This is a genomic window from Pseudomonadota bacterium (assembly GCA_039028155.1).
GTDB lineage: Bacteria > Pseudomonadota > Alphaproteobacteria > SP197 > SP197 > JANQGO01.
The window spans coordinates 57672-113092 of sequence record JBCCIS010000010.1 but is presented as its reverse complement, the minus strand read 5'-3'; the positions used below and the strand labels follow the sequence as shown (position 1 = coordinate 113092).

The 55421-nt window shown below is 63.0% G+C and carries 61 protein-coding genes and 1 other RNA gene (2 of these 62 cut by a window edge); 28 read left to right on the top strand and 34 right to left on the bottom strand.

Features of this window, described 5'->3' with window-relative positions:
* Nucleotides 1–1506, top strand: partial view of a gamma-glutamyltransferase gene (gene ggt / locus AAF563_07800; protein MEM7121161.1) — the 3' portion only. 204 nt of this gene lie to the left of the window's left edge; only the last 1506 of its 1710 coding nucleotides appear in the window; the start codon falls outside the window, past its left edge; its stop codon occupies nucleotides 1504–1506.
* Here the strand turns inward: ggt and AAF563_07795 are convergent, their stop codons facing one another.
* Nucleotides 1507–2274: a methyltransferase domain-containing protein gene (locus AAF563_07795; GenBank protein ID MEM7121160.1), complete on the bottom strand. Its 768-nt coding sequence runs from the start codon at nucleotides 2272–2274 to the stop codon at nucleotides 1507–1509. It lies immediately after the preceding gene.
* Nucleotides 2275–2319: 45 nt separating this feature from the next.
* Between AAF563_07795 and AAF563_07790 the strand changes: the two genes are divergently transcribed.
* Nucleotides 2320–3522, top strand: coding sequence for a class I SAM-dependent rRNA methyltransferase (locus tag AAF563_07790; protein ID MEM7121159.1), 1203 nt, complete (start codon nucleotides 2320–2322; stop codon nucleotides 3520–3522).
* Here AAF563_07790 and AAF563_07785 read toward each other — a convergent pair.
* The 4 genes from AAF563_07785 to AAF563_07770 form a co-directional block, all read right to left on the bottom strand.
* On the bottom strand, nucleotides 3431–4900 hold the full coding sequence (locus AAF563_07785) for a HAMP domain-containing sensor histidine kinase (GenBank protein ID MEM7121158.1): 1470 nt from the start codon (nucleotides 4898–4900) through the stop codon (nucleotides 3431–3433). The two genes, AAF563_07790 and AAF563_07785, sit on opposite strands and share 92 nt — an antisense overlap.
* Before the next feature lie 50 nt (nucleotides 4901–4950).
* Entirely contained in the window at nucleotides 4951–6375 is a 1425-nt protein-coding gene (locus AAF563_07780) for a mercuric reductase (GenBank protein MEM7121157.1), read from the bottom strand.
* A 39-nt stretch (nucleotides 6376–6414) separates the two neighbouring features.
* Nucleotides 6415–6882 carry a hypothetical protein gene (locus AAF563_07775; protein MEM7121156.1) on the bottom strand — a complete coding sequence of 156 codons (468 nt, stop codon included), beginning with the start codon at nucleotides 6880–6882 and terminating at the stop codon, nucleotides 6415–6417.
* Between the two features lie 64 nt (nucleotides 6883–6946).
* Entirely contained in the window at nucleotides 6947–7693 is a 747-nt protein-coding gene (locus tag AAF563_07770; GenBank protein ID MEM7121155.1) for a TVP38/TMEM64 family protein, read from the bottom strand.
* A gap of 255 nt (nucleotides 7694–7948) precedes the next feature.
* Here AAF563_07770 and rpmH point away from each other — a divergent pair, with 255 nt between their 5' ends.
* Genes rpmH through AAF563_07720 form a run of 10 tightly spaced genes read left to right on the top strand, consistent with a single transcriptional unit; the run spans nucleotide 7949 to nucleotide 15372 of the window.
* Nucleotides 7949–8083, top strand: coding sequence for a 50S ribosomal protein L34 (gene rpmH, locus AAF563_07765; protein MEM7121154.1), 135 nt, complete (start codon nucleotides 7949–7951; stop codon nucleotides 8081–8083).
* 4 nt (nucleotides 8084–8087) lie between these two features.
* A complete protein-coding gene (gene rnpA / locus AAF563_07760; protein MEM7121153.1) occupies nucleotides 8088–8456 on the top strand; it encodes a ribonuclease P protein component in 369 nt (122 codons plus the stop codon).
* Nucleotides 8453–8692, top strand: coding sequence for a membrane protein insertion efficiency factor YidD (yidD, locus tag AAF563_07755; GenBank protein MEM7121152.1), 240 nt, complete (start codon nucleotides 8453–8455; stop codon nucleotides 8690–8692). Before rnpA ends, yidD begins: the two co-directional genes overlap by 4 nt.
* An 11-nt stretch (nucleotides 8693–8703) precedes the next feature.
* Nucleotides 8704–10473: a membrane protein insertase YidC gene (yidC, locus tag AAF563_07750; protein MEM7121151.1), complete on the top strand. Its 1770-nt coding sequence runs from the start codon at nucleotides 8704–8706 to the stop codon at nucleotides 10471–10473.
* Nucleotides 10474–10498: 25 nt separating this feature from the next.
* Nucleotides 10499–11152: a ribosome biogenesis GTP-binding protein YihA/YsxC gene (yihA, locus tag AAF563_07745; protein ID MEM7121150.1), complete on the top strand. Its 654-nt coding sequence runs from the start codon at nucleotides 10499–10501 to the stop codon at nucleotides 11150–11152.
* Between the two features lie 11 nt (nucleotides 11153–11163).
* Complete coding sequence (gene argB / locus AAF563_07740) at nucleotides 11164–12084, top strand: acetylglutamate kinase (GenBank protein ID MEM7121149.1); 921 nt, start codon at nucleotides 11164–11166, stop codon at nucleotides 12082–12084.
* Nucleotides 12081–12773: a pyrimidine 5'-nucleotidase gene (locus AAF563_07735; protein MEM7121148.1), complete on the top strand. Its 693-nt coding sequence runs from the start codon at nucleotides 12081–12083 to the stop codon at nucleotides 12771–12773. The genes argB and AAF563_07735 overlap by 4 nt, the downstream gene beginning before the upstream one ends.
* 56 nt (nucleotides 12774–12829) lie before the next feature.
* Nucleotides 12830–13660 carry a 2,3,4,5-tetrahydropyridine-2,6-dicarboxylate N-succinyltransferase gene (gene dapD / locus AAF563_07730; protein ID MEM7121147.1) on the top strand — a complete coding sequence of 277 codons (831 nt, stop codon included), beginning with the start codon at nucleotides 12830–12832 and terminating at the stop codon, nucleotides 13658–13660.
* Complete coding sequence (gene dapE, locus AAF563_07725; protein ID MEM7121146.1) at nucleotides 13661–14806, top strand: succinyl-diaminopimelate desuccinylase; 1146 nt, start codon at nucleotides 13661–13663, stop codon at nucleotides 14804–14806.
* Nucleotides 14803–15372 carry a hypothetical protein gene (locus AAF563_07720; GenBank protein MEM7121145.1) on the top strand — a complete coding sequence of 190 codons (570 nt, stop codon included), beginning with the start codon at nucleotides 14803–14805 and terminating at the stop codon, nucleotides 15370–15372. Before dapE ends, AAF563_07720 begins: the two co-directional genes overlap by 4 nt.
* Here the strand turns inward: AAF563_07720 and truA are convergent.
* Genes truA through def form a run of 3 tightly spaced genes read right to left on the bottom strand, consistent with a single transcriptional unit; the run spans nucleotide 15348 to nucleotide 17573 of the window.
* Nucleotides 15348–16103, bottom strand: a complete 756-nt coding sequence (gene truA, locus AAF563_07715) for a tRNA pseudouridine(38-40) synthase TruA (GenBank protein ID MEM7121144.1) — start codon at nucleotides 16101–16103, stop codon at nucleotides 15348–15350. The genes AAF563_07720 and truA overlap by 25 nt on opposite strands.
* Nucleotides 16104–16107: 4 nt before the next feature.
* Entirely contained in the window at nucleotides 16108–17031 is a 924-nt protein-coding gene (fmt, locus tag AAF563_07710; GenBank protein MEM7121143.1) for a methionyl-tRNA formyltransferase, read from the bottom strand.
* A gap of 17 nt (nucleotides 17032–17048) precedes the next feature.
* On the bottom strand, nucleotides 17049–17573 hold the full coding sequence (gene def, locus AAF563_07705; protein MEM7121142.1) for a peptide deformylase: 525 nt from the start codon (nucleotides 17571–17573) through the stop codon (nucleotides 17049–17051).
* A gap of 256 nt (nucleotides 17574–17829) precedes the next feature.
* Here def and rmuC point away from each other — a divergent pair, with 256 nt between their 5' ends.
* From rmuC to AAF563_07685, 4 genes are read left to right on the top strand one after another with little or no spacing between them, the layout of a single operon-like run.
* A complete protein-coding gene (gene rmuC, locus AAF563_07700; protein MEM7121141.1) occupies nucleotides 17830–18978 on the top strand; it encodes a DNA recombination protein RmuC in 1149 nt (382 codons plus the stop codon).
* Between the two features lie 48 nt (nucleotides 18979–19026).
* Nucleotides 19027–19956, top strand: a complete 930-nt coding sequence (locus AAF563_07695; protein ID MEM7121140.1) for an SPFH domain-containing protein — start codon at nucleotides 19027–19029, stop codon at nucleotides 19954–19956.
* A 3-nt stretch (nucleotides 19957–19959) separates the two neighbouring features.
* Nucleotides 19960–21015, top strand: a complete 1056-nt coding sequence (locus AAF563_07690; protein MEM7121139.1) for an SPFH domain-containing protein — start codon at nucleotides 19960–19962, stop codon at nucleotides 21013–21015.
* Between the two features lie 11 nt (nucleotides 21016–21026).
* The gene (locus tag AAF563_07685; protein ID MEM7121138.1) at nucleotides 21027–21485 is read left to right on the top strand and encodes an NfeD family protein; all 459 of its coding nucleotides are present in this window, start codon (nucleotides 21027–21029) and stop codon (nucleotides 21483–21485) included.
* Between the two features lie 162 nt (nucleotides 21486–21647).
* On the opposite strand, the gene AAF563_07680 is transcribed toward AAF563_07685, so the two are convergent.
* Nucleotides 21648–22409 (bottom strand): sulfite exporter TauE/SafE family protein, encoded by a 762-nt coding sequence (locus AAF563_07680; GenBank protein MEM7121137.1) that lies wholly within the window; start codon nucleotides 22407–22409, stop codon nucleotides 21648–21650.
* A gap of 117 nt (nucleotides 22410–22526) precedes the next feature.
* Between AAF563_07680 and AAF563_07675 the strand changes: the two genes are divergently transcribed.
* A complete protein-coding gene (locus AAF563_07675; protein MEM7121136.1) occupies nucleotides 22527–23408 on the top strand; it encodes a LysR family transcriptional regulator in 882 nt (293 codons plus the stop codon).
* A 15-nt stretch (nucleotides 23409–23423) separates the two neighbouring features.
* Here AAF563_07675 and recR read toward each other — a convergent pair whose 3' ends face one another.
* From recR to ffs, 4 genes are all read right to left on the bottom strand, one after another.
* Nucleotides 23424–24017 carry a recombination mediator RecR gene (recR, locus tag AAF563_07670; GenBank protein MEM7121135.1) on the bottom strand — a complete coding sequence of 198 codons (594 nt, stop codon included), beginning with the start codon at nucleotides 24015–24017 and terminating at the stop codon, nucleotides 23424–23426.
* A 236-nt stretch (nucleotides 24018–24253) separates the two neighbouring features.
* Nucleotides 24254–24574 (bottom strand): YbaB/EbfC family nucleoid-associated protein, encoded by a 321-nt coding sequence (locus AAF563_07665; GenBank protein MEM7121134.1) that lies wholly within the window; start codon nucleotides 24572–24574, stop codon nucleotides 24254–24256.
* A gap of 3 nt (nucleotides 24575–24577) precedes the next feature.
* Nucleotides 24578–26269, bottom strand: a complete 1692-nt coding sequence (locus AAF563_07660) for a DNA polymerase III subunit gamma/tau (protein MEM7121133.1) — start codon at nucleotides 26267–26269, stop codon at nucleotides 24578–24580.
* Nucleotides 26270–26294: 25 nt separating this feature from the next.
* An RNA gene (ffs, locus tag AAF563_07655) (signal recognition particle sRNA small type) lies at nucleotides 26295–26389 on the bottom strand.
* Between the two features lie 107 nt (nucleotides 26390–26496).
* Between ffs and nudC the strand changes: the two genes are divergently transcribed.
* Nucleotides 26497–27405 (top strand): NAD(+) diphosphatase, encoded by a 909-nt coding sequence (nudC, locus tag AAF563_07650; GenBank protein ID MEM7121132.1) that lies wholly within the window; start codon nucleotides 26497–26499, stop codon nucleotides 27403–27405.
* A 3-nt stretch (nucleotides 27406–27408) separates the two neighbouring features.
* On the opposite strand, the gene AAF563_07645 is transcribed toward nudC, so the two are convergent.
* Nucleotides 27409–28287: a prephenate dehydratase gene (locus AAF563_07645; protein ID MEM7121131.1), complete on the bottom strand. Its 879-nt coding sequence runs from the start codon at nucleotides 28285–28287 to the stop codon at nucleotides 27409–27411.
* A 6-nt stretch (nucleotides 28288–28293) separates the two neighbouring features.
* Nucleotides 28294–29043, bottom strand: a complete 750-nt coding sequence (locus AAF563_07640) for a 3-deoxy-manno-octulosonate cytidylyltransferase (protein ID MEM7121130.1) — start codon at nucleotides 29041–29043, stop codon at nucleotides 28294–28296.
* A 74-nt stretch (nucleotides 29044–29117) separates the two neighbouring features.
* Between AAF563_07640 and AAF563_07635 the strand changes: the two genes are divergently transcribed.
* Nucleotides 29118–29972 carry a cytochrome c family protein gene (locus AAF563_07635; GenBank protein ID MEM7121129.1) on the top strand — a complete coding sequence of 285 codons (855 nt, stop codon included), beginning with the start codon at nucleotides 29118–29120 and terminating at the stop codon, nucleotides 29970–29972.
* A 29-nt stretch (nucleotides 29973–30001) separates the two neighbouring features.
* Nucleotides 30002–30943 carry a bifunctional 5,10-methylenetetrahydrofolate dehydrogenase/5,10-methenyltetrahydrofolate cyclohydrolase gene (locus AAF563_07630; protein MEM7121128.1) on the top strand — a complete coding sequence of 314 codons (942 nt, stop codon included), beginning with the start codon at nucleotides 30002–30004 and terminating at the stop codon, nucleotides 30941–30943.
* 173 nt (nucleotides 30944–31116) lie between these two features.
* Here the strand turns inward: AAF563_07630 and AAF563_07625 are convergent, their stop codons facing one another.
* The 3 genes from AAF563_07625 to zapE are packed head-to-tail and all read right to left on the bottom strand — an operon-like array spanning nucleotide 31117 to nucleotide 34314.
* On the bottom strand, nucleotides 31117–31713 hold the full coding sequence (locus AAF563_07625; protein ID MEM7121127.1) for a peptidoglycan-binding domain-containing protein: 597 nt from the start codon (nucleotides 31711–31713) through the stop codon (nucleotides 31117–31119).
* Nucleotides 31714–31753: 40 nt separating this feature from the next.
* Complete coding sequence (locus tag AAF563_07620) at nucleotides 31754–33181, bottom strand: amidase family protein (GenBank protein MEM7121126.1); 1428 nt, start codon at nucleotides 33179–33181, stop codon at nucleotides 31754–31756.
* Nucleotides 33178–34314, bottom strand: a complete 1137-nt coding sequence (gene zapE / locus AAF563_07615; protein MEM7121125.1) for a cell division protein ZapE — start codon at nucleotides 34312–34314, stop codon at nucleotides 33178–33180. The genes AAF563_07620 and zapE overlap by 4 nt, the downstream gene beginning before the upstream one ends.
* Nucleotides 34315–34527: 213 nt before the next feature.
* Between zapE and AAF563_07610 the strand changes: the two genes are divergently transcribed.
* A complete protein-coding gene (locus AAF563_07610; GenBank protein MEM7121124.1) occupies nucleotides 34528–35940 on the top strand; it encodes an amidase in 1413 nt (470 codons plus the stop codon).
* A 6-nt stretch (nucleotides 35941–35946) separates the two neighbouring features.
* Here AAF563_07610 and AAF563_07605 read toward each other — a convergent pair whose 3' ends face one another.
* The 6 genes from AAF563_07605 to AAF563_07580 all read right to left on the bottom strand — a co-directional run bounded on the left by AAF563_07605 (nucleotide 35947) and on the right by AAF563_07580 (nucleotide 41156).
* Nucleotides 35947–36345 carry a DUF423 domain-containing protein gene (locus AAF563_07605; GenBank protein ID MEM7121123.1) on the bottom strand — a complete coding sequence of 133 codons (399 nt, stop codon included), beginning with the start codon at nucleotides 36343–36345 and terminating at the stop codon, nucleotides 35947–35949.
* A complete protein-coding gene (cyoD, locus tag AAF563_07600) occupies nucleotides 36345–36662 on the bottom strand; it encodes a cytochrome o ubiquinol oxidase subunit IV (GenBank protein MEM7121122.1) in 318 nt (105 codons plus the stop codon). Before cyoD ends, AAF563_07605 begins: the two co-directional genes overlap by 1 nt.
* A complete protein-coding gene (cyoC, locus tag AAF563_07595; protein ID MEM7121121.1) occupies nucleotides 36663–37268 on the bottom strand; it encodes a cytochrome o ubiquinol oxidase subunit III in 606 nt (201 codons plus the stop codon).
* Complete coding sequence (locus AAF563_07590) at nucleotides 37265–39301, bottom strand: cbb3-type cytochrome c oxidase subunit I (protein ID MEM7121120.1); 2037 nt, start codon at nucleotides 39299–39301, stop codon at nucleotides 37265–37267. Before AAF563_07590 ends, cyoC begins: the two co-directional genes overlap by 4 nt.
* Before the next feature lie 2 nt (nucleotides 39302–39303).
* The gene (gene cyoA / locus AAF563_07585) at nucleotides 39304–40185 is read right to left on the bottom strand and encodes a ubiquinol oxidase subunit II (GenBank protein MEM7121119.1); all 882 of its coding nucleotides are present in this window, start codon (nucleotides 40183–40185) and stop codon (nucleotides 39304–39306) included.
* 140 nt (nucleotides 40186–40325) lie between these two features.
* A complete protein-coding gene (locus AAF563_07580; GenBank protein MEM7121118.1) occupies nucleotides 40326–41156 on the bottom strand; it encodes a transglutaminase-like domain-containing protein in 831 nt (276 codons plus the stop codon).
* 135 nt (nucleotides 41157–41291) lie between these two features.
* Here AAF563_07580 and AAF563_07575 point away from each other — a divergent pair, with 135 nt between their 5' ends.
* Nucleotides 41292–41582 carry an HNH endonuclease gene (locus tag AAF563_07575; GenBank protein MEM7121117.1) on the top strand — a complete coding sequence of 97 codons (291 nt, stop codon included), beginning with the start codon at nucleotides 41292–41294 and terminating at the stop codon, nucleotides 41580–41582.
* Here the strand turns inward: AAF563_07575 and AAF563_07570 are convergent.
* Nucleotides 41579–42049, bottom strand: a complete 471-nt coding sequence (locus tag AAF563_07570; GenBank protein ID MEM7121116.1) for an OsmC family protein — start codon at nucleotides 42047–42049, stop codon at nucleotides 41579–41581. The genes AAF563_07575 and AAF563_07570 overlap by 4 nt on opposite strands.
* 149 nt (nucleotides 42050–42198) lie before the next feature.
* On the opposite strand from AAF563_07570, the gene AAF563_07565 reads away from it, so the two are divergent.
* Both AAF563_07565 and AAF563_07560 read left to right on the top strand, forming a co-directional pair.
* Entirely contained in the window at nucleotides 42199–43380 is a 1182-nt protein-coding gene (locus AAF563_07565; protein MEM7121115.1) for an MFS transporter, read from the top strand.
* Nucleotides 43381–43396: 16 nt separating this feature from the next.
* Entirely contained in the window at nucleotides 43397–44566 is a 1170-nt protein-coding gene (locus tag AAF563_07560) for a M20 aminoacylase family protein (protein MEM7121114.1), read from the top strand.
* Here the strand turns inward: AAF563_07560 and AAF563_07555 are convergent, their stop codons facing one another.
* Nucleotides 44567–45025: a DUF1178 family protein gene (locus tag AAF563_07555; protein ID MEM7121113.1), complete on the bottom strand. Its 459-nt coding sequence runs from the start codon at nucleotides 45023–45025 to the stop codon at nucleotides 44567–44569. It abuts the gene before it with no gap.
* 91 nt (nucleotides 45026–45116) lie between these two features.
* On the opposite strand from AAF563_07555, the gene AAF563_07550 reads away from it, so the two are divergent.
* A complete protein-coding gene (locus AAF563_07550; protein MEM7121112.1) occupies nucleotides 45117–45659 on the top strand; it encodes a class I SAM-dependent methyltransferase in 543 nt (180 codons plus the stop codon).
* A 187-nt stretch (nucleotides 45660–45846) separates the two neighbouring features.
* Here the strand turns inward: AAF563_07550 and AAF563_07545 are convergent, their stop codons facing one another.
* The 3 genes from AAF563_07545 to AAF563_07535 all read right to left on the bottom strand — a co-directional run bounded on the left by AAF563_07545 (nucleotide 45847) and on the right by AAF563_07535 (nucleotide 47862).
* Nucleotides 45847–46698 carry a carbon-nitrogen hydrolase family protein gene (locus tag AAF563_07545; protein MEM7121111.1) on the bottom strand — a complete coding sequence of 284 codons (852 nt, stop codon included), beginning with the start codon at nucleotides 46696–46698 and terminating at the stop codon, nucleotides 45847–45849.
* Nucleotides 46695–46958: a glutaredoxin 3 gene (grxC, locus tag AAF563_07540; protein MEM7121110.1), complete on the bottom strand. Its 264-nt coding sequence runs from the start codon at nucleotides 46956–46958 to the stop codon at nucleotides 46695–46697. Before grxC ends, AAF563_07545 begins: the two co-directional genes overlap by 4 nt.
* Before the next feature lie 145 nt (nucleotides 46959–47103).
* Nucleotides 47104–47862: a ComF family protein gene (locus AAF563_07535; protein MEM7121109.1), complete on the bottom strand. Its 759-nt coding sequence runs from the start codon at nucleotides 47860–47862 to the stop codon at nucleotides 47104–47106.
* Between the two features lie 80 nt (nucleotides 47863–47942).
* Between AAF563_07535 and AAF563_07530 the strand changes: the two genes are divergently transcribed.
* Entirely contained in the window at nucleotides 47943–48821 is an 879-nt protein-coding gene (locus AAF563_07530) for a methyltransferase domain-containing protein (GenBank protein MEM7121108.1), read from the top strand.
* On the opposite strand, the gene mutT is transcribed toward AAF563_07530, so the two are convergent.
* Genes mutT through AAF563_07515 form a run of 3 tightly spaced genes read right to left on the bottom strand, consistent with a single transcriptional unit; the run spans nucleotide 48818 to nucleotide 50729 of the window.
* Nucleotides 48818–49216, bottom strand: a complete 399-nt coding sequence (gene mutT / locus AAF563_07525; protein ID MEM7121107.1) for an 8-oxo-dGTP diphosphatase MutT — start codon at nucleotides 49214–49216, stop codon at nucleotides 48818–48820. The two genes, AAF563_07530 and mutT, sit on opposite strands and share 4 nt — an antisense overlap.
* Nucleotides 49213–49767, bottom strand: coding sequence for a GNAT family N-acetyltransferase (locus AAF563_07520; GenBank protein ID MEM7121106.1), 555 nt, complete (start codon nucleotides 49765–49767; stop codon nucleotides 49213–49215). The genes mutT and AAF563_07520 overlap by 4 nt, the downstream gene beginning before the upstream one ends.
* A gap of 29 nt (nucleotides 49768–49796) precedes the next feature.
* Nucleotides 49797–50729, bottom strand: coding sequence for a carbon-nitrogen hydrolase family protein (locus AAF563_07515; GenBank protein ID MEM7121105.1), 933 nt, complete (start codon nucleotides 50727–50729; stop codon nucleotides 49797–49799).
* 229 nt (nucleotides 50730–50958) lie between these two features.
* Between AAF563_07515 and AAF563_07510 the strand changes: the two genes are divergently transcribed.
* A complete protein-coding gene (locus AAF563_07510) occupies nucleotides 50959–51264 on the top strand; it encodes a hypothetical protein (GenBank protein ID MEM7121104.1) in 306 nt (101 codons plus the stop codon).
* Nucleotides 51265–51297: 33 nt separating this feature from the next.
* Here the strand turns inward: AAF563_07510 and argJ are convergent, their stop codons facing one another.
* Together argJ and AAF563_07500 are read right to left on the bottom strand one after the other, a co-directional pair.
* Nucleotides 51298–52545, bottom strand: coding sequence for a bifunctional glutamate N-acetyltransferase/amino-acid acetyltransferase ArgJ (gene argJ / locus AAF563_07505; protein ID MEM7121103.1), 1248 nt, complete (start codon nucleotides 52543–52545; stop codon nucleotides 51298–51300).
* Between the two features lie 8 nt (nucleotides 52546–52553).
* Nucleotides 52554–53396 carry a peptidylprolyl isomerase gene (locus tag AAF563_07500; protein MEM7121102.1) on the bottom strand — a complete coding sequence of 281 codons (843 nt, stop codon included), beginning with the start codon at nucleotides 53394–53396 and terminating at the stop codon, nucleotides 52554–52556.
* A 216-nt stretch (nucleotides 53397–53612) separates the two neighbouring features.
* Between AAF563_07500 and secA the strand changes: the two genes are divergently transcribed.
* A protein-coding gene (gene secA / locus AAF563_07495; protein ID MEM7121101.1) for a preprotein translocase subunit SecA crosses the window boundary here: on the top strand, nucleotides 53613–55421 show its 5' portion. The gene runs 972 nt beyond the window's last position; the window shows 1809 of its 2781 coding nt (coding positions 1–1809); its start codon is at nucleotides 53613–53615; its stop codon lies off the right edge, out of view.

Genomic DNA, 55421 nt, shown 5'->3' with positions numbered 1-55421 from the left:
CTGGTCGAACCACAATCGTCGGGCATCGGCGGTGGCGCGTTCCTGTTGTTCTATGACGCCGACGAGCGGACGGTGACATCGTTCGATGGCCGCGAGACCGCGCCATTGGCAGCCACTCCCGCTCTGTTCCTTGAACCGGACGGCGAACCGATGTCGTGGACGACAGCATCGGAAGGCGGCCTGCCGGTTGGCACGCCTGGTGTCGTCAAAATGCTCGAGATGGTTCACGCACGTCACGGGAAGCTGCCGTGGGCGGACTTGTTCGAGCCGGCCATCGGGCTTGCCGAGAACGGATTCACCATGTCGCCGCGTCTCCACGAGGTGCTGGATTGGGTCGAGGAGCCCGAGCGATTTCCGACCTTCTTCAACTTCTATTTCGACCATAACGGTGAGCGAAAACCGGTGGGCACCCGGCTGGTTAACCCGGATTATGCGGCGACCTTGCGCCAGATCGCCGAAGGCGGCGCCGATGCGTTCTACGAAGGCCCGATCGCCGAGAGCATCGTCGCCATGGTCGAAGGCGCATCCGTCAATCCGGGTCTTCTCGCCCTGGACGACTTTGCCGCCTATCAAGCCAAGGAACGTCCGCCGGTCTGTGCGCCCTATCGGGTCTGGAAGATCTGCGGCATGGGACCGCCCAGTTCCGGCGGGATTACCGTGTTGCAGATCCTCCTGTTGCTAGAAAACCATGAGATCCAGTCAGTCGAGCCGGCTTCGCTTGAGGCGGTCCATATGGTCTCGGAGGCAAGTCGCCTCGCCTATGCCGACCGGAACCTCTACATCGGCGATAACGACTTCGTTGCCGTGCCGATCGCGGGCCTGCTCGACAAGGACTATCTTGCCGAGCGCGCCACGCTGATCGATCCGGGATCAAGTATGGGCGAGGCAGAAGCGGGTACGCCGCCGGATAGCGATCACAGTTTCTTGGCACCCGACCCCGACGCATCAGTCGGCTATTCCACCAGCCATGTCAGCATTGTCGACCGCGACGGCAACGCCGTTTCCATGACCACCAGCATCGAACAGGCGTTTGGCAGCCGTCTGATGGTCGATGGTTTCATGTTGAACAACGAACTGACCGACTTCTCCTTCGTACCGGAGATCGACGGTCAGCTCGTCGCCAATCGTGTCGAACCAGGCAAACGTCCGCGCTCGTCCATGGCACCGATGATCGTGCTGGATCAGGAAGGCCGCCTGGTGATGGCGGTCGGTACGGTCGGCGGATCACGTATCATTGCCTATGTCGCAAAAACCGTGATCGCCAATCTCGACTGGGGCCTCGACATTCAAGCCGCGATCGAGTTGCCGCACCACGTCAACCGTAACGGCACCACCGAACTGGAAGACGGCACATCACTCGCAGACTTGCAGGACGACCTCGAAGACATGGGCCATGACGTATCGCTTCGCGTGCACACGACCGGACTGCACGGCTTCCACATTGTCGACGGCGTCATCTATGGCGGCGCCGATCCGCGCCGCGAAGGTACCGCGCTCGGCCAGTAATCAGCCAGGCGCCACGGCGGTCACCCACCAAACACGATGGTGGGCGATAAGCGGGTCATCGGGGAAATCCCGGGCCAGCAGCGTGGCGAGTTCACGGTCGAAGGCTTCGACTTCCTCAGGCGACAGGCTCGCTGCGACCCCGGCGCTCGCCCGGATCCGTCCGCGCCATGCAGCGTGGCTATAGCGCTGCATGTGGTCGAACGACGCCGTTTCCAAGTCCGTGAAACCGGCAAGGGCCAGATCGGTTAGCCACTCGCGATTAATGCCAGTGTGGCCGCCGTAGGCCCAGGCGGGATTGTGTTTTTCGATCAGGCCTTCCGTCGCCGCGACCAGGTTGCCGGTCAGCGGGATCCAATCGAAGTGGGCGATGATGACACGGCCGCCAGGGCGTAACAGGCGGCACACTTCCTCCGCCGCTCTCGGCCTGTCGAACCAATGCCAGCATTGGCCGGCGGTCACTACGTCGAACGCATCGCCGTCGAGCCCCGCCTCTTCCGCCGTTCCCTCGACCCACGTTACCTCAAGCCCCGTCTCACCGGCTAGGCGCGCCGCCTCGGCGAGCAGCTCGCGCGAAGGATCAAGGCCGGTGACGCCACACCCACGATGGGCGAAGCCGCGCGCCAGGCTGCCGGTACCGGTGCCAAGGTCGAGCAACTCGTGACCGGGCTGGACCAGGCCGCCGGCGATGACGCGATCGAAGAAACGATCGGGGAACCCCGCGCGGTGAGTCCCGTAGTCGTCGGCCGTACGCCCAAAATCGATGTCCATCCCCGATCCCACCTGTTATGTCAGCGCCGCCAGCATAGCAGACAAGTGAGCAAGCCGTTGAACGCCGTCTATCCGCCGATCAAGCTGTCGCCACGCATTGGACGGCGCGCCCAGAGCGGCCACCCGTGGGTCTATTCGAACGAGATCGTCATGGATCAGGATGCCAAGGCGCTTGCGCCCGGCAGTCTAGTGCGTGTCATGACCGATAGCGGCGAAGCCCTCGGCGTCGCCATGTTCAACACGCACTCCCTGATCGCCGCGCGATTCTTGATCCGCGACATCAACGTAACGATCGACAGAACCTTCCTCGCCGAACGGCTCCAGTCGGCCTTGGCGATGCGCGAGGCACTCTTTGCCGAACCCTATTACCGCCTGATCCACGCCGAGGCCGATGGTCTGCCCGGTCTGATCGTCGACCGGTTGGGCGATGTCGTCGTTATGCAGCCCAACAGCGCCGGCATGGACCGCATGAGCGGTGAAGTGATTGCGGCCATCCAGGACTGCCTATCGCCCCGCGCCATTGTCGTTCGTGCCGATAGTCCCGTTCGACACTTGGAAGGACTCGAGGAGCGGATCGAGGTGATCGGCGACCTATCTGAGGGGCCGATCAGCATCATCGAAAACGACTGTCACTACCTTGCCGATCCCACCGCTGGTCAAAAGACCGGTTGGTTCTTCGACCAACGGGACAACCGCCGCTTCATGGCAGGCTTGGCGCGAGACCAGAGCGTGCTGGATGTCTACGCCCACACCGGCGGGTTCGGTCTTGCCGCCGCCGGGTCGGGCGCCCGCGCGGTGACCATGGTCGACCGCGCCGAGGCCGCGTTGGATCTGGCCCGGCGCGCCGCGGACAAAAACAACGTCACGACGATTTGCACATTCGCTCAGGGCGATGCTTTCGGCGACCTGGAAGCGCGGCGCGACCGCGGCGAGCGTTTCGATATCGTGATCTGTGACCCCCCGGCCTTCGTGCGCACGAAGAAGGACCTGAAGTCCGGGGCGAGAGGTTACCGCAAGCTGACGCGCCTCGCCGCGCGCCTCGTCGACACGGACGGGTGGTTGGCGATCGCTAGCTGCTCTCATCACGTATCGGAGGATCTTCTCCTGGAACAGATTAAGCTGGGTCTGCGAGATTCAGGGCGCGAAGGGCGGGTCGTCAGGCGCTCTGGCGCAAGTCCTGATCATCCGATCCATCCCGCGCTTCCCGAGTCGACCTATCTGAAGTTCTTCTGCCTGCGTCTCGACTAGGCAGCGTCATCCGGAACGTGCTGCCGGTCGGTCCGGTGGTCAGCAGCACCAGATCGCCGCCATGGGCGCGCATGAGTTCGCGCGCGATGGCAAGGCCCAGGCCGGTACCGCCTGCGCCACCGGAAAACGCCTCGAACAATCGGCTCTTGATGCGATCGGGAATGCCCGGACCGCTGTCGGCGACATCGATGGTTGTGGTGGTGTCGCCGCGGGACGCGGATATCGTCAACTCACCGCCATGGTGCGCCATCGCGTCGACCGCATTGCGGGTGAGATTCATGATGACGCGGAACAGCTGATCGCGGTCGGCCTGCACCACAACAGACGCGTCGATGTCGTTGTGGCAGGTTATCGCCTGCTCGGGCGCGGTGCCGAGAGACGCGATGACCTCGTCGACCAGCGGCGCCAACTCGAAACGCCGAATGTCGAGATCCGGTTCATCAGCGCGGGCGAACCTGAGCGTATCCTGGCACAGCTTGACGGCACGATCGATCGCATCCAGGACCAGCGGCGCCTGGCGGCGAACCTGCGGGTCCTCCGAACTGCCCAGCCGATCGGACACAAGCGCCGCCGTCGCCAGAATGTTGCGGAGATCGTGGCTGATCTTGCTGACCGCCGACCCGACGGCCGCGAGCCGCGCGCGTTGACGCAGCGCCGCGCGCAGCCCGCGCTCCATTTCCGCCAGCTCACGCTGGGCAATGCCGATCTCGTCATTTCGGTTCGAGACTTCGATGCCGCGTGTCACATCCTCCGGCGCTTCGCGAAACGCGATCAGGTCCTCGGTCATGCGCTGAATCGGCCTCACCATCAGGCGCTGCAGCGCCAGGAAGACGAGGCCCGCGGTGATGAAGGAAATCAAGATGGAGAGCACGAGAATACGGGTGCCGAACTCCAACACCGCCTGATGCAGGTCGTCGGGATCGAGCGTGACCTGAACGGTCACGCCGTCAACACGTGTCGGCGAGCCATAGACACGTATCGGCCCATCCTCGGGCGCCGCCATTGCCGCCAACGCATCCGTGATCAGTTGGAACACACTGGCGCTATCCAGATCATAGCTGTTCACGGTCGTCGGTGGCCGGCCCAGCATCAAATAGGACGCGTGCTCCATCTTCAACGCGATCGAATTCACGCCGACGTAGTCGAGCAGCTCATAGGCAAGGTCCGTGGAGACCACGCCGTTAGGCGCGGCCTGAACGACCAGGCTGGCCTGATAGGCCGCATCCAGATGCTGCTGCAGGTAGTTCAGCCGATAGCGCGAGACCGACGGCACGAAGATCAAAATCTCGGCCAGCATGACGAAGGTCACGGTCAGCACGATCAACCGCGCCGACAGCCCGCGCCACAATCCCGGCATCTCTATGTTGGACTTGGCCATGCGCCAGTGTACGCCATCACGGCCCATCGGGGCCACGTTTGGGAATCACGTCAGCCGAAGCGGCCCAGGAACCGCACGACGGCCTTCATGCGCGGGCCGAAGACGCTCGGCGTGTAAAAGCTGCCGGCCGCACGTTTGTTGATCTCTCCCATTGTCGGATAGGGCGCGATCATCTGCGCCATGGCGCCGATTTTAAGCCCACTGCTGATCGCCAGAACCCAGGGATGAATGATCTCGCCAGCATGGGCGCCGACGATGGTTGCGCCCAGGATCTTGCCTTTCTTGGACACGACCGCCTTGACCATGCCGGTCGTCTCACGCTCGGCAATGGCGCGGTCGTTTTCGTGATAGGGAAAGGTCAGGACGCGCAAGCTGTCGCCGTGCTCGCGGCGTGCCTGCTCTTCACTTATGCCGACATGGGCCAGTTCGGGATCAGTATAGGTAACCCACGGAAGCGCTTTGTAGTTGACCTTCGCCGGCAGGCGCAGCAGCGCGTTCCGGATGACGATCCCCGCGTGATAGTTGGCGACATGGGTGAACTGAAACCCGCCCGCGCAATCGCCGATGGCGTAGATTTTCTTGTTCGATGTTCTCAGGCGCTGATCGACGGTGATGCCGGTTCGCTCAACGGCAACACCGGCTTTTTCAAGGTCCATGTCTTCGATGTTGGGCCGGCGCCCGGCGGCGACCAGAAGATGGCTGCCGTCGACATGCTCTTCCGCGCCATCACGCTCGACCGTGACGCGGATCTGGCCGTCATGCATCGCAACCGACTGTACCTTCGCGCCCTCGACCAGGTTGACGCCGTCTTCGATCAGGCGCTGGCGAACAACATCGACAAGGTCGGCATCGTCCTTCGGCAGGATCGAGAACATCTCGACCACCGTGACGTCTGAGCCCAGGTGCCGGTGCGCTTGCGCGAGCTCACAGCCGATCGGTCCGCCGCCGATGACGATCAAGTGCTGGGGCCGCTCACCATTATCGAATACCGTCTCGTTGGTCATGAAGGGCACGGTGTCGAGACCGGGTATCGGCGGCACCATGGCGCGGCTGCCGGTGGCGATGACAAAGCGGCGCGCCCTCAGGCGCTCACCGCCGGCCTCGATCTCGTCCTGTCCGACAAATCGCGCGTGGTCCGTCACGACGTGAACGCCGAAACCTTCATAGCGCTCGACGGAGTCGTTGGGCGCGATGGTCGCGATGACGTCCTTGATGTGATCGCGCACCCTTGTGAACGTGACCTCCGGTTCATGGCCGGCCACACCGAACGCTTCGGGATCGCGCACGACGTCGGCCGCATGCCCCGCGGCCAGCAGCGCCTTCGATGGTACACAGCCGAAATTCAGGCAGTCGCCACCCATGCGGTCGCGCTCGATCAGTGCGACCTTCGCGCCCATGTGACTGGCGCCATAGGCGACCGACAAACCGCCGGACCCCGCGCCGATCACGCAAACATCATAGCGGTCACCGCTCATGTTCGACCACCTCGAACAAATCCACCTGGACCCCGTCGCCTATTCGACGATCAGGACGTAATCGGGTGTGGTGTTCAGCGGGCATGAATAAACGTACTCGCCCTCCTCCAACTCGATTGCGTAGTCCTGGGTCACGCCCTCATGCAGGCCACCGCCCGACGTCGACGGCAGGAAAGGACGTTCGATCACACTCTCGGCTCTCAAATAGAAACCCAGCATGTAGGGCACGTCTTCGTTGGTGACGCGAAAAACGTAACTGCCGGGGCTGAGCCGAAGAGGCTCGGCCTCTGAGAGTCGCTGTTCGCCGGATTCGCTGTTGATCGCTTCGCAGTCGGCCTTTTCGGTCGGCGCGAAGCCACGATCGATACTGTTCTCTGACTCTACAAACTGACAGCCCGTCTGGGTCAGCTCGATGACGGTCGGCTCTTCTGCCGCATGGGCCGTCAGTCCAAGAGCCAGGCCCGCGGCAGCCAGTCCAGCGGCGATTCCGCTCGTCTTCCAGTTCATAGCAGGTTTCCTCCATTAAACTTGCCAGGACCACGCCCTCGCCGCCCCCTCGATTGGCGCGCCGCTATTGCGACGATGCGGCCCGCCGTTTTCTCAGCTTCTTCACCACGATCGGCACCAGGGCGAGAATACCAAGCCCCGCCAGGGCCGCCAAAATCTCCGGGGTCAGAACACTGTCGATCGAGAATGACTCGCCACGGTCGAACACCGAGCCCAACCCGGACCCGACAATCGTGAAGACCGCCGTGCCGGGGATGATGCCGATGAAGGTCGTGATCGCGAAGACCCGCGTCGACACGCCCAGAAAGGCGGGCGCCAGATTGACGACCCAGAATGGGAAGACCGGCACCAGACGCAGGAACAGCATGTAGTTGACCTGGTCTTCCTGAAACCCCTCTTCCATGCGGCGGATATAGGGTCCGACGCGCTCTTGCAGCGCTTCACCGAAGGCGGTGCGCGCCAAGAGGAACAGCACGGTGGCGCCGATCGTCGCTGCCAGCACGGTCAGGAATGTGCCGAGATAGCTGCCGAACAGAAATCCGCCGGCAATCGTCACCAGCGACGCGACCGGCACCGAAGCGGCTGTCAAGAACGCGTAGCCTAAGACGTAGATCAGGATCGCGATGACGAAGTAGTCGCGCACGAACGTGAGCAGCGTTTCGCGGTTTTCCTTCAATGTATCGAAGGTGGCGTAGTCGTTGAGTCCGGTAGCGAAGAAGGCGATCAGCACCGCGACCAAAAAGGCCAAGGGTAGAAGGCGCTTCCAAAGGGGAGACCGTTTGCCGGCCCCCACCGCCGTCTTCTCGCTCATACCGTTCACCAGGCACCCAAGCGTGTCACGAACCTACCGCAGCGAGGATGCCGCGTGGTACTCATCTCTTTATGGCGGTGCGCCGGCCGAAGAGAAAGGCCCTGTCAAGCGCTTGTGAACACTTGGGAACAGCCGAAATGGCTCCAACCCGGGGCCCTCCGCGCGCCGTTGACACGATCAGGCCCAACACCTATACAGCGCCGGCTGTTCGCGTAGGCGAACCACTCAACCCTAGAAGTATGTGGAGACTCAACGGTGAAGCGGACTTACCAGCCAAGCCGGCTTGTCCGGAAACGTCGTCACGGGTTCCGGTCGCGCATGAAAACGGTCGGTGGCCGCAAGGTGCTTTCTCGCCGTCGCGCCAGAGGGCGCAAGCGTCTCTCAGCCTGATTTTATGCCGCCCCGGCCTGCGCGTCTCAAGCGGCGGAGCGACTTTCTGCGTGTCGCGGCAGCCCGCAACAAGGCTGTTACGCCTGGCCTCGTTCTGCAGGCCAAGACACGCGATTCGGCCCATTCCGACGATGGCGCCTGCCGGGTCGGCTTCACCGCAAGCCGCAAGGTCGGCAACGCGGTGGCGCGAAACCGGGCGCGCCGGCGACTAAGGGCCCTGGCGACAGAGGTTCTGGTCCCACTGGCGGCGCCCCATACGGACTATGTCATGATCGCCCGCCGGGCGATGCTGACCCGGCCCTTTGACGCCTTGCGCCACGATCTGACGACGGCGCTGGAGCGCGTCCATCGAACGTCGAGGGAAAGAGCGTGAAGCGATTGTCGTCATGGTTGATTATCGGACTGGTCCGGCTCTACCAGTACGGCATCTCACCCTTCACGCCGGTATCCTGTCGTTACCTGCCGACCTGCTCGGAATACGCGCTGGATGCCGTCCGCCTGCACGGGCCCGGGCGCGGCGGCATTTTGGCCTTTCGTCGAGTTTCCCGTTGTCACCCGTGGGGTGGCCATGGTTATGACCCGGTGCCCAAAGCACCGGCCAAGCGCTAGGACCCGCCGTCATGGATCAAAAGAACGTATGGATTGCCATGGCGATCATCCTGGTGATGTTCTTCGCCTATCAATTCTTCTATGAGTTGCCGCGCCTGGAACGCGAGCAGGCGCTGCTGGAAGAGCAGCAACAGACCGAGGCGCAGACCGAACAGTCTGATGCCGTTCTGCCAGATGTCAGCACGGCGACGACCGGGGACACGAGCGAAGCCGAGCTGCCGGCGGTGACGACGCCCGACCCGGACACGATGGTGACGCGCGACGAAGCGCTCGCCGAAAGCGCGCGCATCACGATCGAGACGCCCAGCCTACACGGTTCGGTTTCCTTAAGCGGCGGCAAGTTCGACGACCTGACCCTGAGGAAGTACCGCGAGACGGTTAGTCCCTCGTCACCGGAGGTGACGTTGTTCTCGCCGGTTGGCGGCCCGGACGCCTATTGGGCGGAGTTCGGCTGGCTGGCCCAGGACGAGAACGTCAAGGTCCCAACAAACGACACGGTCTGGCAGACCTCCGACACGGAGCTGACACCGGGTTCGCCGCTGAACCTGACCTGGGACAACGGTGAAGGCCTTGTCTTCCAGCGGGCTATATCGGTGGACGAGAATTACATGTTCACCGTCACCCAGTCGGTGACCAACAACTCCGGCAGCCAGGTCACGCTGTTTCCCTATGGCCTGGTCAACCGATACGGCACGCCCGAGACTCTGGGCTTTTACATTCTGCATGAAGGCCTAATCGGCGTTTTTGACGAGACCCTGACCGAAATCGACTATGACGACGTGATCGACGAAGACGGCGGCAGGATTGACTACAAGTCGACCAGCGGCTGGATTGGTATCACCGACAAGTACTGGCTGGCGGCGCTGGTGCCGGACCAAACCCAGTCCTTTGACGGGCGCTTCGTTCACGACCTCAAATTCGGCAACCTCGACACCTATCAGGCCGATTTCCTGCGCGAGGGGATCCAGATCCCCGCCGGCGGGTCGGCCGAGGTCACCGATCACCTGTTTGCCGGCGCCAAGGTGGTCACCCTGCTCGACGCTTATGCCGAGACCCTCAACATTCCGTTGTTCGACCGCGCCGTCGATTTCGGCTGGTTCTACTTCCTGACCAAACCGATCTTCTTCGTCCTGCTTTTCTTCAAGGATCTGCTGGGCAACTTCGGACTTGCCATTCTGCTGCTGACCGTCGTCATCAAGCTGATCTTCTTCCCGCTGGCCAACAAGTCCTACAAGGCCATGAGCAAGATGCGCAAACTGGCGCCGGAGATGAAGCGGCTGCGCGAGCGCTACAAAGACGACAAGCAGAAGATGCAGCAGGAACTGATGGCCATGTACAAGAAGGAGAAGGTCAATCCGGCTTCCGGCTGTCTGCCGATCTTGATTCAGATACCCGTCTTCTTCGCGCTCTATAAGGTGCTGTTCGTCACCATCGAAATGCGTCACGCACCGTTCTATGGCTGGATCTCCGACCTCTCGGCACCCGACCCGACATCGATCCTGAACCTGTTCGGCCTCTTGCCCTTCTCACCGGACTACCTGCCGGCTCTCGTCTCGATCGGCGCCTGGCCGCTTTTGATGGCCGGCACCATGTATCTGCAGCAAAAGATCAGCCCGCAGCCGCCTGACCCCATGCAGGCCCGCATCTTCATGCTGATGCCGATCTTCTTCCTGTTCATCTTCAACACCTTCCCGGCCGGGCTGGTGATCTACTGGACGTGGAACAACTTGCTGTCGATTGCCCAGCAATGGTTCATCATGAAGCGCATGGGCGTTTCCTGAACCACGGACCGGGCCGCGACGGGCCATGACCGATAGCAACGACGACAATGCCAGGCTTGAACGCGGCCGCCTGCTGTTCGAACGGCCTTGCGACTTCGAGGCCGCCGCGTCGGTGCCCGCGGAACTGCCGCCGCCGGGCCTGCCGGAGATCGCCTTCGCCGGCCGCTCCAATGTCGGCAAGTCGTCGCTGATCAACGCCTTGACGCGGCGCAAGAACCTGGCACGGACGTCGCAAACGCCGGGACGCACGCGTCTGGTGATCTTTTTCGATCTGGGCGCCCAGCTTCGGCTCGTCGACCTGCCGGGTTACGGCTACGCCCGCGCCGGCAAGACCGACATGGCGCGCTGGGCCGAGACCATTCGTTTCTATCTGGAGAACCGCCAGACGCTCAGGCGCGTCGCCCTGCTGATCGACGCCCGGCGCGGTCTGATGGCCAACGACATCGAAGCCATGGACTTTCTGGACGCGGTCGCCGCGCCCTATCAGATCGTGCTGACGAAAGGCGACAAGGTCAAAGCCGCCGAGCGCGACAAGCGCCTGGCGGAGATCGGCGATGCCATCGCGCGCCGGCCGGCGGCGATCTCGTCGGTCGTTACCACGAGCGCTGCCAAAGGGCTTGGCATTGCCGAGCTGCGCGCTGAGTTCGCGGCGCTGGCCGACGCCCCCGCCCTGACCTAAAGTACCCCGCGATGAAAATACGCAAAGTCGACGACAAGAATATCGGTGAGACCAAGCACTGGCTGCGCACCGCCAGCACGCTGATGGAAGCGCTGCCTTATCTGCGCGCCTTTTCCGGCCATACGTTTGTCATCAAGTACGGCGGCAATGCCATGGGTGATGACGAATTGGCCAGCGATTTCGCCCGCGATGTCGTCTTGATCAAACAGGTCGGCGTCAACCCGATCGTGGTCCATGGCGGTGGCCCGCAGATCGGCGAAATGCTGAAGCGGGTCAATATTCAGTCTGAGTTCGTCGATGGTCTGCGCGTGACCGACCAGGAGTCCGTCGACATCGTCGAGATGGTGTTGGCCGGCTCGATCAACAAGCATATCGTGACCTCGATCAACGAGGCAGGCGGCAAGGCGATCGGCTTGTCCGGCAAAGACGGACGCCTGATCGAGGCCCGCAAGCTGCGCCGCACCAAGCGCGACCCCGATTCCAATATCGAAAAGATCCTCGACCTCGGTTATGTCGGCGAACCGCAGAAGGTGAATGCCGATGTCTTCAAGATATTCGAAGGGTCCGACGCCATTCCGGTGATCGCGCCGATCGGTGTCGGCAGCAACGGCAAAACCTATAACATCAATGCCGACACGGCGGCCGGCGCCATCGCCGAGGCGGTGAACGCCTCCAAACTCCTGATGCTGACCGATATCGCGGGCGTCATGAACGGCGAAGGCGAGCTGATCTCGGAAATGACCCGCGACGAGGCCAATCGCCTCTTCAAGACCAGCGCGATCACAGGCGGCATGATCCCCAAGCTGGAGACATGCCTGCACGCGATGGAAGGCGGCGTCGAGGCGGCACACATCCTGGACGGCCGGGTGCCCCACGTCCTGTTGCTGGAGCTCTTCACCCAGGACGGCACGGGCACCAAAATCACACTATGAGCAGCGCACCAGCCGAAGGCGGCTTCGGCCATGTCGACACCTGGGTCTTCGACCTGGACAACACGCTGTACCACGCCCGTCACGGCCTGTTCGATCAGGTCGATGTGCGCATCACGAACTACGTCGCGCGCTTGCTTGAGATCCCTCACGATGAGGCGCGGCGCCTTCAGAAAGCATACTTCCAGAGTCACGGCACGACGCTGAATGGTCTGGTCGCGCTGCACGAGTGCGATCCCGAGGACTACCTGGCCTATGTCCACGACATCGACTACACGATCATCCCGGAGGACCCCACGCTTGACGCGGCGCTGGATGGTCTTCCCGGACGCAAACTGATCTTCACCAACGGCGATGTGCCGCACGCCGAGCGGGTTACCGAACGCCTGGGCATTGCGCACCATTTCGAAGGCATCTTCGATATCGTGGCGTCGGACTACATTCCGAAACCCGAACACGTGGTCTATGAGAGTATGGTCAGCCGCCATGCTATCGCGCCACGCTCGGCGGCCATGTTCGAGGATATCGCGCGCAACCTGGCACCGGCCAAAGCACTCGGCATGACCACGGTGTGGGTGCGCGGCGAGAGCGCCTGGGCAAGCGACGGGCATCGCGACGGCCACATCGATCACATCACCGAAGACCTGACACCCTGGCTGGTTGATCTTTCGGCAGCGCTCGCGCGTAGTTGACATCGCCTGCCGCTCAGGTATCTCGGAACCGCCTTTGCGATAAAGGAGACCGAAGCTTGTCTGACGACCTGATCAAGGCCATCGACGCCGCCTGGGAAGACCGGACGAACGTCAATCCCGGAACCAAGGGCGAAACCCGCGACGCCATCCAGGAAAGCCTCAAACTGCTCGATAACGGCCAGCGCCGCGTCGCCGAGCCGGGCGACAACGGTTGGACCGTCAACGAGTGGCTGAAAAAGGCCGTGCTGCTGTCGTTTCGGCTGACACCCAACAAGATCGTCCCCGGCGCGCCCGGTTACAACGCAAGCTGGTGGGACAAGGTCGACAACAAGTTCGAGGACTGGGACGCCAACCGCTTCAACAACGCCGGTTTCCGCGCGGTGCCGCATGCCATCGTGCGTCACGCCGCCTTTATCGCGCCCGACGTCGTCCTGATGCCCTGCTTCGTCAACATCGGCGCCTATGTCGATGTCGGCACCATGGTCGACACGTGGGCGACGGTGGGAAGCTGCGCCCAGGTCGGCAAGAACTGCCACATCTCAGGCGGCGCAGGCCTCGGCGGCGTTCTGGAACCCCTGCAGGCCGCCCCGGTGATTATCGAGGACAACTGCTTCATCGGCGCGCGCAGCGAGGTGGTCGAGGGCGTGATCGTCGAAACCGGCTCGGTGTTATCGATGGGCGTCTTCATCGGCGCCTCGACCAAAATCGTCGACCGAACGTCCGGTGAGATCTTCATGGGCCGCGTCCCCGCCTACTCCGTCGTTGTGCCTGGCACGTTGCCGGCCAAGGACCAGGGTGCACCGTCGCTCTATTGTGCCGTCATTATCAAACGCGTCGACGAAAAGACCCGGGCAAAGACGTCGATCAACGAGCTGCTTCGCAGCTAAATGGCAACCATCGACGCCATAACACTGGCGGCCGACATGATACGTCGGCCGAGCGTTACGCCGGCCGATGCGGGCGCGCTGGATGTGCTGCAGGAGGCGCTCGAGGGCCTCGGCTTCATCTGCCACCGGCTGCCGTTCGAAGAACCGGGGACGGACCCGGTCGACAATCTTTACGCCAGGCGCGGCGATAGCGGGCGAAACTTCTGTTTCGCCGGCCACACCGACGTGGTGCCGCCCGGCGATACGGCCGAGTGGTCCGTCGATCCGTTCGACGCCGCGCTCAAGGACGGTAATTTGATCGGACGCGGCGCCTGCGACATGAAAGGCGCCATCGCCTGCTTTGTCGCCGCCACCGATCGTTTCCTTGCCGAAGCCGAGCACGATGTCAGCATCAGCCTTTTGATCACCGGCGACGAGGAAGGCCCGGCCGTGAACGGCACGCGCAAGGTTCTCGAGTGGCTCGCCGAGCGCGGCGAACGCATCGATGCGTGCCTGGTCGGCGAGCCGACCAACCCGACACGGCTGGGCGAAATGATCAAGGTCGGCCGGCGCGGCTCGCTCAACGCGCGCATCACGGTCAACGGAACACAGGGCCACTCGGCCTACCCGCACCTGGCCGACAACCCGATCAACCGATTGGTCGGCCTACTCGACACGATCATAAAATCCGAACTGGACGGCGGCAGCGAGCACTTCCAACCGTCAACGCTGGCCGTCACGACGGTCGATGTCGGTAATGCCGCGACCAATGTGATCCCCGCCAAGGCCTCGGCCGGTCTTAATATTCGCTTCAACGACTGCCACACCGGCGCGTCGCTGACGGCGTGGCTTGAGGGCCTGTGCCGGGAGGCCGGCGACGCTGTCGAGCTTGATGTCAGCGTCTCCGGCGAATCCTTTCTGCGCCAGCCCGACGAGTTCGCCGTGGTGATCGCCGATGCCGCCGAAGCGGTGCTCGGCGAGCGGCCGGAATACAGCACCACCGGCGGCACGTCCGACGCACGGTTCATCAAGGACTATTGTCCGGTCGCCGAGTTCGGCCTGGTCGGCCAGACCATGCACAAGGTCGACGAACGGGTCGCCGTTGACGACCTCGTGCGGCTCACCGACGTCTACCACGCTGTCCTCAAACGGTACTTCAACCCGTGATCCCCGATCGCGCCGAGATTTCCTCGTCGCTCTTCGGTGCCTGGCGCCTGTTCCGCATGGATGCCGACGCCATGAGCTGGTTCGACACCAGCATGGACGGTTTCTGGCGCTCGTTCTTCGCTGCCGTCATTGCCCTGCCGACGTTCATTCTGGGTTTCGGCTATCACGTCGCCACGTTGGAGGCTCCGCCCAATCTTCTCGTCGTGGTGCTCGTCGGCGGGCTGGCCTATGTGGCGAGCTGGATCGTCTTTCCGGTCGTCGCCGCGCTCATCGTGCGGCCCATGGGGTACGGCAGGACCTATGTCCCCTATATCGTCGCGCGCAACTGGGCCGGAGGTCTAGTCGCCCTTGTTTACCTGGTATTCGAAGTGCTGGTTCGTGTCGGTATCCTCGGCGAGCAAATCAGCGGCTTTGTCGAGTTCATCCTGTTTCTGGTGACACTCTGGTACGGCTGGCTCGTCGCCCGTGTCGCATTGGAGACGACGGTTTCGTTTGCCGCCGCCATGGTCATTATCGGAACCGTGATCGATATCTTTATCGCCTACCTGCTGTTCAGCGCGGTGTAGCCAACCGACTCAAGGTAAAGGCCGCCGGCCGGCGCAATGACCCCGCAGACCTGACGATCGCAAGCCTCCAGCGCTGCTCTCAGATCATCGCGTGTCCACTTGCCCTCGCCCACATGGCTGAGTGAGCCGACCATGCTGCGCACCTGTCGGTGCAGGAAAGAACGGGCATGTGTCCGAATCTCGATCCGTCTGCCGTCGCGGTTGACCGTGATCGCGTCCAGAGTCTTGACCGGCGATGCCGCCTGGCATTGGGCATCGCGGAACGTCGTGAAATCGTGCCGCCCGACCAGAACCTGCGCCGCCTCATGCATGGCGTCAGCGTCGAGGTCACGTCCTATCTGCCATGCGCGACCGCGATCGAGCGCCAGCGGCGCGCGGCGGCAGACGATGCGGTAGAGGTAACGCCGCTCGACCGCGGAAAAACGCGCATCGAAGTCGGCGTCGACCGGTTCGGCCGCCAGGATGGCAATCGGTTGCGGCCGCAAATGCTGGTTCAAGGCGCCCTGCACCGTCTCCGCAGGCCAGTCCTTGGAGAGATCAACGTGGGCAACCTGGCCGAGCGCGTGCACGCCCGCATCGGTCCGGCCGGCGGCCGTGAGCCTGACCTCCTCGCCACAGAACGCCGCCACGGCATCCTCCAGCGCCGCCTGGATCGACGGGCCATTCTGCTGGCGCTGCCAGCCGACATAGCCGGTGCCATCATATTCAAGGGTCAGTTTGTAGCGCGACATCGCCTCAGCCGAGGACCGTTCCAGGCGTCAGCCGGGCGCCCCGCAGGAAATCGGCGCCATCCATGGCCGCCTTGCCGGCGCGTTGCACCTTGGTCAGCGACAGGGCACCCTCGCCGCACGCGACCGTAAAGCCGTTGTCCAGCAACGTGCCCGGCATGCCCGACCCGTCGACGGGGTCGGCGGCGTGTACCCGTACCGTGCTGTCGCCGAAGTCGAACCAGGCGCTGGGCCAGGGTGAAAATGCACGCACCTGGCGGTCGATCGACGCCGCTGGCTGGGTCCAATCAATACGGCCGTCCTGTTTATCGAACTTGTGCGCATAGGTCGCGCCGTCATCGCCCTGCGGTGCCGGATCAATGGCGCCTGACGCACAGCCATCCAGCGTTTCAATCAGCATGCGGGCTCCCTGAACCGCCAATTCGGCCTCGAATCCGCCTGTCGTCGCGCGGGGTGGCATGGCGACGCGTTGCTGCGCCAGGATCGGACCGGTATCGAGCCCCTCGTCCATCTGGATGATGCTGACGCCCGTCTCCTCATCCCCCGCCAGAATGGCGCGCGCGACTGGTGCAGCCCCGCGCCAGCGCGGCAACAAGGACGGATGAATGTTCAGACATCCCAGACGCGGCGCCTCCAGGATCGGAGACGGCAGGATGAGGCCATAGGCGACGACAACAGCAACATCCAGACCAAGCGCCCTAAACGCCGTCTGCTCATCGGCGTTCTTCAGGCTGGTCGGCGTGGCGACCTGAAGTCCTAGTTCGTCGGCACAGGCATGCACCGGCGTCCGCCGTTCCTTGCGACCGCGCCCAGCGGGCCGAGGCGGCTGGGTATAGACAGTGACGACGTTATGATCTGTCTCGGCCAGCGCCTTCAACGCCGGCACGGCAAAATCGGCGGCGCCGAGAAACGCCAGCTTCAGCGCGGACACGGGTCGGCTTCCGGCCGTCAGGCCGACTCCCTGAGCTTCGACTTCTTCAACTTGGTAAGCTTGCGCAGAATGATGCTTCGCTTGACCGCAGTCAGATGGTCGACAAACAAAATGCCGTCCAGGTGGTCCATCTCGTGCTGAATGCAGCGCGACAGGATCTCGTCGGCATCAAGCTCCTGCTCTCTCGCGTTATCGTCGAGATAGCGCAGTCTGATCGATGCCGGGCGGGTAACCTCGGCATAGTGATCGGGAAGAGACAGGCAGCCTTCCTCGAAGACCGCCTTGTCCTCGGAGTGCCAGACGATCTCTGGGTTGACCATGCGCAACGGGGCAGGCTCGTCGTCCTGGCCGGCGACATCGACAACGACGATGCGCTTAGGCACGCCAATTTGGATCGCCGAGAGCCCGATGCCCGGTTCGTCGTACATGGTCTCCAGCATGTCATCCATCAGCGTACGCACGCCGTCGTCGATGGTTTCGACTGGCTTGGAGACAACCTTGAGCCGGGGATCCGGCGCTACGATGATGGGCAAAAGGGCCATGAACGTGGTCAACCTGTTGATTTATCGCACCTTCGCGGCCGGCGGACTATACTGCCGGCCCCCGGTGTCTAGAGCGGATCATGGTTAGTTGGGACCGCTTGACGGTCCCAACTAACCATGTGAATCCGCTCTATATCGATAAATAGAGCAGATTCACCTGCCTTGACGAAATCGCGAAGCGATTCCATCAAAACAGGATCTGCTCTAGGTAGGCCAAGCACGGCCCCGGTTCAAGCCACCGGGGCGCAGGAGGTCCATGGATACACTTACCCTCGTCATCATCGCCGCCGCGATCGTGGTCGGCGCCGCCATCCCTTGGGTCGTCTTTATGGCCACGCGCGGCCGTTCCAACAATGAGACAACCGCCAGGGATCTGGCCGAGACCATTGCCACCGTCTCCGCCGGACAGGCCGGCCTGACGGAACGGCTGGCGCAGTTGTCGGAAGCCAACACGGCGGCCCAGGCGGCACTAGGCGAGCGGCTGCACCAGCAGGAGCTGAGGCTGACCAAGGAGCTCAACAACCGGCTGGACTCGATCCAGCAGCGCATGGGCAACTCGCTTCAGGAATCGACCAAACAGACACTGGAGACCATGGGCAAGGTGGAGAAACGCCTGGCTGTCATCGACGAAGCCCAGAAACGCATGGAGCATCTAGGCAACGACATGGCGACGCTGAACCAGATCCTCTCCAACAAACAGAGCCGCGGCGCCTATGGCGAGATCCAGCTGAATGACATCGTCAGCGACATCATGGCGCCCGACGACTACGCGTTTCAGGCACCGCTGGGGAACGGCCGCCAGGTCGACTGTCTGCTGATGCTGCCCAACCCGCCGGGCTCGATCGGCGTCGATTCAAAGTTCCCGCTGGACGGCTATCAGCGTCTTCGCGCCGCCGAGACGCGCGAAGACCGGGAACGCGCGGCGCGCCAGTTCCGCCAGGACGTCCTGAAGCACGTCAAGGACATCGCCGCGCGTTACATCGTCGTCGGCGAAACCGCCGATCAGGCCATCATGTTTATTCCCAGCGAAGCCGTCTATGCGGAGATCCACGCAAGTTTTGGCGATGTGATCCAGGAATCTTTCCGCTGCCGCGTGTTCCTCGCCTCACCGACGACACTGATGGCGCTCCTTAACACCATCCGCTCGGTCTTGAAGGACGCGCGCATGCGCGAACAGGCCGGCCTGATCCAGCAGGAACTGATGAAGATGATGCAGGACGTCAACCGCCTGGGTGACCGTGTGGATAAACTGCAGCGCAACTTCGAGACTGCCTACAACACCGTGCGCGAGGTCCGCACGTCGACCGACAAGATCACCACCAAGGTCGGTCGCATTGCAGAACTAGAACTTGAATCCGAGGATGACGACAACATTGTCGTCGGCCCCCGGCTCGTGGGAAACTAGGATCGCGAGTAAGGGGTTTTGGGGAAACAACCCACCTAGGGGGCGTTTATGAGCGGCTTGGCCATCTTCATTGTGGTCCTGGTTGTCCTGATGCTGATCCTGGTGTCGATGTCGGTCGTCACCGTGCGTCAGGGGTTCGAGTATACGCTGACCCGGTTCGGCCGTTACACACGCACGCTGCGTCCGGGCCTTTCCATTATCGTTCCGGTGATGGATCGTATCGGCCAGAAGGTCAACATGATGGAGACCGTGCTCGACGTGCCCGAGCAGGAGATCATCACCCGCGACAACGCCATGGTCGCGGTCGACGGTGTCATCTTCTTTCAAGTCCTGGAGGCGGCCAAGGCAGCCTATGAGGTGACCGATCTCGAGATCGCCATCCTGAACCTGACCATGACCAACATCCGGACCGTCATGGGCTCAATGGATCTGGACGAACTGCTGTCTCATCGCGACCGCATCAACGCCAAGCTTCTGGTGGTGGTGGACGAGGCGACTTCGACCTGGGGCGTCAAGGTGACCCGCATCGAGATCAAGAAGATCCAACCGCCGAACGATCTCGTCGCCTCGATGGCGCGCCAGATGAAAGCAGAACGCGACAAACGCGCGACCATTCTGGATGCCGAGGGCGTGCGCCAGGCCCAGATCCTGCGGTCGGAGGGCGAGAAACAGGCAGCGATCCTGGAAGCCGAGGGCCGGCGCGAAGCCGCGTTCCGCGACGCCGAGGCACGCGAGCGTCTGGGCGAAGCCGAAGCGCAGGCGACCCACGACGTCTCCCAGGCGATCGCCGAAGGCAACCTGCAGGCGGTCAACTACTTCGTTGCGCAGAAATATGTCGACGCGGTCGCCCGCTTCGCCCATTCACCCAGCGAAAAGGTTCTCTTCCTGCCCATGGAAGCCTCCAACGTCATCGAGACGATCGACGGTGTCGCCCGGCTTGCCGAGGCGGCCGCCGACAACGAAGCGCGGGAGGGCTGAGCCATGGAAGGCATTGCCATCTTTGCCCTGGTTCTGATCGTTCTCGTCATCATTCTCGTCGTCATGGCGGTCAAGACGGTGCCCCAGGGAGCCGAGTATACGGTCGAGTTCTTCGGTCGCTATACGAAGACACTGCGGCCCGGCCTGCACATCATCACGCCGTTTGTCGAGCGCATCGGCTCGCGCATGAACATGATGGAGCAAGTGCTGGAGGTGCCGGAGCAGCAAATCATCACCAAGGACAACGCCATGGTCGCGGTCGACGGCGTGGTGTTCTTCCAGGTGCTGGAGGCAGCCAAGGCGGCCTATGAGGTCAACCGACTGGAACATGCCATCCTGAACCTCACCATGACCAACATCCGCACGGTCATGGGATCGATGGTGCTCGACGAGCTACTCTCACAGCGCGACCGCATCAACAGCGCCATCCTGGGCGTGGTCGACGAGGCGACCTCGACCTGGGGCGTCAAGGTGACACGCATCGAGATCAAGAACATCGACCCGCCGCGTGATCTCGTCGACTCGATGGCGCGCCAGATGAAGGCCGAACGCGATAAACGCGCGACCATTCTGGACGCAGAAGGCGACCGCCAAGCCGAAATCCTGCGCGCCGAGGGCGAGAAGCAGGCAGCGATCCTGGAGGCCGAGGGCCGGCGCGAGGCCGCGTTCCGCGACGCCGAAGCGCGCGAACGCCAGGCCAAGGCCGAAGCCAAGGCGACCCACGACGTCTCCGCCGCCATCGAGGCCGGCAATACGCAGTCGGTGAACTATTTCATCGCGCAACGCTATGTCGACGCGCTCGGTCAGTTCGCCGACGCACCGAACCAGAAGATTCTGTTCCTGCCGGTCGAATCGGCCGATGTCATCGGCGCGGTCGGTGGGCTCGCCGAGATCGCGCGCGAGGCATTCGGTGGCTCCGGCGGCAACACGAGCCCGGCGGTGAGCGAACGGAAAACGCAACGGCGCGGCACGACGCCGGTGCGCGAGCCGACGTCCAGCGTGCCGACGACATCATCGCGCCCGGCCGCGACACGCGATCCCTGGGGACCACGGGAATGAGGACCTAAGCGATGTTTCAGGCGCTGTTCTTTTGGCACTGGTGGGTGATTGCCGCCTTCCTGATCATTCTCGAACTGACTGTCGCCGGCACCTACTTCTTTCTGTGGCTGGCGGCCGCGGCCGGCGTCACCGGTCTTGTCGCGGTGCTGGCACCCGGACTGAGTTGGGAGATCCAGGTTCTCATCTGGGTCTTGCTCTCGGTCGCCTCAGTCTTTGCCTGGCGCCACTTCAAACCGAACCTCAACCAGCCGACCGACCAGCCCGCGCTCAATCGCAGGGGCACGCAGTATGTCGGCCGCGTCTTCACGCTGGAGACGGCGATCGTCAACGGCGTCGGCAAACTGACCGTTGCCGACACGACGTGGAAGATCAGAGGCCCGGACACGCCGGCCGGCACCCAGGTCGAGGTGACGGCGGTCGAAGGCACGTCGCTGATCGTGCAACCCGCCGGGAGTCCGGAAGCGGCCTGAGGTGAACATTGCGCCCGCTCGCGCGGGCCGTGGCCAGTCCACTCCCCCGCCGTCCGGGGCAAAACGCCGAGAGGCGCTTTCGGCGATGCCGCCCATGGCAGCATCCTAGGGGTGGTCGGGCGTGGGGAATGGGCTGGTGATGCCGACTAAACCGGACACCTCCTAAATCAGGGCGCGCACCACGAGCGCCGCCGATAGCGCCATCAGGACGAACAGCGCAACCCGCTTGAACGTCTCGACATCGGTCTTCACGAAACCCCGATGCCCCACCAACACACCGATCACGAGCACGGGCAAGAACACCAGCGTGCGCCACATGACCTCGCTGCCGATCAGTCCCTGGCTGGCGAACATGGCCGCGCCGACCGCGTCCGTGCCAATAAAGAACGCGATGATGGACGCGCGCCCGGCAACAACGCCAATGGGTGACGAGAAGTAGAACAGGATTACCGGCGGGCCAACGATCCCCATGCTGCCGTTGAGCACGCCGGCCATCGCGCCGACACAGAGCGTTGCCGCGCGGCTGGGCTCCCGCTTCAAGGCGAAACCGCGCAAGATCAGAATCGCGGCGACGAACACCACGGCTGCAAGACCGACTCGTATGGGATCGGCGGGCATGTGCGATAAGCCGTAGATGCCGAGTGGCGTTGCGATCCAGACGCCAATCAGCAGCGTCAGGATCGATTTCCAGCGGATGTCGTGCCAGATCTGCGGTAGCAGGACCACACTGGTTACCACCTCGAACATCAGCACCATCGGCACGACACCGAGTGGCGGCAGCACGAGCGACAAGCTCGTGACCCACAGCATCGAGGCGCCGAACCCGGTGTAGCCTTTGAGGTAGGCCCCCGCGATAACCGCCAGGACACAAAACACCAACGTACCGGCATCAAGGCCCAAAGCTAAAAGCAGGTCCGCCGTCATTGATCGCCGCCTTCTAGACAGTCCGCGATAGGTTCCGAGGCATTGTCGGCAGTTGCGGGCCATCAGCCAAACGAATAGCTTTGATCACACCATCAACCCCATTGATGACGAGGCATTATGCCGGCCCAGTTCGAAAGCGATCTCCTCAGAACCTTCGTCGCTATCATCGACACCGGCAGCTTCACGCTCGCCGCCCGTCAAATCGGCCGCACCCAGTCGGCGGTGAGCATGCAGATGAAGCGCCTGGAGGATCTCGCGGGTACACCGCTGCTGCTGCGCGGCGACGGCGCGGTGCGTCCGTCCGACGCCGGCGAAAAACTGCTGGAGGACGCCCGGCCGATCCTGGCCCACCTGGAACGCGTCAGGACCAACTTCGACACCCGACCCATCGACGGTACGGTGCGCATCGGCATTCTGGCGGAATACGGCGCGACCTTTCTGCCGCGCATCCTCGGCCGGTTCGCCGAGAGCAACCCCAAGGTCGAGGTCACCGTCAAATGCGCCCACTCCGGCATTCTCTATGACGCCCTGGAGCGGGACGAGCTGGACCTCGCTGTCGTGCTCGACAAACCGGGACAGAGAGGCGGCACGATCCTGATGCGCGATCGCACATTCTGGGCGGTGTCGAAACACCACAGGACACACAAACTCGATGTCCTGCCCGTCGCGCTCTTCGATCCCGGCTGCTGGTGGCGCGACTGGGCGCTCGACACCCTTCGCCGCATGAAACGCCCCTACCGGACCGCCTACACGAGCGACAACAATTTCAACCTGAAGGCCGCCGTCAGCGCCGGACTGGCGATCGGCGCCCTGACCGACAGCATGCTGCCCGCCGACTGCCGCCCCCTCCTGCCCGCCGACGGCTTTCCCAATCCCATCGACTCGAACGTCACGCTACGCAAACGCGCCAATGCGGCATCAAAGGCCATCTCGGCCATGGCCGACTCGATCAAGACAGAGGTCGGGCTAGCCGAAAGCCGGGTCAGCGATCGCGAGTGATAGCCTGGCGCGGATCTAGAGTTCGCGCCGTGCCTTGAGCGCCGCGCCCAAAGTGCCTTCGTCCAGATAGTCGAGCTCGCCGCCGACAGGTACGCCGAGCGCCAGGCGCGAGACCTTGACGCCAGCACCATCCAGGCGGTCGGTGACGTAGTGGGCGGTGGTCTGGCCGTCGACCGTGGCGTTGGTGGCCAGGATGACTTCCTTGACCGTCTCGTCGCTCGCCCGGGTCACCAGATCGGCGATACGCAGATCCTCCGGGCCGACGCCATCGAGCGCCGAGAGCGTGCCACCGAGGACGTGATAGAGGCCGCCGAAGACACCGGCGCGTTCCATGGCCCAGAGGTCGCCAACCTCCTCGACGACGCAGATCTGGCTCTTGTCGCGCTGGGGGTCTCGGCAAATGCCGCAGGGGTTGGTGGTGTCGAGATTGCCGCATACCGAGCATGTTGAGACCGCAGCAGCGGTCTCCTCCAGGGCCGTTGCCAGCGGTGTCAGCAGCGTGTCGCGTTGCTTCAGGAGATGCAGCACCGCGCGGCGTGCCGAACGCGGCCCAAGCCCCGGCAGTTTGGCCAACAGCGCGGCCAGGCGTTCGACTTCCGGTCCGCCCATCCGTTAGGTGCTCAAGGTTCTGGCGGGATTCGCATTTCTCCCTCTCCCCGACGAGGGAGAGGGTCGGGGTGAGTGGGAGCGCGCGTCTGCGCGCAAAGATGTCAGAGCATGGTGCTTCACCCGCCGTCACCCCTCACCCAGCTCCGGCTAGGGCGCTGACGCGCCCAAGCCTGCGCAACCCTCTCCCACAAGGGGAGAGGGGATAACCGGAAGGTGCTATGCGATGGCGAGATCATTCAAAACGGCAGGTTCATGCCGGGCGGCAGATTGAGGCCGCCGGTGAGCTTGCTCATCTCTTCCTTCACGTGCTCCTCGACGCGGGTGCGCGCGTCGTTGACGGCGGCGACGATCAGATCCTCCAGGACCTCGGTATCGCTGGGGTCGATCAGGGTCGGATCGATCTTTAGACGCCTCAATTCGTGCTTGCCGCTCATGACCGCGGTCACCATGCCGGCACCGGCGCTGCCTTCGACCTCGGCATCGGCCAGGCGTTCCTGCATTTCGGCCATCTTGCTTTGCAGCTCTTGGGCCTGCTTCATCATCTTGCCAAGGTTCATGGCTCAATCCGGTTCGTTGGTGGTGGGGTCAGATCTATCATGGACGCCGACGACGCGGGCGCCGGGAAAGGTCTCCAGCGCCTCGGCCACCAGCGGGTCTTGTTCGGCCTCCTTGCGGCGCTGCTCCTCGGCCTGACGTTCCTGCTCGGCAACCGTCGCTTCACCGGCTTCCGACGATACCGCGACGATCCAGCGGTTGCCGGTCCATGTCTCCAACCGGCGGGCCAGCTGCTGGGCGAGGTCGCGCGGCGCGTCGCCGTCGGGCCGGAACTCCAGGGTGCCGGGCTCCAGGCGCACCAGATGTACATTGTTGCGCAATTGGGCGCACAGAATGCCCTCGCGGTGTTCTTCGGCAAGCGCGATGAGATCGGCGAAGCTGTTGATCTCGGCCTTGGGTTGGGGCGGTTCAACGGGGGCTGGCGCCGGGGCGCTCTGGACGGCGGGTTTGGATGAGACCGGCTGCGCCGGCGCCGGCGCCGGTTGGGCAGGTGCGGCCTTGGGCGTGGACAAAACCGCCGCGCTCGTCCCCTCCGTCAGGGCCTTGATGGCGTCGGCCGGGCTCGGCAGGTCGGCGGCATAGGCAAGGCGCACCAGCACCATCTCGACCGCCTGCATAGGCTGGGGCGCCTGGCGCGCCTCGCCGATGCCCTTCAACAGGATCTGCCAGGCGCGCGTCAGCACGGGCATTGAGAGGCGTTTGGCGAGGTCACCGCCGCGGTCCCGCTCCAGCTGCGCGACCGCCGCACCTTCCACCGAGTCCGGTGAGACCTTCAGGCGGGTCAGCCAATGGGTGAGGTCGAGCAGATCCTGGAGCACGATCTGGGGATCGACCCCGGCGGCATACTGGCGCTCCAGGTTATCCAGGGCGCCCGCGATATCGCCCGCCATCAAGGCTTCGTAGAGATCGAAGGTCTGGCCACGATCGGCCAAGCCCAGCATGTCACGCACCTGCGATTCGGTAACCTCCTCGCCGCCCTGGGCCATCGCCTGATCCAGGATCGACAACCCGTCACGGGCCGAGCCGTCGGCGGCACGCGCAATCAGCGCCATCGCCTCGGGCGTCACCTTGCCGCCCTCCTGCTCGACCAGGCCTGAGAAGTAGTCGGCGAGAACACCGGCATCGATGCGGCGCAGATCGAAGCGCTGGCAGCGCGACAGGATCGTCGCCGGGATCTTCCTGAGCTCCGTGGTCGCGAAGACGAACTTAAGATGCTCCGGCGGTTCCTCCAGCGTCTTCAGGAGCGCGTTGAAGGCGCCGGTCGAGAGCATATGGACCTCGTCCATCACGTAGACCTTGTAGCGCGCGGAGACGGGCCTGTAGCGCGAGGATTCCAACAGCTCGCGCATGTTGTCGACGCCGGTATGGCTGGCCGCGTCCATTTCCATCACATCGACATGGCGGTCTTCGGTAATGGCGACGCAGTTGTCGCAGACCCCGCACGGCTCGGCGGTCGGCCCGCCGGTACCGTCCGGGCCAACGCAGTTGAGCATGCGGGCGATGATGCGCGCGGTCGTCGTCTTGCCGACGCCACGCACGCCGGTCAGCAGATAGGCCTGGGCGATCCTGCCACTGGCGAAGGCGTTGCGCAGGGTGCGCACAAGCGCATCCTGGCCGACCAGCCCGTCCAGGCCGCGCGGGCGGTACTTGCGCGCCAGAACGCGATAGGTCTCGTCAGAAGTCTCGGTTTCCGCCATCGGGCCTTTTTCGGGCAGGGAAGATGGAAGACTGGACAGCGACCCGGGCCGCGAATCTCGCTACGGCTGCTTCCTTCCGGACCTGACCGGGTTCACGAGGCCGCCCGTCCGCGCCAGCCTTCCACCCGCACCATATCGAGCGCGCCGCCCCCGATGCAAGCCCCGCCCGGGGAATACCCAAAAGACCGGCAATTGCGGCGAAAAGCCCGCCATGCGAGCTTCGGGCCATGGTTGATCTGACCCACTATAGCGGCGCCGTCATCGACCGGGCCGCCGAGCGCCGCACCGACGAAACCTGGGTCGCCGCGCGCCTGGCCGACCCCGAGAGCCGGTTTATCCCCGTGTGGCGCGGCCACAGCCTGATCAACGACCTCGGCACGACCGACGCGGTCCTGCTGACGGCCGCGGAGGCGCGTGATTTCATCGATCACGCGACGGTCGCACCGATCCTGCTCGGCATGACGAACGGGCACGCGCTCTTCGCCATCGATATCTCCTATCTCGATGACAACGAAGCCGCACTGCTCGGCGGCGACGGGCACTTCGTCGAGCTCTACGGCGTCGCGACCCAGTTGGTGCGCGACGAGGCGTCGCTTCTATCCCACGCCGCCTGGCTGGTGCATTGGGCGCAGAAACATAACCACTGCGGCACCTGCGGCCGGCCGACAACGGCGGCGCAAGCCGGCCACCTGCGCCGCTGCACGGACGCGACATGCGGTGCGCTTCACTTTCCGCGCACCGATCCAGCCGTCATCGTCCTGGTTGAACACCAGGGGCGTTGTCTGCTGGCCCGCCAGCGCGGCTGGACGGGGCGGCTCCATTCATGTCTGGCTGGCTTCGTCGAACCGGGCGAAGCGGCGGAAGAAGCGGTCGTGCGCGAGGTCTTTGAAGAAGCTGGCGTGCGCGTCCATGACGTCCGCTTCCACGCCACCCAGCCGTGGCCCTATCCCTGTTCCCTGATGATCGGATTTTTTGCCCAGGCCAGCGACCCCACGATCAACATGGGCGACGACGAACTGGCCGAAGCCGGTTGGTACAGCCGCGACGACCTCAGAAGTCCCGATCTGGATATCGAACTGCCGCGCCACGATTCGATCGCCCGGCGCCTGATCGACGACTGGATTGCCAGAGGCTAATCGCTAGAGATCGCCGTTCAGCGCCGCCAGACGCTCGGATTCCTTGCGATAGGGATGCGCGTTGTAGACGCCCAAGACCCGGACCTCACGGGCAAAGAAGCGCAGTTCCTCCAGCGCCAGATGCATCGGACGGTCATCCGGGTGGCCCTCGGCGTCCAGATAGAATTGTGCTGCGACAAAGGCCCCGCCGATCATGTAGCTCTCCAGCCGGGTCAGGTTGACGCCGTTGGTCGCGAAGCCGCCAAGCGCCTTATAGAGCGCGGCTGGCACGCTGCGGACACGGAACAGGATGCTTGTCACGATCGTGCCGTCTTCAGGGTTCGGATCGACGGCATCGCGCGCCAGGATCAGGAAGCGGGTGTGATTATGCTCGGCGTCCTCGATATTGGTCTTCAGCGTATCGAGTCCATAGATCTCGCCAGCCAGCGATGAGGCGATGGCGCCATGCGCCTTGTCGCCTTGGGCGGCGACATCGCGCGCCGCGCCCGCCGTATCCGCGTGGTTCATCGGTTTGACGCCGAGTTCGCGGATCAGTTCCCGGCACTGTCCAAGCGCCATGACATGAGAGTGGACGGCAGCCAAATCATCCAGACCGGCGCCCGGCACGCCAAGCAGTTGATGTTCGACCCGCTGAAAGTGCTCGCCGACGATATGCAGGCTCGAATGGGGCATCAGGTGGTGCACGTCGCCCACCCTGCCCGCGACCGAGTTCTCGACCGGCATCATGGCCAGCGACGCCTCGCCCAGTTCGACGGCGGCGAACACGTCCTCGAACGACTCACACGGCAGGACATCCCGGTCCGGAAACGCATGCCGGCATGCAAGGTGCGAGTAAGCGCCAGGATTGCCCTGGAAGGCGATGATGTTGTCGCTGTTTGCCATGGAAAATCAGGAGGTTGCGAGCAAGGCTCTGGCCCGCTCAAGGTCCTCGGCAGTATCGACACCAAGCGGAATCGTGTCAACGCGCGCCACCGCGATCGTCATGTCGGCCTCCAGCGCGCGCAGTTGCTCGAGCTTTTCGCGCTGTTCGAGCGGGCTTGCCGGCAGCGCGACAAAACGAGCGAGCGCATCGCGGCGGAAGGCATAGAGCCCGATATGGTGATAGACCGGCCCCTCGCCTGACGGTGCCTCGGCGCGGGTGAAATAGAGGGCGCGGCCCTGGTCACCGGTCTCGTCCCAGGCGACAACGGCCTTGGTAACGTTGGGGTTGATCCGCTCTTCCGGCGACTCCGTTCGACACGCCAGCGTGGCGATATCAGCGCCACTTTCCTCAAGCGTCGCGACCGCCGTTGCGATCAGATGCGGATCAAGGGTCGGCAAATCGCCCTGCAGGTTGACCACCACGTCAAACCGCCCGTCTTGATCAAAGGTCTCCAACGCCGCGAGGATGCGGTCGGAGCCCGACGGAAGGTCCGTATCGGTCAAGACGGCCTGCCCGCCGACCTCGGTCACCGCGTCGGCGATTTCCGCCTCTCCAGCGGCCACAATGGCCGGCCCGACACCCGATTCCATGGCCCGGCGCCAGACATGCACGATCATCGGCTCGCCATGGATGTCGGCCAGGGGCTTGCCCGGCAATCTTTGGGACGCCATACGGGCCGGAATCATTATAATGGGAGTCACAGGTCTAGCGCCCATAGGGGTTGAACACAGGTCCGTGACATGGCTAATCTCCGCCGCGTTCTCACGGGTCACCGGGAAGGTCGGTACACATGGAATCCCTTGAATTCAACAAGATTGCTGCTGCGGTCCTGACGGCAGTCCTGATCGTGGTTGCCGTCAGCAAGCTGGGCGGGATTCTCTACCACGCCGATTCGCCCGATGAGATGTCCTACATCGTCGAAACCGACGATCCGAGTGGCATCGTGTCAGACGACACGGCGCCGGCCATGAGTTTCGATCAACTGCTGGCGGTTGCCCTGCCCGATGGCGGCGAGCGGATTTCGCGCAAGTGCACGTCCTGTCACACCTTTGAGGCGGGCGGTGCGGCCAAACAGGGGCCGAACCTGTGGAACATCGTGGGCGCCGAGGTCGCCAGCGTCCCCGGTTACGACTATTCGAGTGCGCTGCAGGGTCTGGGCGGTGTTTGGTCCTATGACCGGCTGAGCGACTACCTCGCTGGCCCCCGCGCGTACGCGCCGGGCACCAAGATGACCTTTGCCGGTATCTCCGATATGGCCGAGCGCGCCGACCTTATCGCCTGGATGCGCACCTTAAGCGACGACCCGTTACCGCTCCCTGAGGTCGTGATGGACGTTGGCGGCGCCGAGTCCGAAGGCGACGCCACCGGGACGATGGAGGACGCGTCCGGCGATGCGTCTGACGCCGGCAGCGATGCCATGGACGATGCTTCCGACGCGGCCAGTGACGCCATGGATTCAGCGTCTGATGCGGCCAGTGATACGATGGATGCAGCATCAGATGCCGCCGACGATGCGATGGACGCGGCGTCCGATGCCGCCGACGCGGTTGGCGATGCGGCGGATGATGCCGCCGATGCGGTCGGCGACGCAGCTGACGACGCCTCGGACGCCATCGAAAACGCGACAGACGGCGACAGCAACTGACCTAACGGCTGCGCACCGAAAGGAAGTCGATGGCCGATCAGGAGACCTTGAAGCACAAGGACCTTAACGGCCGCACGATCGCCGCGTCGATCAACGACGACCTGAAGCTCAAGATCGACGAGCTTACCGAGAACGATTGGCCACCTCGACTGGTGTCCGTCACGATCGGCGATGTGGACGCGGTCGGCATCTACGTACGCAACCAGAAGCGCACCGCCGAGCGCATCGGCATTTCGTTTGAGGAACGGCACTTCCCGGCCGAGATTACCGAAGCTGAGATGCAGGCCGCGATTCAGGCGATGAACGCGAGCCCCCATGTTACCGGCATCATCATCCAGCGGCCGGTACCCAAGCATCTCAACGTCAAGCTGCTGCAATCCTCGATCCATCCCTTGAAGGATGTCGAGGGCCTGCACCCCGCGTCGATCGGCAACATCGTCTACAACGAGCTGGTGCTGGGCCCGTGTACCGCGATGGCGTCGGTCGAGATGTTGAAGCGTACGGGCTTGGAGTTGCCGGGCATGGAGGTGGTCGTCATCGGCCATTCGGAGATCGTCGGAAAACCGATCGCCTTTCTCCTGATGGCAGAGGGCGCGACCGTGACCGTCTGCCATCACCTGACCCGCAACCTCGCCGTCCATTCCCGCCAGGCCGACGCGGTTTTTGTCGCGGTCGGCAAACCGGGCCTGGTTACCGGCAACATGATCAAGCCGGGCGCCGCCGTCATCGACATCGGCATCAATCAGATCGAAGGGCCGGAGGGCCAGATGCTGACGGTCGGCGATTGCGAGTATGAATCCTGCCGCGACGTCGCCGGATGGATCACGCCGGTGCCAGGCGGTGTCGGACCGGTGACGGTTGCCATGCTGATGCAAAACACCGTCACCGCCGCCCATCGCCAGATGGACTATTACCGCTCCGAATACGCGGCGAACGCCTGGACCACGGTGCCCGAGGGTCGTGGCAGGTGATTACCGGAACTGAACCCGCTTACGCGTGTTCGGCACCGGCCCCCTCCCCCTCCCCCTTCCTCCGGGGCAAGACGCCGAGAGGCATTTTCGCCGAGGCCACCCGTGGCAGTATCCTCGGGGTGGCCGGGAGCGGGAGTGGGCCGGCGATGCGAACTAGATGAAAATCGCCACGGCTAGATCGACGACGACGCGCGGATATCGGGCGAGGCCTTGCGAAGCTGATCAAGCAGCGCCTGGTTGATCTCGCCGGTCACCGGCAGCTTGGCATCGGCCTGGAAGTCACGCACACCTTGGCGTGTCCCGCTGCCAGCAATGCCGTCGAGCTCGCCATAGTAGTAGCCGCGATCGGCAAGCTCGATCTGGACATCGCGAACCAGCGCCGGATCGAGAGCCGGCCCGCTGGAGCTTGTGCTGGCATAAACCTTGGGCTGGGCGAATTTCAGGTGTTCAAGGAGTTCCTTTGTCGCGAAACCGTCAACGGTTAGCCCGGCATCACGTTGATAGGCCCGGATCGCCGAACGTGTCTGCGGCCCCATTTTGCCGTCGACTGGGCCGGGGTTGTAACCATGCTCGGTCAGTTCTTCCTGAATGCTGATCATGTAGGCCTTGGCCGTCTCAGGGGCCATTTCGTCGACCGGAATATCGATCTGGGTAAGCCCGGACGGCGGCAGAGTCGGCGGCTCCAGCATGCCGGCTTGGGGTGCGGACTGAAGCGCCAAGGCGGCTAAACCCGCCATGGCAGCCAAGGCAAGGCGACGATGGGTGATCATGGACTGGCTCCTTCCATACGGTCTGCGACGTCGATGGCGCTCAATGGTACCCCTTGGGCGGCTGAAAGCCGCCTCTTTCGGCGGCGAGCAGCTCGGCAAAGCGGATTGTTGTACGATCTTCCAGGAATGGACCTATCGCCTGCAACCCCACAGGCAGACCGTCTGCCGATAGGCCACACGGGAAGGCTGTCGACGGCTGCCCGCACAAGGTGGCGAGGCCGGAGAAAAAGCAGATGTGGAGATAGTCAATCGCCACACCGTCGATATCCAGACGGCGCGCGAGCCAGGGCCGCTCGTCGTGATGGAACGCCAGGACCGGTGCGGCCGGACAAATCAGCAGATCGACATCCTGGAAGAAGCGGCGATAGGTTTCGCGATAACGCTCGCGCTCACCGAACCAGGCGATGTACTGGCCAGCGCCGGCCGCCATGCCGAGCTTGTCGGCGACAGCAAAGGCATCCTCGTTGCCGTCGGCGTCGGCCAGTTCCTGGGCACGCCGTTCGTCGCTCCAGCCCGCGGACGTAATCGCGAACATCGTGCTTCGATAGGTGCGATAAATCGCCTGCATGTCACCCCACGCCTCAGGGTTCACCTCGCGCACTGATACGCCGCAGCGGGCCAAATCCGACGCCAGCGATGCCATGGCATCGGCAATCTCGCGCTGGATAGGCAACCAGTCGGGCAAAGGCAGCATGGCGACCCGGATATCGGCGAGCCGTTCGTGGCGCGCCGGCGGCAAGTCCACGCGCCAGGCCGGTTCGAATCCCAGATCGGGGCCGACCAGGCAATCCAGCGCCAGCTCCAAGTCCCGCGCGTCCCGCGCCAGTGGCCCCCACACGGCAAGGCCGGTCGCCGCGTTGGTGTAGGGCGAAGCGAAACCGCCGCTGCGCGGCACGATCCCTTCGCTCGGTTTGTGCCCATAGATGCCGCAGAACGCTGCGGGAATGCGGATCGAGCCGCCGATATCCGACCCCAGTTCAAGCGGCGATAGACCGGCAGCAACCGCGGCCGCGCCGCCGCCGGTGCTGCCGCCCGGCGTTCGCGCGAAATCCCACGGGTTGTTGGTGACACCGAACAACTCGTTGGTTGTCTGCCAATCGGCGGCGAAGGTCGGCGTGTTGGTCTTTCCCATGATGACGGCGCCGGCGGCGCGTAGATTGGCCACCGCGCGTGCATCGGCCTGCGCGATGTTATCAAGCGGCATGGCGCCACCGCCGGTACTCGGCAGTCCATTGACGTTCATGACGTCCTTTATCGTCATCGGCAGGCCACCCAGCGGCGTGGTGATGTCGGCGGACCGGGCGGCTTCGCGAGCATGGGCGAGGCCGTCGATGACAATAGCGTTGAGTGCGGGATTGTGGCGCTCGATGCGCTGAGCGTGAAGCTCAAGCAAGTCAACTGGCGAGACAACGCCCGCCGACAGCGCCTTGCGCATGGCAACGGCACTTGAGAACGCATCGACTGTCATGCCGCTTCCGGCCGCTGTTCGGCGAGATAGTCACTGGACTGCATTTCGATCAGCCGGGACGCCGTACGTTGAAACTCGAACGACCCGTCGCCGTGAACGTAGAGTTCATCAGGCGGCGCGTCAGCCGAGCAGATCAGATTGACACGGTTTTCGTACAAGACGTCGATCAGGGTGACGAATCGGCTGGCCTGGTTTCGCTGCTCTTTGCCCATACGCGGAATGTTGTCGATGACCAGCGTGTGGAAGTGCTCGGCCAGCAGAAGGTAGTCGGCGGCGCCCAACGGTCGGTCGCAAAGCTCTTCGAAGCTAAACCGCGCGACGTGGCGGGCCTGTCGCGGCACATGAAGCTGCCGGCCCTGGACTTCCAGATCAAGCGCATGGGGGGCCTCGCCGCCGACTAGGTGATCGAAGGCATCGTCAAGCGTGCGGTCAGCTTCCTCACCCAAAGGCGTGCAATAGACGTTCGCCTGTTGCAGGAACGCCAGCCGGTAGTCTTGCTCGGCCTCCAGGTGAATCACATCCAAACGGTCTTCGATCATGTCGATGAATGGCACGAAGAGCTCGCGGTTTATGCCGCCCTTGTAAAGGTCGCGTGGCGGACGGTTGGATGTTGCGACCATGACGATGCCGCGTTCGAAAAGCTTCTTGAACAGGCGGCCTAGGATCATGGCGTCGGCGATGTCCGTGACATGCAGTTCATCGAAACACAGCAGGCTGGAGTCGTTGGCGACACCCTTGGCAACGGCTTTGATCAGATCCCGATCGTTGTCGTGACGGCCGACATTGCGTTGCTCATGGATCAGCCCGTGCACTTCCTGCATGAAGGCGTGGAAGTGGACCCGGCGCTTCGACGGCACGTCGACCGTTTCAAAGAAAAGATCCATCAACATGGACTTGCCGCGGCCAACATCACCATAGAGATAGACGCCCTTGGGCGCCGGCGCATCGTTGCGGCTGCCGAACAAGGCCCGAAAGAGACGGCCATTGCCGTTGCGCGACCCCTTACGCGACATCGCGTCGAGATCGTCACAGAGTCGCTGGAACCGCTCCATGGCGGCAAGCTGAGCGCCATCCGCTTTGATATCGCCGCCCTCGACCAAGGCGTGGTAGGCTTGCAACGGGCCGTTTGCCATGAAATCACTGCACAAACACGAAACCGGCCCTCGGTTTAGCCGAGCCGGCGGCCATCCGCAATTAGAGCAGATCCTGTCTTGACGGGATCGCTTCGCGATTCCGTCAAGACTGGTGAATCTGCTCTACTCTCCGAGTCAGAGCGGATTCACGCGTTTAGCTGGAACCGTCAAACGGTTCCAGCTAAACACGATCCGCTCTAGGGGGAGGATTAGATGAGCGATCTCGATCTGAGTTTCACGCCAGCCAAGGAGTTGGCGCGCCGCATCCGGGCCAAAGAGATGTCGCCGGTCGACATCGTCCAAAACAGCCTGGATCGGATCGGCGAGATCAACCCGACCCTCAACTGCTTCTGTTTCGTGTATCCGGAGGAAGCGGTCGCCAAGGCCAAGGAAGCCGAGGCGGCGGTGATGCGCGGCGACGCTGTCGGCCCGCTGCATGGCGTTCCCATCGCGATCAAGGACTTCACGCCGACCAAGGGCAAAACGACGACCATGGGCAGCAAGGTCTATCGCGACTGGGTGCCCGATGATGACGCGCAGATCGTCAAGGACCTGACCGGCGCCGGCGCGATTATGGTCGGCAAGACGACGACGCCGGAGTTCGCCCATTCCAGCTTCACGCACAGCCCCCTTTGGGGCGTTACGCGCAGTCCCTGGGACCCCACCCGCACACCGGGCGGTTCGTCGGGCGGCTCCGGCGCCGCCGTCGCGTCCGGCTGCGTGCCGTTTGCCGAAGGTTCGGACATGGGAGGTTCGGTGCGTATTCCCGCGTCGTTCTGCGGCATTGTCGGCCTGAAGCCGAGCCTGGGCCGCATTCCGATGACCGTGTTGCCGACCGTTTTCGACAACATCTCGCACTTCGGCCCGCTGGCCCGTACCATCGACGATGCCGCCATGTTCCTGGCCGCGGCCCAGGGGCCTTTCGAACGTGACATCATGTCCAACCCCCTGCCCCTCGACGTTCCAGATTCAATCAGCAGCGACGTCAGCGGGATGACCATCGCGCTCGACATGGATCTTGGTTTCTATGCGGTCGACAACGAGGTCGCCGCCAACGTGATGGCCTGTGTCGACGTCTTGCGCGACGCTGGCGCCACGGTCGAGGAGGTCGATCTGGGCTGGACCCGAGAGGTCTCCGATTCCTGGGATGAGTACTGGACCGTCTATCTGGCGGCGTTCTTCGGTCAGCATCTTGACGAACGGCGCGACGACCTCGATCCAACCATTGTTAAGATGTTCGATCATGCGCGGACAGTTGACGCGATCACCCTCAAACGGCTTGAGTTCGTCCGCACCGAGCAGTGGCTCAGTCTGTGCGACGTGTTTGAACGCTACGATGCCCTACTCTGCCCGACCACGCCCATTCCCGCGCCATCTGCGGAGAAAACCGAAGGCGAGATGTCGGGCGAAGATGCCGACGGCAAGATGCTCTGCGCTGAAATGACGCCGCCCTTCAACAATATCGCGCAATGCCCGGCACTCTCCGTACCGTCAGGGTGGGCGGGGAACGGTCTGCCGACCGGCTTGCAGATTGTCGGCCATCGGTTCGACGACCTGACCACGCTTCGCATCGGCGCGGCGATCGAGAAACATCGTCCGTGGGCCGACAAACGACCACCAATCTAAGCCTGTTCAGTCTTTTCTTAGCCGGCCAATGCCCGCGCCGAGCAGCACCAGCCAGCCCAGGATGAAGGCGATGCCACCAAAGGGCGCGGCCATCGTGATGCCGGACCAGCCGGCCGCGACCGAGAGGTAAAGAGAGCCGCAGAAAAGCAGGATGCCGGCGAAATAGAGGCAACCGGCGAGGTTGGCCAGTTTGTACCGTGTGGTCGTCGAGATCCACGCCACCGCCAGAAGCGCGAGCGCGTGCCACATCTGATAACGCGCGGCCGTCGCGACGGTCTCGCCACCGGCGTCTTGGGCGACATGCGCGGCCATGGCGCCGGCCGCGACCGCGATGGCGCCGTTCAGGCCAGCCAGGACGAGCCAAATACGCGCCGACACGGTGGTCAGACCATCACCGTGCGCCATCACATGTCGTGGCGGTATTCCAGATTGAACATGATCCAAATGGTGCCACCGACCATCAGGAAGACCAGCACGCAGGCAAAGGCCAGGGCCAGGATGTTCTCGCGCGGTGTTTCCTTCAAACTCAGATTCAGGAAGTAACGCAGGTGCACGAAGACCTGCACGACCGCCGCAATCGCGATGACAAAGAACATCGTCACGCGCGGCAGCGCCCCCATCGCGACCAGCACGAACGGAATGGCGGTCAAGATGACGGCGAGCACAAAGCCGATCAGGTAGTTCTTCAGGCTGTGGCCACCGCTGACGGTCGCGTGTTCCATCTACATGATCCCCGGCAGGTAGACGACCGAGAAGATCCCGATCCAGACGATATCTAGGAAGTGCCAGAACAGGCCCAGGCGGAACAGGCGCGACGTGACGGGCATGGTGAGCCCTTTCACGGCCACCTGCAGTCCCAGGATGATGATCCAGACAAGACCCAGGCTGACGTGCAGGCCGTGGGTCCCGACCAGGGTGAAGAAGGCCGAGAGCGAACCGCTGCCGCCCGGCCCGGCGCCCGCCGCGATCATGCCGGCGAACTCCATGATCTCCATGGCGACGAAGCCGGCGCCCAGCACGAAGGTGACCGCGAGCCACAGGAGAACCTGTCCCTTCTTGCCTTGGATCATCGATATGGTGGCGACGCCGAATGTCAGGCTGCTGACCAGAAGCAATGCCGTCTCGCCCGCCGTATGCCAGAGATCGAACAGCGATTTGGGCGCGGGCGCCGAGGCGATGTTGGGCGCCATTACCACATAGGTCGCGAACAGCAGCGCGAAGATAATGGCGTCGGTCATCAGGTAGAGCCAGAACCCGAACGCCCGTTCCTCGTACGCCTCCTCTTCCGGTCCGCGACGTTGCGGGTTCATCGCGACATCCGCGCTCATGATGCACTCCCCGGCGCCGGCGCGGCCTGCGGACTTGCCGCGGGGTCGCCCGTGTCGTGGCGCGGCACACGCGCGAGATCGTTGAAGCGTTGCTCCTCGATCGCGGCGACCTCGTCGGCGGTGATGACGTAGTCCGTGTTTTCCATGCTGCTGCGCACCACGACCACGATGCCGATCACCAGCAGACTGAGGGCCGCCAGCCACCAGATGTACCAGATCATGGCGAAGCCAAGGACGAAGGAGAAGGCGCCCGCGATGACACCCAGGCTCGAATTTCTCGGCATCACGATATCGGTGTAACCCGACGGTCTCTGATACGCGGTACCGTCCACCTTCATCTTCCAGAAGGCGTCAAGGCTGTCGACCTTGGGTATGACGGCGAAGTTGTAAGGCGCGGCCGGTGACGACGTCAGCCATTCCAGCGTACGACCGTTGAAGGGATCGCCGCTGAGGTCACGCGTTTTCTCACGCTCTTTGATACCGACCAGCAACTGCATCGCCATGCAGACGACACCGGCCAGAATGACCGCGGCACCGATGGCGGCAATGATCAGGTAAGGCTGCCACGCAGCGATCTCATAACGCTCCATGCGCCGCGGCATGCCGAGCAGGCCCAGGAAGTAGAGCGGCATGAAGGCAAGGTAGAAACCGATGATCCAGCACCAGAAGGCACGAATGCCCCACTTGGCGCTGAGTTGGAACCCGATCGCCTTGGGGAACCAGTAGATCAGGCCAGCGACATAACCGAACAGCACGCCGGGAATGATCATGTTGTGGAAGTGGGCGACCAGGAAGGTCGTGTTGTGCATCAAATAGTCGACGGGCGGGATGGCGAGCAACACGCCGGTAACGCCGCCGATGACGAAGGTCACGATGAAGCCGATCGTCCAGTACATCGTCGGATCGAACGTGATGCGCCCGCGATACATGGTGAACAGCCAGTCGAACACCTTCACGCCCGTCGGCACGCCGATGATCATTGTGGCGATGCCGAATATCGCGTTGACATTGGCGCCCGCACCCATCGTGAAGAAGTGGTGCAGCCAGACTGAAAACGAGAGAATGCCGATCGCGGCCGTCGCGAAGACCAGCGATTTATAGCCGAACAGAGCCTTGCGCGAGAACGTCGCGACGACTTCCGAGAACACACCAAAGGCCGGCAGGATCAGGATGTAGACCTCGGGATGGCCCCAGATCCATAGCAGGCTGATGAAATTCATCATGTTGCCGCCATCGGCATTCGTGAAGAAGTGCATATCGAGGTAGCGGTCAAGAGCGAGTAGGCCGGTGGCGACGGTCAAGGCGGGAAATGCAAACGCCATGAGCACGCTGCTGACCAGAACGGTCCAGGTGAAGAGCGGCATGCGCAACAGCGTCATGCCCGGCGCTCGTCGTTTGAGGATCGTGACAATGAAGTTGATACCGGTCAGCGTTGAGCCGATCCCGCTTATCAACACAGCCCACAACCAGTAATCGACGCCGACGCCAGGCGAATACTCAAGCCCCGAATAGGGCGGGTAACCGGTCCAGCCGGCGGTCGAAAACTTGCCGATCACCAGGGACACCAGCACCAGGCCCGCACCCGATGAGGTGAACCACAGGCTGAGAGAGTTCATGAACGGAAAGGCGACGTCACGCGTGCCGATCTGCTGCGGCACGATCAGGTTGAAAAGCCCCGTCATGAACGGCATGGCCATGAAAAAGATCATGATCGTGCCGTGAGAACTGAACACCTGATCGAAATGGCCAGCCGGCAGGTAACCACCGGAATCGTAGGCGAAGGCCTGCTGGCTGCGCATCATCAGGGCATCGACAAAACCGCGTACCAGCATCAGAAGCGCAAGCGCGATGTACATGACGCCGATACGCTTGTGATCGAGGCTGGTCAGCCACTCGCTCCAGAAGTAGCCCCACTTCTTGAACCAAGTCAGCAGAACGAAGATGACGACACCGCCCAGGACCGTGACGCCCGCACCGCCCATGGCGATCCAGCTATAGAACGGCAACGCATCGATCGTCAGTCTACCGAGCATCCCTATTCCTCCACACCGGTCACGGCGCCGTGCATGTGCCCTGGGGCGTGCATGTATTTCATCATGATCGTGTCGAACAACCCGGCTTCGTAAGACGCGTAGTGCGTTATCGGATGCGCGGTGCTGGGTTTGGCGAGCTCTTGATAGGTTGCATCATCCAGGGTCAAGCCAGACTGCTTGACGGTCTCGACCCAGGCATCGAAGTCTTCCTGCGTCGCGGCGATCACGTCGAAGTACTGTTGCGAGAAACCCTTGCCGCTGTACTGGGCGTTTCTGCCGACAAACTTGCCGGGCTCCCAGGCCAGCAGGTTGAGCTCTGTCTGCATACCCGCCATGGCGTAGATCTGACTGCCGAGCGCCGGCACGTAGAACGAGTTCATGACGGTGTCGGACGTGATGATGAGTTCCAGCGGCACGCCGCTGGGAAAGACCAGCTCATTGACACTGGCGACACCCTGATCGGGGTAGAGAAACAGCCACTTCCAATCCTGCGCGACCACCTCGACGACAAACGGTTCGGCACCCGATTCTGTTTCGATCGTCTTGTAGGGGTCGAGCTTGTGGGTATAGATCCAGACATAGGTGCCGACGGTGACGATGATCGCGGCCGGCACAAGCCATGTGACGGCGTCAAGTCCGGTCGACTGCCAGTTCGGCATGTAGCGCGCTTTTTTGTTAGTCGCCCGATAACGTGGGATGAACCAGGCGGCCATGAGCCAGACCGGGATGACGACGATCATCATGATCGCCAGCGTCTCCAACATCAGATTGCGTTCGATCTCGGTAACCGGTCCCTTGGGATCGAGGACAGGGCTCTCAGCCAAGCCGCATGCCGCCAAGACAAACGCCAAGCCCACCAAGACGATGCAATGCAATGATCTCAAAGAAGTCCCCCGCGTCACCCAACCACGCTCCACGGGCGACCATAGCACAACCGCCGGATGCGCGTTATCGCACAGCGTCGAACATTTGGATTTTCTGACACGTAGCGACGCCCCCAATCCGTCGCGCGTCGGTGACGCGGCTAGTTCAGCGCCTGGCGCAGCTTGTTGAGCATGCGTTCGACCTCGGCCTTATCGGCGCCGCGTGGCCCGGACTGCAAGTAGCTCGCGAGCGCCTCGATAGCCGCCCCGACATTGCCGATATGCGCTTCGACCATGCCCAGATCGCGTTGCAGATTGGTGGCATCCGGCGCGATCGCAATCATGCGACGCGTAATCTCGGCGCCGCGTTCCAGCTCACCGGCCTGGATCGAACGCGTTCTCGTGTTGTTGAGCAACCGAAGCAGGATGTCGCGGTTGCTGACCGCCTCGAACCAGCCCTGTTCAACCTCGGCTTCGGGTCCGAACACGGTCTTCGCCAACGCCCGGATATCCTGTGGCTCCATGACACGACCGCCCTCGAAGGGATCGATGATCAACCGCGCCCCCTGCCCCTCCAAACGGACCAGGAAGTGCGAGGGAAAGTTCAGACCGGTAACATGCCATCCCATGGCGCGTGCCGTATGCATGTAAAGTACACCCAACGACACGGGAATTCCCTTGCGCCGGTCGATCACACTCATCAGATCGGCGTTGCGCAGGTCGTCATAGCTTTCCTGATCGCCGGCATAGCCGTGCCGTTCGTAGAGCACGCGGGCAAGCGCCCAGGCCCGGCCGTCGAGATCGCCGCCGCGATGTCCCAGGGCCGCCGCGTCGGCCGCCAACGCCGCCAGATGTGAACGATAGGGTTCCAGAGACACGTCGTCCCGGTCGAGCGCCGCGAGAGTCAACGCGGCGGCGCCAAGATCGATGGCATCGTCCGCCAACTGGCCGATGTCCTCAATCTGCTGCGGTAACCTGGATCGTTCTGACACGCTCTAACCCACCACGGCTTTCGAAACCACGTTGATCATGGCACATTCTAACCGGTGCGCACACCGATGGAAGCCTGGGAAATCTGACGCGGTCGGCCCGTTGTTCACAAACTTTGCACACACCAGCCAAGCGTCATGACAGACAACCTTGGACCCTGCCCGCTGTGCGGTCGCGTGATGATTGACGGTCCGAGTGTCGACCGTCATCACTGGGTGCCGAAGTCAGCCGGCGGCAAGCACCAATCGCCGCTTCACAAGGTATGTCACCGGAAGGTGCATGCGGTGTTGGACGAGACTGATCTGGCGCGCCACTACAACACGCCGGAAGCGTTGCGCGGCCATCCCGAGATCGCGAAGTTCATACAGTGGGTGCGTCGTAAACATCCCGAATGGATCGACTGGCACCGCTCGCCGCGGCGACGCTAGTCCGCGACGATAACCCGCGCATCGTGCTCGACCGGAAAGTTGACCGAACGCGCGATGAAACAGACTTCGTGCGCCTTCTTGTGAAGCGCGTGCGCCTTGTCCAAGTCGGTGCCCGAGGCGACTGTCACGGACGGTCGCAACATGACCGAACGGAACTGTCCGGCGCCACGTTCTTCAACCATGACCCCTTCGGCCGCGTCTTCGTATGCGATCACCTCGACACCGTCGAGCGCGCAACATGCGAGATAGCTCAGCATGTGGCATGACGACAGCGCAGCGACCATGAGATCTTCGGGATTGACCAGGGAGGCGTCGCCAAGAAACGTGGTGTCCGCCGAGCCGGTCAATGTCAGCTTGTCGCCGATCTGCTGGTCATAGGTCCTCGAATAGCTCTTGTAGTTGACGGTGGAGCCTTCGGCGGCGCCGGTCCACTCGGTGACGACACGATAGCTATGCTCACGCTGCATGATACGACCTCTCATGGCTTGGCGTTGATCGGCGGGCGTGGTCTATAAGGGATCGTACAGTCCGGAGACCAGGTATTTCTCTCATCGATGACGACACACCACCGCCGACGGCGACGACGCCGCAGGCACGGCGTCGCGCATTTCGCCTGTTGTTCGTCTCGCTGACGTGTCTGGGCATGGGCCAATCTCTGCTGCTTTCAATCCTGCCGCCGCTATCGCGCGAGCTCGCCATGCAGGAATGGCAGGTGGGCGCCGTCTTCGCGCTATCGGCTATCTTGTGGATCGTGGCCAGCCCCTTTTGGGGGCGGCGCAGCGACCGCATCGGTCGCAAGCCGGTCATTCTGATTGGGCTCGCCGGATACACGGTTTCCATGGTGTTGCTCGCGATCGTGATTCAGGCCGGCATCAACGGTGCGCTGGTCCTGGCCGTCGCATTCCCGCTGATGGTCGTCACGCGTGCCATTTTCGGCATGTTCGGCTCGGGCACCTTTCCGGCATCGCAGGCCTATGTCGCCGATCGCACAACGCGCCGCGAGCGGACGTCTGCGCTGTCGACCATCGGTGCGGCGTTCGGTGTTGGCATCATTGTCGGTCCGGGCATCGGCGCCTTGCTGGTCGACCTGGGGGCACTCGCGCCGCTCTATGTCGTCGCGGGCCTGGCCTTCTGCAGCGCAATCGCGTGCTGGTTCATGCTGCCAGAACGAACGCCACCGCGCGGCAAGCGGATGCCACCACGCGTGCGAACCTGGGACCGACGCATCAGGCCGTTCGTCATCGCGTCGATACTCATGGTCACATGTCAGGCCGGCACCATGCAGTCCGTTGGGTTCTACATGATCGACCTGCTTGAGTATGGCGCCGACCAGGCGGTGCGTCAGGTCGGTCTGGGGCTGACCGTCTCCGCCGCGGCGGCGCTGGTGGTGCAGCTCTTTATCGTCCAGCGATTTCAGCCCTCGCCACGCGTGCTGCTCTATGGCGGTGCCGGGATCAGCCTGGTCTGTTTCGTACTGTTCGCACTCAGCAACAGCTATCTGCCGATCATGCTGGCCCTGGTCATCCTGGGATTCGGTCACGGCATGCTGCGACCCGGCATCGCGGCCGCCGGGTCGCTCGCCGTCAATCCCGATGAGCAGGGTTCGGCCGCCGGCATCATCAATGGCATTGGCGCGTCCGGCCATGTCATCGGCGCCTTCGTCACCCTGCCGCTCTACGAGGTCTGGCTGCGCGCGCCCTATGTACTGAATGGCGTGCTCATGGCGTTGCTTCTGGCCTATATTCTCATCCATCCTCAAGTTCGCGCCGTCACGGTCGCCCGCCGGCGCACCGAATAAAAGCCCGGAGACTTCCATGCCGATTATCAACCGTATCGCCGAATTCCATGACGACATGACGCGCTGGCGGCGCGATATTCATGCCCACCCCGAAACCGCCTTCGAGGAAAACCGTACCGCCGACGTCGTCGCCGGCTTGTTGGAGGAATTCGGCATCGAGGTGCATCGCGGCCTCGCCACGACCGGCGTTGTCGGCACGCTCAAGAACGGCAATGGCGACCGCCGCGTCGGGCTACGCGCCGACCTCGACGCACTTCACATCCACGAGAAGAATACGTTCGAGCATGTCTCAAAGCACGAGGGCAAGATGCATGCCTGCGGCCATGATGGTCATACGACGATGCTGCTAGGCGCCGCTCGCTATCTCGCCGAAACCAAGAACTTCGACGGCACCATCCATTTCATCTTTCAACCGGCAGAAGAAAACGAAGGCGGCGGCCGCGTGATGATCGAGGATGGCCTGTTCGAGATGTTCCCGGTCGACTCGGTCTACGGCATGCACAACGCGCCGGGCATCCCTGTCGGCCAGTTTGCCGTGCGCGAAGGCCCGTTCCTGGCCGCGTTTGATATCTTCGAAATCAAGGTCAAGGGTGTCGGTACCCACGCCGCCATGCCCGACCGCGGCATCGATCCGTTGGTTCCCGCCGCGCAAATCGTGAGTGGGCTGAAAGCCGTCGTTTCCAGAGAAGTTTCACCGCTTCACTCCGCTGTCGTCAGCGTGACGCAGATCCATGCCGGCGACACCTGGAACGTGATCCCCGATGAGGTAACCTTGCGCGGCACATGTCGCTGGTTCGACGATCGTGTGCGCGACATGTTGCAGCCGGCGATCACCCGCATCGTTGAGAACATCGCCGCCGCCCATCGGTGCACTGCGACGATCCACTACGAACGGCGTTATCCCGCCACGGTCAACTCGCCGTTCGAAACCGATTTTGCCGCCTCGGTCGCGGCCGACCTGGTGGGCGACGAATATGTTGATCGCGCCTTCGAACCGGACATGGGGTCGGAAGATTTCGCCTTCATGCTGCAGGAAAAACCCGGCTGCTACATCCTGATCGGTAACGGGCCGGAAGAAGGCGGGTGTCTGCTGCACAACCCGCACTACGATTTCAACGATGAGGTGTTGCCGCTGGGCGCGAGCTATTGGGCGCGCTTAGCGGAACGGGCGTTGCCGGCCGCCTGATTAGCTATCGAGATCGGGAAGGTCAGGTAGCTCGCCGAACTCGACACCCTCGTCTTTCAGTTCCTGGGCTTCTTCCCGGGTCGCCTTGCCGTAGATGTTGCGTTTCTCGGCGTCGCCAAAATGGATCTTGCGCGCTTCGCCGGCGAACTCGGTGCCAACGTTGTCAAAGTTCTGTTCAACGTGATCCTTGACCGCGCGCATCATCGCCATGACCTTGCCGGCCTCCTCCTTCTGCTTGGCGACCGAGACCATGTCGTTTGAGGGCGACGTCTCCTCACTCTTGGCAGCCGAGGAACGGGTGGCAACGTTGGGCGCCATCAGCGCCTTCCTCACATCGGGCGAACCGCAATAGGGGCATGTGACCTCACCCGCCTTGACCTGCTGGTCAAAGGTCGCGCTGTCGGCAAACCAGCCTTCGAAGACGTGGTCATTCGCACATTTGAGGTCAAAAACGATCATTCACCAGGAACTTTCTTATATATCATAGCGTTAGATAGCACTTAGTGTCCTATATGAGACCATAACCGCAAAAATGCAAGATGACGGACCGATGACCGACACGCCCGCCCCGCATGCTCATACCGCCGATCCGTCACCTTGGATCAGCCGATTTGCCGGTTTTGTCCCACCGCACGGACCGATTCTGGATTTGGCGTGCGGCGGCGGTCGCCATACCCGACTGTTCCTTGATCTCGGCCATCCGGTCACAGCAGCCGACATCGATATCTCCGGCATGAGCGACCTGGCCGGCCGGTCCGGCCTGAAGCTGGTAGCCGTCGACCTGGAGTCAGGTCAGCCCTGGCCCTTCGCCGGCCAGACCTTCGCTGGCGTGGTCGTCGCCAACTATCTCTATCGACCGTTGTTGGCGCGCCTTGTCGAAGCGGTCGCGCCCGGCGGCATGCTTATCTACGAGACCTTCGCCCTGGGCAACGAGCAGTTCGGGCGTCCGCGCAATCCGAACTTTCTGCTGCAGCCCGGCGAATTGCTCGCCGTTACGGCAACGCACCTGCGCGTGCTGGCGTATGAAGATCTGATTGTCGATCGGCCAAACCCGGCGGCCGTGCAGCGCATCGCCGCGCGCCGCGAGGCCTAGCGGAGACAACCCTTACCCTCCCAACACTCACGCGTCCGGCCCCTACCTCTTCCGGACCTCGTGAGAGGGTTCAAGCATCGAGCCATCATCGCTCGCCCCCTCGCGAGGGGGGAGAGGGTTGCGCAGGCTTGGGATCGTCAGTTCACTAGCCGTAGCTGGGTAAGGGGGATGCTTAGACTTCTGTCGCCTACTCCGCGGCGTCGCGGTGTTCACCGACCGGCGGCTTGTAGGCGCGGTCGTGGGTCAGTGACGGGATGATACCGCGGATACGATCGACCTCGTCCATGTCGACGGTCGCGCTGATGAAACCAACATCGGTGCCGCCGTCGGCCAGGACCACGCCCCACGGATCAATGATGAGGGAATGACCGCAGGTGCGCCGGTTGCCCGGATGGTTTCCGGTCTGGCACGGCGCGAACACGAAACAACCGTTCTCGACCGCGCGGGCGCGCAGCAGGAGTTCCCAATGGGCATCGCCCGTCACCTTGGTGAACGCCGCGGGCACGGTCAGGAGCCGCGCACCGGCCTGCGCGAGGTCACGGTAGAACTGCGGGAACCTGAGGTCATAGCAGACGGTCATGCCCAGCGGACCCCACGGGGTCGGCGCCAGAACGGCCTGGTCGCCCGGATGAAACATCTTGGATTCGCGATAGACGGATCCATCAGGCAGATCGACATCGAACATGTGGATCTTCTGGTAGTCCGCGACGGTTTCGCCGTCCGGCCCGAAGAAGAACGCGTGGTTGGCGAGGTCGCCGTCCGGCCGCAGCGCTGCGACCGAACCGGCCTGTAGCCAAATCCCCTTCTCCTTCGCGACCGCGGCAAACGCGATCAGCGCCGGGTGGTCCTTTGGCGCATAGGCTTTGTCGAGCCGTTCTTCCTCGCTCGCCGCCATGAGCGCGACGTTTTCGGGCAGGCCGATCAGCTCGGCGCCGGCATCGGCGGCCTGGCGCACCAGGTTGACGGCATTGTCGATGTTACGCTCGACATTGCCGTCGGCGTTGACCTGCACGCAGGCGATGGTGAGGGGTGTGGTCATGCGGCTATTCCCAAGAGGCCATCCAGGCGACCCTCCTTGTCGAGGGCGTTCAATTCATCAAACCCGCCGATCGGCTCGCCGTCGATAAAGATCTGCGGCACCGTGCGCCCGCCGCCCGACCGCTCGGTCATCTCGGCGCGCTTGGCGCTGTCGAACATCACGTCGATCTCTTCGAAATCGACGCCCTTGTCCTTCAAAAGCGCCTTTGCCCGCATGCAGAACGGGCAGAACATGGTGGAATACATAACGACTTCGGCCATCGGACGGTCTTCTCCAAGTCTCCGCACAATCTAGCACGTCTGAGCAAGATCGCATTGGATTCGATCCAATGTGTGATTCTTGCTCCCCTCTATCAGTAGAGGCCGATTCACGACCCACATCGGATCGATGCGGCTCGATCGGACTTTAGGTAGGGTGGCGCACGACCCGTGCAAGGGTTAACACATCGACGTGAGCCGCCCCGGCCTGCTTCAAGCAGCGCGCCACGGCACTCAGCGTGGCGCCAGTGGTAAAGACGTCATCCACAACGATAATCCGCTGACCGGTTACCGCACTGGCGAGAGACGGTTTGACAGCGAATGCACCGCGTACGTTCTCGAACCGCTGCAGGCGCGTGCGCCCGCTCTGACTCGGCGTCCGCCGGTTCCGTACGAGAAGGTCCGGCACGACCCGAGCTTCCGTCTTCGAAGCTAGAGCGTGCGCCATCATGACGGATTGATTGAAACGTCGCCGCCAAAGGCGATGGCGGTGCAACGGCACCGCGGTCACCAGGTTCGCATCGCCCAAGAGATCTGCACCGGCCACTGCAAGCCAGCGCGCAAAGACCGGCGCATGGAGTGTCCTGTCGGCGTGTTTGAAACCGACGATCAAGCGGCCGGCAAGATCATTGTAGACGAGCGCCGCCCGGCCACGATCGAATGCCGGCGCCTCGGCGGAACAACTGCCGCAAACGGCATCTTCACCCATGTCATAGGCGAACGGCGTACCGCAGACCGTGCAGTACGGCCGAGCGATAAAGTCGAGGACAGGCCAGCAGGTCGCGCAAACCTGGCCCTGTTGGTCGACGATCTCGCCGCAGGCAAGGCAGCGGGGCGGCAGCACGGTGTCGAGCGCCAACCTGCCGGTCCAGCGAACGCGATCGAGAAATGTGGCGTGCTCGGTCATCCGCCAATTCGGGGGCGATTCGGACGAAAGTTCAAGACCGCCGTTGCCGGACCGCCAACACCCTGGCAATAGGGACCATCATGGACACCCCGGCCCAGGTCTTCGATCGCGCGACGGTTCGCCGCAACCGGGAACGTGCGGCCGCCAGCTTTGCCGATCACGACTTCCTCTTTCGCGAGGTCGGCGAACGTCTTGTCGACAGGCTTGATGACATTACCCGCGTCTTTCCGTTGGCGGTCGAGATCGGTGCCCGGCACGGTCTATTGGGTGACTTGCTTGCCGGGCATGGCGGCGTCGAGAGATTGGTTGAGACCAACCTTTCTTTGGGTGCGTCCGGCGATGCCTTGTCCCACGGCGTGATCTGCGACGAAGAAGTCCTGCCCTTCGCCGAGGGCAGCCTGGATCTGGTCATCAGCAATCTCGCGCTGCATTGGGCGAACGATCTACCGGGCGTGTTGAGCCAGATTCGCCGCGCCCTCAAACCCGACGGTCTATTTCTGGCGAGCCTCTTCGGCGTCCAGACGCTCAACGAGCTCGGCCAGGCGCTCGGCGAGGCGGAACTTGCCGCAACCGACGGCATGGCGCTGCGCATCGCGCCACTGGTCGACGTACGCGATGCCGGCGCCTTGCTTCAGCGCGCCGGCTTCGCCCTGCCCGTCGTCGACAGCGACCGCATTGACGTCACCTACCCCGACGCGCTCGCGCTAATGCGCGACCTCCGCCACATGGGCGAGACCAACGCCGCGGTCGAACGCCCACGCCATATGAGCCGGCGCGATGTCATCCTGGCATCCGTCGCCGCCTATCACGAACGGTTTGCCGATCGTGAAGGACGCGTGCCCGCGACTTTCCAGGTTATCTATCTGACCGCCTGGCGACCTCACGAGAGCCAGCAGAAGCCGGCCAGGCGCGGCAGTGGCGAAGTCAGCCTAACGGACGTTCTGGGCGACGACAGCTAGAGCAAGTCGCAGAGCATAGCGACCAACGGTTCGTCGGCCGGCGGCATGGGATATTGGTTCATACGCACTGGCCGAACCCATGCGAGCTCCTGGCCTTCCTGTGCCGTGACGAACCCCTCCCATTTGCGACAGACGTAAAGCGGCATCAGGAGATGGAAGTCGTCATAGACGTGGGACGCGAAGGTGAAGGGCGCCAGGCAGGCCTCGGTGACGTCGATTCCAAGCTCTTCTTGGAGCTCTCGGATCAGGGCGACCTCCGGTGTCTCGCCGGGATCGACCTTGCCGCCGGGAAACTCCCACAGCCCCGCCATCGATTTACCCGGCGGGCGTTGCGCCAGCAAAACGCGGTCATCGGGATCGACCAGGGCACACGCAGCGACCAACACGGTCTTCATGCCTGCCACTCCCGGCGCAGTAGGCGATAGTCTTCGAACAGGCCTGTCTTGTTGCGTTCGGGCATCCAGAGGTAACCGTGACCGATACGCCGGAGCCCCGCCTTTTGCAGGACCCGACACGACGCGCGGTTGACCACGAGTGCGCGTGCATAGATGGCATCGAGATTGGCGCTGCTAAAACCCCAATCGATGACCGCCTTCGCGGCCTCACTGGCGATACCCTGCCCCCATGCCTGAGGCGAGAGCGCATAGCCCATTTCGGCCGAGCGCGCATCGTCGGTAAGGTTGAGATCGATCAGACCCACAACCGATGTCTCGCGCATACGCATGATCGCGAAGACCAGGCCGCCCTGGCCATTGCGGCGGTCAAACTCGACGTCGCGGGCGAAGGCATCAGCGCCGCCCGGAGGATAAGGATGTGGAATGCCTGCCGTGTAACGCGCGACTTCCCAAAATCCGCTGTAACGCTGTACGTCAGCGGCATGCGCCGTCGTGAACGGCACCAGGTTGAGCCGCCTGGTCTTCAGCGCGGTCATGAGGGGCCGTTTCATGGGTGGGCGTTCCTCAGCGCCCCGGCAAGCTAGTCACCGGTAGCGCCGGTGCGGGTATCGGGGACCGCGAAGTCGACGACGTCGTCGACCATGCGTCCGGCCGCCATGTCGCGCTGCTGGGGCATGCGTAGTTCGCCCAGGGCCGCCATCTCGGCTGGCACCGGGCGGCCGGCCTGATAGGCCGGCAGCACGACCGGGTTGTCGCGGAAACTTTTCATGACCTGGCCCAGCCCGTGGAAACCGACGCGTCGCACACGGCGCACCCGTTCGAGATCCAGGATCACGGGCAGGGTCTCCTCGGTCTCGCCGGCCTCGTGCACGATCTCGCCTTCCGGCGCGACCACGACCGATCGGCCGGTTCCCAGCGGACCCTTGGCGCCGTTGATATCGACGAAGTAGCACTGGTTGATCGCCGCGTTGGCGCGCGCGATGGCCAGTTCGACATCGCGGTCGACGGTGCCGGTCGCGGTCGGCTGCAGGATGACCTCCGCCCCTTGCCAACACATCTGTCGCGTCGTCTCGGGAAACCACTTGTCGTAACAGATCGAAAGACCAAAGCGCCCGACCCCCGGCACATCGAAGACGCAGACTTCGCTGCCCGGGCTTACGCCGGCTTCGTACGGATAGAACGGGAAGATCTTGCGGTAGCGCGTCACCACGTCACCCACCGGGTTGATCACCGGTGCGGTGTTGTGAACGAGCGCACCGCGGCGTTCCATGAAGGAGCCTGGAATTAGCCAGATGCCGAGCTCATGCGCCAGGGCGGCGAAGCGGTTCTCCATCGGTCCCGGCAGCTCGACGGCCAAGTCCTGACGAAAACCCACCGGCGCGGCTTCGCCGACGACCACCATCTGGACCCACGGAAACGATGCCAGCGCACGGCGGACATGGGTTTCCAAGGCGTCGGTGTTGTCGTGATTGCTGACAGCCATCTGAACGCCAGCAATGGCAAAGCTCGACATGGGTAACCTCCTGCGTGATCAAAGCCGCCGGCATGCTAGAGCATGGCCGCAACGGCGCAAAGTCCCGCGCCAGGGAGGCAAGCGCCAGGTGTGACGATTCGCATTGCACATTGTTTGATGGCGCAACACACTTGGGACGATCAGCCCACGGGCAGAAACGGGGACAGCGATGTTTATGGCGACAAGCGCAACGCTACGGGCATATGGGCGGCACACCGCCGGGTTCGCTATGACCGGTCTTCTCGTTGTCGTATCGGGTTTCCTGGCGTTTGACGCGAAGGCGGAACCGATCCCGCCGGAATACCTCCAGATGGACTACAACAGCTGCATCGCCGACGACAATTCGAAATGGATGAAGCAGTACTGCCGCTGCTTTGTGACAGAGATCGAAAAGAACATGCAGCTCAAGGAGTATCTTCAGGTCTCAGAGGAGATCTCTGAGCGCCTGGCCGCCGGCGCCGACGAGTCGGACGTTTTGACGACGAACCAGACCTTCATGGACGCCGTAAACTACTGCGTCAAAAAGACCGGCTAGCTTTTCAATCGGCGCCGTCGCGCACGGCTAACGTCAACTCCGGTAGTCGGCGTTGATCTCGATATAGCCGTGAGTCAGATCACAGGTCCACACCGTCGCCTGGCCGCGCCCAATGCCGACATCGACGGACATCGCGATCGAACGTCCGGCCATGTGACGGGCGACCGGCGCTTCGTCGTAGTCGGCGGGCGGCGCGCCGTTGATGGCGACCGGATGACCGCCGACATGAATGGTCAGGCTGGTCTCCGCGATATCTTCCCCTGACTTGCCGACCGCCATGACAATCCGACCCCAGTTGGCGTCGCCGCCGGCGATCGCCGTCTTGACCAGGGGCGAGTTGGCGATGGCAAGACCAATGCGCCGTGCCGACAATGCCGAACGCGCGCCTTCCACCTTGATCTCGATGAACTTCTGGGCGCCCTCGCCGTCGCGCACGACCTGGTGCGACAAGTCCAGGCAGAGGTCGTCGAGGGCGGCGCGAAACGGCTTCAACCGCCGGTCGCGCAGGTTATCGATCGGTGTGTGGCCGGCCCTGCCGGTCGCGAACATCTCCAGGGTGTCGCTGGTCGATGTGTCGCTGTCGACGGTAATGCAGTTGAACGACTTGTCGGCTGCGGACTGCAGCAGGGACTGCAGGATCTCCGCGGTGACCGTGGCATCGGTGAAGACATAGGCCAGCATGGTCGCCATGTCCGGTGCGATCATGCCGGAGCCCTTGGCGATTCCGGTGATCGTCACCGTCTTACCGTCGATCTCGACCTGACGTGTCGCCCCCTTGGGATAGGTGTCGGTCGTCATGATCGCTTCGGCCGCCGGCTTCCACGCCCTGGGATCGAGTTTCTTCGCCAGTTTAGGCAGGGTGGCGATGACATTTTCGACGGGCAGCGGTTCCCCGATGACGCCGGTCGAGGCGACGTGGACGCGGTTGGCCGTGGTGCCCAAGAGCTTCGCCATGGCCGTTGCTGTCGCCTTCACCGCGTCATCGCCTGGTTTGCCGGTATAGACATTGGCGTTGCCGGAATTGACGACCAGCGCGCGGGCCTGACCGTTCGGCAGGATGCGGCGGCACCAGCGCACCGGCGCCCCAGCGGTGCTGGAGCGCGTGTAAACACCGGCTACGCTGGTTCCCTTGTCAAAAACCGCCAGCATTAGGTCAAGAGACGTGCCCGTGCCGCGAATGCCGCAATGGCCAGACGCCAAGCTGACCCCCTGGACCGGCAGCAGGTCAGGAAAGCGCGCCGGCGCCAGGGGCGACAGCGCGACCTTGGGATGCTTGGCCATGACGGCGGCTAGTTTTCCTGTTCGCCTTCCGGCTCATCCTGTGCGGGCGGTTCGATCAGCTCGATATCGGCATCGGCGCGCAGCCGCTCGATCTCTTCGGTGATCAGGTCCTGGGCGACCAGATTGCTCAGATCCCCGGCGACTTCCTCCATCGCCGGCGGTTGCGCCGTGCGCCGCTCTTCGACCTTGATGACGTGCCAGCCGAACGGGCTCTGGACCGGGCCGGATACGTCGCCGGCGTCCAACGCGAAGGCGGCGTCGCCAAACTCGGGCACCATGTCTTCTTTCTTGAAGAAACCGAGATCGCCGCCGTCTGGGCCGGATGGCCCAATCGAGGTCTCCATGGCGACAGTGGCGAAATCTTCGCCGTCATCAAGACGCTCGATCACCTCGTTGGCCGCATCCTCGGAGTCGACCAGAATGTGCCGCGCCCGAACCTCTTCGCCGGCACCAGCGGCCTCAAAATCGGCCACGAACTGTTCATAAGCCTCATCCAGCGCTTCTGTTGTCAGACCGGCATCGACCTGCTGCTGAAGATAGAGCTGCTGCAACAGTTCCTCGCGCATCAGATTGATCTGCTGCTTAAACTCCTCGCCTTCGTCGAGACCGCTTTCGCCGGCGGCCTCGGCCAGGAGCTTGCGATCGATGACCTGGTCAAGAATCGGTTGCCACAGGATCTCCATGGGCACCTGCTGGTACTCAGCCGGCAGCTGCAGGATGGCCGTCGCGACATCGTCGCGGGTAACCTCCATGCCATTCACCCGCGCGACAACGTCGTTGCCCTCGTCCTGAGCAAACGCGGGCGAAACGCCCAACAAGAGGAACAGGCAGGCAACAAAGCGTAACGGCATCAGGTTTTCTCCTTGTCTGGAGGCCGGTCAACCACCGGTTTCGGGGCGCTCCGGTCGTTCGGGCGCTACAGATCACATTGCCGTGTCGCAGACAATAGCCATCACAGCACAACTACGCGACCTGGTGCTTGGCGTTGACACCGTGCATTCTGCTCCTTATGTGTCCGGCGTCATGCGCGACCCGCTCAAAACCGCGGTCAGGAACGGATTGATTCTATGATCGGCGCACTCGCCCGCCGCCTGTTCGGCTCCGCCAACGAACGTCTGCTAAGCAAATACGGAAACACCGTTGAGCGCATCAATGCGCTGGAAGCGGATTTCGAGAGGCTGAGCGACGACGAACTGCGCGCAAAAACCGAGGAATACCGCGGCCGCCTGGAGGGTGGCGAAAGCCTGAACGACCTGCTGGTCGAAGCTTTTGCGACGGTACGCGAGGCCGCCAAGCGAACCCTGGGTCAGCGTCACTACGACGTCCAGCTCATGGGCGGCATGGTGCTGCATAACGGCGCGATCTCTGAAATGAAGACCGGCGAGGGCAAGACCCTGGTCGCCACGCTACCGGTCTACCTCAACGCCATCGGCGGCGAGGGTGTCCATGTGGTCACCGTTAACGATTACCTGGCCAGGCGCGATGCCGAGTGGATGGGCGAGGTCTATGGCGCGCTTGGCCTGAAGACGGGCTGCATCGTGCCGGGCCTAGAGGATGCACAGCGGCGCGAGCAATACGCCGCCGATATCACTTACGGCACCAATAACGAGTTTGGTTTCGACTACCTGCGCGACAACATGAAGTTCTCGCTGGACTCGATGGTGCAGCGCGACTTCAATTTCGCGATCGTCGACGAGGTCGACAGTATCCTGATCGACGAGGCGCGGACGCCGCTGGTAATTTCCGGCCCGGCTGAGGACTCGTCAGAGTCCTACCGCGGCGTCAACGGCATCATTCCTCAGCTTGGCGATGACGATTTCGAGAAAGACGAAAAGCAAAAGGCGGTCTCCCTGACCGACAGCGGTGTCGAGCATGTGGAGAAACTCCTGGTCGACGCCGGCCTGATCACCGAAGGCGGCCTCTACGACATCGAGAACGTCACGACGGTGCATCACATCAATCAAGCGCTGCGTGCCCACAAGCTCTTCACGCGCGATGTCGATTACATCGTCAAGGACGACAAGGTCGTCATCATCGACGAGTTCACCGGCCGCATGATGGAAGGCCGGCGCTATTCGGATGGTCTGCACCAGGCGCTGGAAGCGAAGGAAGACGTCAAGATCCAGACCGAGAACCAGACGCTGGCCTCGATCACGTTCCAGAACTACTTCCGGCTTTATCCCAAGCTTGCCGGCATGACCGGCACGGCCATGACCGAAGCCGACGAGTTCGCCAACACCTATACCCTGGACGTCGTCGAAATCCCGACCCATCAACCGATGGTCCGCAAGGATGCCCACGACGAGGTCTATCGGACGGCCGAGGAGAAGTTCGACGCGATCGTCGAGCTGATCGAGGACTGCCACAAGCGCGGCCAACCGGTCCTGGTCGGCACCATCAGTATCGAGCGGTCGGAAATGATCGCCGCGATCCTGAAAAAGAAGAAGATCAAGCACAACGTTCTCAACGCGCGCTATCACGAGCAGGAAGCGCAGATCATCGCCCAGGCCGGCCGTTTCGGCGCCGTGACGATCGCGACCAATATGGCCGGTCGGGGCACCGACATTCAGCTCGGCGGCAACGCAGAGATGCTGATCGCGCACGAGGTCGGCGATGCCGATGCCGATGATGACAAGGCACGCGCGACGGCGGAGAAGATCTCCGCCCAGGTCGAGGCGGAACGCGAAAAGGTGCTTGGGGCCGGCGGCCTTTACATCGTCGGTACCGAACGTCACGAGAGCCGGCGCATCGACAACCAGCTGCGAGGCCGTTCGGGCCGTCAAGGCGATCCCGGCGCCTCAACCTTCCTGTTATCGCTGGAAGACGACCTGATGCGCATCTTCGGGTCCGAACGCCTGGACGGCATGCTGCAGAAA

Coding starts and splice junctions, on each gene's coding strand:
- AAF563_07795 (MEM7121160.1), bottom strand. CDS start 2,274: ATGGACATCGATTTTGGGCGTACGGCCGACGACTACGGGACTCACCGC.
- AAF563_07785 (MEM7121158.1), bottom strand. CDS start 4,900: ATGGCCAAGTCCAACATAGAGATGCCGGGATTGTGGCGCGGGCTGTCG.
- AAF563_07780 (MEM7121157.1), bottom strand. CDS start 6,375: ATGAGCGGTGACCGCTATGATGTTTGCGTGATCGGCGCGGGGTCCGGC.
- AAF563_07775 (MEM7121156.1), bottom strand. CDS start 6,882: ATGAACTGGAAGACGAGCGGAATCGCCGCTGGACTGGCTGCCGCGGGC.
- AAF563_07770 (MEM7121155.1), bottom strand. CDS start 7,693: ATGAGCGAGAAGACGGCGGTGGGGGCCGGCAAACGGTCTCCCCTTTGG.
- rnpA (MEM7121153.1), top strand. CDS start 8,088: ATGCCGCCCCGGCCTGCGCGTCTCAAGCGGCGGAGCGACTTTCTGCGT.
- yidC (MEM7121151.1), top strand. CDS start 8,704: ATGGATCAAAAGAACGTATGGATTGCCATGGCGATCATCCTGGTGATG.
- yihA (MEM7121150.1), top strand. CDS start 10,499: ATGACCGATAGCAACGACGACAATGCCAGGCTTGAACGCGGCCGCCTG.
- argB (MEM7121149.1), top strand. CDS start 11,164: ATGAAAATACGCAAAGTCGACGACAAGAATATCGGTGAGACCAAGCAC.
- AAF563_07735 (MEM7121148.1), top strand. CDS start 12,081: ATGAGCAGCGCACCAGCCGAAGGCGGCTTCGGCCATGTCGACACCTGG.
- dapE (MEM7121146.1), top strand. CDS start 13,661: ATGGCAACCATCGACGCCATAACACTGGCGGCCGACATGATACGTCGG.
- truA (MEM7121144.1), bottom strand. CDS start 16,103: ATGTCGCGCTACAAACTGACCCTTGAATATGATGGCACCGGCTATGTC.
- def (MEM7121142.1), bottom strand. CDS start 17,573: ATGGCCCTTTTGCCCATCATCGTAGCGCCGGATCCCCGGCTCAAGGTT.
- rmuC (MEM7121141.1), top strand. CDS start 17,830: ATGGATACACTTACCCTCGTCATCATCGCCGCCGCGATCGTGGTCGGC.
- AAF563_07695 (MEM7121140.1), top strand. CDS start 19,027: ATGAGCGGCTTGGCCATCTTCATTGTGGTCCTGGTTGTCCTGATGCTG.
- AAF563_07690 (MEM7121139.1), top strand. CDS start 19,960: ATGGAAGGCATTGCCATCTTTGCCCTGGTTCTGATCGTTCTCGTCATC.
- AAF563_07685 (MEM7121138.1), top strand. CDS start 21,027: ATGTTTCAGGCGCTGTTCTTTTGGCACTGGTGGGTGATTGCCGCCTTC.
- AAF563_07680 (MEM7121137.1), bottom strand. CDS start 22,409: ATGACGGCGGACCTGCTTTTAGCTTTGGGCCTTGATGCCGGTACGTTG.
- AAF563_07675 (MEM7121136.1), top strand. CDS start 22,527: ATGCCGGCCCAGTTCGAAAGCGATCTCCTCAGAACCTTCGTCGCTATC.
- recR (MEM7121135.1), bottom strand. CDS start 24,017: ATGGGCGGACCGGAAGTCGAACGCCTGGCCGCGCTGTTGGCCAAACTG.
- AAF563_07665 (MEM7121134.1), bottom strand. CDS start 24,574: ATGAACCTTGGCAAGATGATGAAGCAGGCCCAAGAGCTGCAAAGCAAG.
- AAF563_07660 (MEM7121133.1), bottom strand. CDS start 26,269: ATGGCGGAAACCGAGACTTCTGACGAGACCTATCGCGTTCTGGCGCGC.
- nudC (MEM7121132.1), top strand. CDS start 26,497: ATGGTTGATCTGACCCACTATAGCGGCGCCGTCATCGACCGGGCCGCC.
- AAF563_07645 (MEM7121131.1), bottom strand. CDS start 28,287: ATGGCAAACAGCGACAACATCATCGCCTTCCAGGGCAATCCTGGCGCT.
- AAF563_07640 (MEM7121130.1), bottom strand. CDS start 29,043: ATGGGCGCTAGACCTGTGACTCCCATTATAATGATTCCGGCCCGTATG.
- AAF563_07635 (MEM7121129.1), top strand. CDS start 29,118: ATGGAATCCCTTGAATTCAACAAGATTGCTGCTGCGGTCCTGACGGCA.
- AAF563_07630 (MEM7121128.1), top strand. CDS start 30,002: ATGGCCGATCAGGAGACCTTGAAGCACAAGGACCTTAACGGCCGCACG.
- AAF563_07625 (MEM7121127.1), bottom strand. CDS start 31,713: ATGATCACCCATCGTCGCCTTGCCTTGGCTGCCATGGCGGGTTTAGCC.
- AAF563_07620 (MEM7121126.1), bottom strand. CDS start 33,181: ATGACAGTCGATGCGTTCTCAAGTGCCGTTGCCATGCGCAAGGCGCTG.
- zapE (MEM7121125.1), bottom strand. CDS start 34,314: ATGGCAAACGGCCCGTTGCAAGCCTACCACGCCTTGGTCGAGGGCGGC.
- AAF563_07610 (MEM7121124.1), top strand. CDS start 34,528: ATGAGCGATCTCGATCTGAGTTTCACGCCAGCCAAGGAGTTGGCGCGC.
- AAF563_07605 (MEM7121123.1), bottom strand. CDS start 36,345: ATGGCGCACGGTGATGGTCTGACCACCGTGTCGGCGCGTATTTGGCTC.
- cyoD (MEM7121122.1), bottom strand. CDS start 36,662: ATGGAACACGCGACCGTCAGCGGTGGCCACAGCCTGAAGAACTACCTG.
- cyoC (MEM7121121.1), bottom strand. CDS start 37,268: ATGAGCGCGGATGTCGCGATGAACCCGCAACGTCGCGGACCGGAAGAG.
- AAF563_07590 (MEM7121120.1), bottom strand. CDS start 39,301: ATGCTCGGTAGACTGACGATCGATGCGTTGCCGTTCTATAGCTGGATC.
- AAF563_07575 (MEM7121117.1), top strand. CDS start 41,292: ATGACAGACAACCTTGGACCCTGCCCGCTGTGCGGTCGCGTGATGATT.
- AAF563_07570 (MEM7121116.1), bottom strand. CDS start 42,049: ATGCAGCGTGAGCATAGCTATCGTGTCGTCACCGAGTGGACCGGCGCC.
- AAF563_07560 (MEM7121114.1), top strand. CDS start 43,397: ATGCCGATTATCAACCGTATCGCCGAATTCCATGACGACATGACGCGC.
- AAF563_07555 (MEM7121113.1), bottom strand. CDS start 45,025: ATGATCGTTTTTGACCTCAAATGTGCGAATGACCACGTCTTCGAAGGC.
- AAF563_07550 (MEM7121112.1), top strand. CDS start 45,117: ATGACCGACACGCCCGCCCCGCATGCTCATACCGCCGATCCGTCACCT.
- AAF563_07545 (MEM7121111.1), bottom strand. CDS start 46,698: ATGACCACACCCCTCACCATCGCCTGCGTGCAGGTCAACGCCGACGGC.
- grxC (MEM7121110.1), bottom strand. CDS start 46,958: ATGGCCGAAGTCGTTATGTATTCCACCATGTTCTGCCCGTTCTGCATG.
- AAF563_07535 (MEM7121109.1), bottom strand. CDS start 47,862: ATGACCGAGCACGCCACATTTCTCGATCGCGTTCGCTGGACCGGCAGG.
- AAF563_07530 (MEM7121108.1), top strand. CDS start 47,943: ATGGACACCCCGGCCCAGGTCTTCGATCGCGCGACGGTTCGCCGCAAC.
- mutT (MEM7121107.1), bottom strand. CDS start 49,216: ATGAAGACCGTGTTGGTCGCTGCGTGTGCCCTGGTCGATCCCGATGAC.
- AAF563_07520 (MEM7121106.1), bottom strand. CDS start 49,767: ATGAAACGGCCCCTCATGACCGCGCTGAAGACCAGGCGGCTCAACCTG.
- AAF563_07515 (MEM7121105.1), bottom strand. CDS start 50,729: ATGTCGAGCTTTGCCATTGCTGGCGTTCAGATGGCTGTCAGCAATCAC.
- AAF563_07510 (MEM7121104.1), top strand. CDS start 50,959: ATGACCGGTCTTCTCGTTGTCGTATCGGGTTTCCTGGCGTTTGACGCG.
- argJ (MEM7121103.1), bottom strand. CDS start 52,545: ATGGCCAAGCATCCCAAGGTCGCGCTGTCGCCCCTGGCGCCGGCGCGC.
- AAF563_07500 (MEM7121102.1), bottom strand. CDS start 53,396: ATGCCGTTACGCTTTGTTGCCTGCCTGTTCCTCTTGTTGGGCGTTTCG.